The following is a 57,671-nucleotide window of genomic DNA, read 5'->3' as shown; positions in this document are numbered from 1 at the left end:
CACGCGGGAGCATTAATGTTTATCAGCGTGTTGCGCCGTGAATTAAAAATAGCCTGCAGAAAGGGTGGCGAAATCGTTAACCCGCTCTGGTTTTTTCTGATTGTCATCACTTTGTTTCCATTGGGTATTGGCCCTGAACCGCAACTGTTGGCACGCATTGCACCGGGTATCGTCTGGGTTGCTGCACTGCTGGCGTCGCTGTTATCACTGGAGCGGTTATTCCGTGATGACTTTCTCGATGGCTCGCTTGAGCAGTTGCTGCTATTGCCCACACCGCTGGCGCTCACGGTGTTAGGCAAAGTGTGTGCTCACTGGGTAGTTACCGGGCTGCCGCTGCTTATTTTATCACCACTGGTGGCGTTGCTACTCTCCCTAGACACAAATACCGCTATTGCGATGGCCCTGACACTGCTATTGGGGACGCCGACCTTAAGTTTTATTGGCGCTATTGGTGTGGCGCTCACTGTCGGTTTGCGTAAGGGCGGTGTTTTGCTGAGCTTATTAGTGTTGCCGCTCTATATCCCGGTGCTGATATTTGCCACTGCGGCTATTGATGCGGCCTCGATGGCGCTGCCGATTGATGGTTATCTGGCCATTCTGGGGGCGATGCTGGCAGGGAGCGCGACACTCGCCCCTTTTGCTACCGCCGCTGCATTGCGAGTGAGTGTGCACTAGCGGTTTATCGCTAGTGGCAAACCGCAGTTAAACCAGTAGCGATTTTCATCAGTATTAGTTTTCATGAGAGTGAGTTTTCAGCAGCTTAAACGCGGTAGCCAACGACAGTCACAGCAGATTGTGCGCCGTATCCTGTACCGGTATTGCCCAGGCGGCAGTCCCCGTCCAATTTCAACGTGAGCAATGAAAAATGTGGAAATGGTTTCATCAATTGGCTAAACCCGAGCGGCTCTATCAGCTATGCGGCCGATTTATTCCGTGGCTGGGCATGGGGGCAGCCCTCTGTCTGCTGGTGGGCTGGGTGTGGGGCTTTGGTTTTGCCCCTGCGGATTATCAGCAAGGTAATAGTTTCCGTATCATCTATTTGCATGTTCCGGCAGCCATCTGGTCGATGGGTATCTATATGTCGATGGCGATAGCTGCATTTGTCGGATTGGTCTGGCAAATGAAAATGTCCGATAACGTGCTGGCCGCCATGGCCCCTGTGGGGGCGGTATTTACCTTTATTGCCCTGGTCACCGGTTCCGCCTGGGGCAAACCGATGTGGGGAACCTGGTGGATCTGGGATGCACGTCTGACCTCTGAGCTAGTGCTGCTATTTCTCTATCTGGGGGTGATAGCCCTGTATAACGCCTTCGAAGACCGCAAGCTGGCAGGGCGTGCGGCCGGTATTTTGGTACTGGTTGGCGTGGTGAATATCCCCATCATTCATTTCTCGGTTATATGGTGGAATACCCTGCACCAAGGCTCAACCAACATGCAGCAGAGCATCGATCCGAGTATGCGCTCGCCACTGCGCTGGGCGATTTTGGGTTATTTGCTCTGTTTTATCACCCTGACATTAATGCGCCTGCGCAATCTGATTTTGCAGCAAGAGCGCCATCGCCCTTGGGTTAGCGCCTTATTGCGTAAGGAGCCACGAGTATGAAACCAGCCTTTGACTCTTGGGCGGCATTTTTTGCCATGGGCGGCTACGCCTTTTATGTCTGGTTGGCGGTGGCGGCCACATTACTGTCACTGTTGGGTCTGTGGCTAGATACCCTGCGACAGCACAAACAACTATTAGCAGATATTCAGCGCCGTCAGGCCAGAGAACAGCGCATTCGTCAGCACGCAGCCCATTCACAGGAGAAATCACAGTGAATCCACGTAGAAAAAGTCGGCTCTATCTGGCGCTGGTGGTGCTTATCGGTATCGGTTTGACCACCACATTGGTGCTGTATGCCCTGCGCTCAAATATTGATTTGTTTTATACGCCGGGCGAAATTTTACAGGGCAAAGGTGAGCGCCATGAGAAGCCAGAAATCGGTCAGCGCTTGCGCATCGGCGGCATGGTGATGCCGGGGTCGGTCAAACGAGATAATAAGACGCTGGAGATGAGTTTTAAGGTTTATGATGCCCGTGGCGCTGTCACCGTGACCTATACCGGCATCCTGCCGGATCTGTTCCGCGAGGGGCAGGGCGTCGTGGCGCAAGGGGTATTTGCTGCCGGCAATACCATCAACGCCAAAGAAGTGCTGGCAAAACATGATGAAAAATACACCCCACCAGAAGTCAAAGAAGCGATGAAAGAGAACCATACACGTCCAGCCGAGGCTTATAGTAGCGCTAACAGTGGGGGCAATGCCTCATGATGCCTGAAATTGGCAGTTTCTTGTTATGTCTGGCACTGGCTATCTCACTGCTACTGAGCCTCTATCCGCAGTGGGGGGCGGCACGTCAGGATGCCCGCATGATGGACACCGGCCGGCCACTGACTTACGGTATGTTCGCCACCATTGCGCTTTCATTTATATGTCTTATCTACGCATTTGTGGTGAATGATTTCACCGTCTCCTATGTGGCGGCTAACTCGAATTCACATCTGCCGGTCTATTACCGGATCGCCGCCAGTTGGGGGGCGCACGAGGGATCACTGCTGCTGTGGGTGTTGCTGCTCAGTTGCTGGTCACTGGCGGTAGCGCTGTTTAGCCGTTCAATGCCGGATGATGCGGTAGCCAGGGTGCTATCGGTGCTGGGGATGATTACCGGCGGCTTCTTGCTGTTTATTATTCTGACCTCGAATCCATTTACCCGCACCTTGCCGGACTTCCCCATTGATGGCAACGATCTGAACCCACTGTTGCAGGATATCGGGCTGATATTCCACCCGCCGCTGCTCTATATGGGCTACGTCGGTTTCTCGGTGGCCTTTGCGTTCGCCATCGCCTCCTTAATGGCCGGGCGGCTCGACAGTGCCTGGGCGCGCTGGTCACGACCATGGACACAAGCTGCATGGGTGTTCCTGACCTTGGGGATCGTGCTCGGCTCGGCCTGGGCCTACTATGAGCTAGGCTGGGGCGGTTGGTGGTTCTGGGACCCGGTAGAAAATGCTTCATTTATGCCGTGGCTAGCCGGTACTGCGCTGATCCACTCGCTGGCAGTGACTGAAAAACGCGGCACATTCAAAGCCTGGACTGTGCTGCTGGCCATCACCGCATTCTCATTGTGCCTGATGGGAACATTCCTGGTGCGTTCTGGCGTGTTGGTCTCGGTACACTCGTTTGCCTCTGATCCGGCGCGCGGCATGTTTATTCTGGCCTATCTGGTGATTGTCATCGGCGGCTCCTTGCTGCTGTACGCGGTCAAAGGTGCGCAAGTGCGCAGCCGGACTCAACATGAGGTGTTCTCCCGCGAGACTTTCCTGCTGGGGAATAATGTGCTGCTGATTGCCGCCATGCTGGTGGTGCTGTTGGGCACCCTGCTGCCATTGGTCCACAAACAGCTGGGGCTGGGTAGCATCTCTATCGGCGAACCCTTCTTTAATACTATGTTTACCTGGCTGATGGCGCCGATGGCGCTACTGATGGGGATTGGGCCGCTGGTGCGCTGGCGTCGTGATGAACCGAGCAAGCTGTGGCGGCGCTTGTCGGTGGCGCTGGTGGTCACCTTGCTGCTGTCGATTCTGCTACCGTGGCTGCTGCAAGACACCATTGCCGGTATGACGGTGGTCGGTTTGATGATGGCTATCTGGGTGATTATCCTGACATTGATGGAGCTGCATGAGCGCGCCACCCATCGCCATAGCTTCTGGCGCGGCCTGAGCCACCTCTCCCGCAGCCATTGGGGCATGGTGCTGGGCCATCTGGGGGTGGCGGTGACCGTGATCGGCATTGCGTTTAGCCAGAATTACAGTGTCGAGCGCGATGTGCGCATGAAGGCTGGCGATAGTATCGATATCCACGATTATCACTTTGTTTTCCGCGATGTTCACGATATTAAGGGGCCTAACTATACAGGCGGCGTGGGGATCATTGATGTCACCCGCAATGGCAAGCCGGAAGCGACCCTACATGCGGAAAAACGCTACTACAGTGTGGCCCGTTCAATGATGACTGAAGCGGCTATTGATGGCGGCCTGACCCGTGATCTCTACGCGGCATTGGGCGAAGAGCTGGATGATGGCTCATGGGCGGTGCGCCTGTATTACAAACCCTTTGTGCGCTGGATCTGGTATGGCGGGCTGTTTATGGCCATCGGCGGCATCTGCTGTATGCTCGATCCGCGCTACCGGATGAGTAAAAAGTTAAAACGCGGCGCTGCGTCGGAGGCTGAATAATGAAAACTCCCACTTCATTCAATAAGCTGATGTTTATTCCGCTGGTGCTGTTTTTGTTGCTGGTGGTGGCCTTTTTAGTGCAACTGACCGCCAATGCTAATGGCGATGATCCCACCATGTTAGAGTCGGCTCTGATTGGTAAGCCGGTGCCGACCTTCAAGCTGGAGTCCCTTGAACAACCGGGCAAAATATTTGATCAAGCGGTGCTGCATGATGGTAAACCCATGCTGCTCAATGTCTGGGCGACCTGGTGCCCCACCTGTCGGGCCGAGCATCAATACCTGAATAAACTGGCCGCGCAGGGCATTCGTGTGGTGGGCCTGAACTATAAAGATGATCGCGTCAAAGCTGTGCAGTGGCTCAATGCGCTGGGCAACCCCTATGCGCTGAGTCTATATGATGGCGATGGTATGTTAGGGCTGGATCTTGGGGTGTACGGCGCGCCGGAAACTTTCCTGATCGATGGTCAGGGTATTATCCGTTATCGCCATGCCGGTGATCTGAATGATCGGATCTGGTTGCAGGAAATTTTGCCGCTATATAAGCAGTATCAGGGGGGCGCATGAGATTATTGAGCCTGATGCTCGGCCTGTTGTTGAGCTGGAGTGTGTTTGCGGCCATCGATACCTACACCTTCAAATCGGAGGCGCAGGAGCAGCAGTATCGCGAGCTGACCGAGCAGCTGCGCTGCCCGAAATGCCAGAACAACAGCATTGCTGACTCCAATGCCATCATCGCCGCTGATATGCGCGGTAAAGTGTACGAACTGCAGCAGCAGGGGAGTACCAAACAGCAGATCATTGACTATATGGTGGCCCGCTACGGCAATTTTGTCACCTACGAGCCACCGGTTACCGCCGCGACAATGATTCTGTGGGCCGGGCCAGCACTGTTTGTTCTGATAGGTGCAGCCGTGGTGATATTACGCGCCCGCCGACGGGTGGAGAAGCAGACCTCGCTTTCCGTGCAGGAGCAGCGGCGGTTACAACATCTGTTGGCTGAACAACCGACCCCATCAAAACCGACTGACAGGAAACAACCATAATGGCTTTTTGGCTAATAGTGATTATTTTACTGGCGGTCGCGGCGGCCTTGTTGGTCATTCCGGCCATGGGACAAGGGGCGAATTCACCGGCGACCACCCGGGATGAGCTGAATAAGGCCATTTATCAGGACAGGTTAGCTGAATTGGCGGAGGATGAAGCGCAGGGCGTGGTGGAACAGCGGCCTGAACTGATTCAAGAATTGCAACAAAACCTGTTGACTGATATCCCACAGCAATCGGATGAAACGACAACGCCAATCAACCGCTGGGCGCTATTACCGGGCGTGGTGATTTTGGTGGTGATCGCGCTAGGGCTATACCTGAAAACGGGCGGTTTGACCCAGGTGCAGGCATGGCAGCAGGTAGAGGGGCAAATGCCTGAATTACGTGCCAGAGTTGCTAATGAGCGCGCGGAGCCGCTGACCATGGAGGAGGTCGCCCGTTTAGGGCTGGGGTTGCGCACCTCCTTGCAGCACGATGCCGCTAACGTCAACGACTGGATGATGCTCGGCAGAGTGGGGATGGCGCTGAATAACGCCACCACGGCGACGCAAGCTTTTGCTAAAGCTTATCAACTCGCGCCCGATAATGAGGATGTCAGACTCGGCTATGCCGAAGTGCTGACACGTTCCAGTGATCCGCAGGATAATCAGCTGGCAACCCAGATGCTGCGCAGCATGGTGGGGCAAGATCACACCAATCTGCGCGCCATGAGTTTATTAGCTTTTAATGCTTTTGAGCAGGGCGATTTCAAACAAGCCATTGGTGCGTGGGAAGTTATGCTAAAATTGCTGCCTGCTGGTGATTCTCGCGTAGAAGTGATAAAACGCAGTATCGCGCAAGCTAAATCACAGGCAGGGCAGGAAACAGCTACACTGGGAATAGAGGTTTCACTATCATCTGATGCCGCCCGAAAATTGCCCCAGCAGGGAACAGTGATTATATCGGTCACCGATGGAGCCAATCCGGTGCCGGTTGCCGTCAAGCAACTGCCTTTGAGCCGATTCCCGCTAGCAATAGCGCTAGATGACAGTAATGCAATGATGCCGGAGCGCTTGCTTTCGTCACTGCAGCAGGTGAAAGTGCGTGCGCGTATCTCATTGGATGGCACCGCTAATCCACAACCGGGTGACTGGTTTGGTGAGAGTGACGTGCAGAATTTTGATGGGAAAGGGCAGCCTCAGACGATTCATGTCGAGATAAATAAGCAGACTCCTTAAGTGTGAGGGGTTGAAAAGAATTTCATGGAGAAAAATATGAACTACCGCCTGATTGGGCTGGCTTTTGCAACTGTGCTGTTAGTCGGCTGCGCCAGTAGCTCGCCGGATCACATGGAGCAGGGCCGCTCTGATCCGCTAGAAGGTTTTAACCGGGCAATGTTCAATTTCAACTACGAGGTTCTTGACCCTTATGTGGTGCGCCCGGTCGCCGTGGTCTGGCGCGATTACGTACCACAGCCAGCACGTAATGGGATGAGCAACTTCCTCGGTAACCTTGAAGAGCCAGCCAGCATGGTGAATAGCTTCCTGGTGGGGGACCCCTACAACGCCATGAAACACTTTAACCGCTTCTTCCTGAACACAATTTTGGGGATGGGTGGCTTGATTGATGTCGCCGGTATGGCGAACCCGAAACTGGCGAAAGCGGTGCCGCACCGCTTTGGTAGTACACTGGGCCACTATAATGTCGGTTACGGCCCCTATGTGGTATTACCGGGCTATGGCAGCTTCACTATCCGTGAGGATGGTGGTAATGCGGCTGATTACGTCTATCCGGTGCTGAGCTATTTGACCTTCTGGATGTCGGCAGGTAAATGGATGGTTGAAGGGATTGAAACGCGTGCGCAACTGCTGGATTCCGATGGTTTGCTGCGCAACTCCTCTGATCCTTACCTGATGATGCGCGAAGCTTACTTCCAGCGTTATGATTTCCTGGCCAATGGCGGGCAGTTGAAACCGGAAGTTAACTCGAATGCACAGGCCATTCAGGGTGACCTGGAGAGTATTGACTCCGCGAATTGATCGATTCAGCCAATGAGTAGTGGTTAATACTGAACAGAAAAAAAGCGCCGGAAGGCGCTTTTTTGTGGGCATCAAACCGCCAATAACGGCTATCAGAATGCGTAGTTAAAGTTCACGCCATACAGCAGCGCGGTTCCTTTAGAGTCGAACTGGTATGGCACACTACCCAGAGCAGTCGGTGTCTTTTCAGTGATATGCACGTTCTGTCCATGCATATAGGAGATACCAACATCAATTGAAGCATCTTTGTTGAAGGCGTAGGTGGTACCGGCACTGATCCAGAAGCGGTCCTGATCAGGGATTGAGATAGTACGGTTATCTGCCGGAACCGGGCTATCATCGAAGGCGATACCGGTACGGAAGGTCCAGTTATCATCATAATAATAGGTGGTACCCAACGCGATACGGTAAGCGTCTTTGAAGCCTTCTTGCTTATCAAACAGTGTCTGGCCGTTGGTTCCGGTGGCTTTCAACTCTTTAAATTGGCTCCAACTGGTATAGGCCAGGCTATAGTGGACAGCCCATTGTGGTGCGACGCGGTTGTAACCGGACACTTCCCACACTTCAGGTAGATTCAGGGTTAATGCCCCAGGGATCACAGCACCACCGGTGCCCCTCGGTGGCGGTAACTGGCTGCTGAAATCGCCATCAAAGTCAATTTTCACTTTTGAACGATAGGTGAAGCTGTAACGGTTCTCTTTATCGACTTCATACAGAATACCGGCATTCCAGCCATAGCCCCACTCTTTACCCTCCATACGGGTAACTTCAGTTTTGGCCGGGAAGGTTGAACCACCAAGCTCACCGATATGACGCACAATCTTGGCATCAGCATAAACAGCATTGAAGCCCAAACCGAAACTGAAGTTTTCATTGAGGCGATAAGCTGCGGCCAAGTTTAAGTTAGCGGTTTTCAGATCAGTCTGGCCACCCAGAGAGCCGGCAGCATAGTCATCATTGAATTCAGTTGCCAAACCGTAGTTTGAGGTGCCGGAAGCACCAATAGCCCATTGTTCATTCAGCGGCATAATAAAGTGGATATTTGGTATCCACTCTGATGGGGCGATATTATTGGCATCAGTGCTTCTGCCTGTTACTGGTGATGTCCCACTGATGTTCACATCTGGATCAACATAAACGAAGCCACCAGAGAATGAAGGGCGGTCGAATAGAGTCATTGCAGCGGGGTTACGGCTACCAACAGATGCGTTGTCGGCAACAGCGCCTTCACCAGAGAAAGAGCGGCCCAATGCAGCGGCTGAATATTCATTCAGTTGGAAGCCCGCCGCAGAAACGTTCGAAGAGATGATTGCTACTGCAGCTGCCAGAGCTGATCGGGTAAACAGGTTTTTCTGGTTCATGACCAAAACCTCATTGTTTTAATTAATGTTACATACCGTAACAAGAGAATGCGGGATTGTAGGGTCCGTTTTCGGTCAGACAAAGCAGACCAGTGGCTGAAGTATAGGTCTGACCTGTGTGCATGTTGCAAGGATGTTTTAATATTTGTTCGGATTTGATCGCAAAAAATAGACGCAGTTAACAAAAAACTTACAAATTGGTATCAATAAACACGCTATTGATGAGCAAATAAACAAAACGACTGTGATATCCATCACTTAATAGGCCTATAAACAGTAAGTCCTAGTGCCTTCGGGATTGGGGTAGTAAAATAGCGCCAGAGAAATTTTTTTTTGCGCCAGGTTCTATTTGCTTTGTACTTACTGCTATTTGCGCTAACCGGTAGGCAATTTGCACCTATTTTGAAATGTCCGTTGAGGAGAATTGAAGATGTCAGATACCAACGATCGTCCAATAAAAAATCTGTGTAGTGCTGAAGAGACTGCGGCCTGTTGCTGTGTCGATGTTGGCACTGTCATGGACAATACTGACTGTACTGCATCCTACAGCTGTGTATTTGATAACCGCGCCGAAGCAGAAGCCATGCTGAAAACGCTGACTGAAAAAGCGCGTGCTGTTGAGTCTGACCCATGCCTGATTGAGCATAAGCTGGAAGAGAGTGAAGGCGGCGTGCGTTTAACCGTCGATTTCACTTTTGCCTGCCAGGCTGAAACCATGATTTTCCAGTTGGGTTTGCGTTAATCAATACCTCGCTGTGAGGGAGTTCAGATAAGCTGAATACTCATCTAACGCGGAGCTTTTTGCTGCGCGTTTTGTTTTTGTGCACCTTGCTGCGTGAATTTGTTGCGCTAGACCATCACTTCGATTGATGTGACTCCACCCTCGACTCTTCCCCACGAGGTTTTTTACCTCAAAAAGTTGCTCCTGCTCTCACTTTCCTGCTCTATAGGTTTACCAAATGTAAATGTTTGGTTAACAATCATTAGATCAGGTCAGACCTGTTATTTGTTATGCTTTAATAACAGCCACTTTTATTTATCAGGAGCCTTTATGAGTAAGCCATTACCGCTAGTGACGCGTCAGGGCGATCGTATTGCCATTGTAAGCGGCCTACGAACCCCTTTTGCTAAGCAGGCAACTGCTTACCATGGCGTGCCTGCTGTCGACTTAGGCAAAATTGTGGTCAGTGAGTTGCTGGCACGAAGTGGCGTGGCTCCTGAGTTAATCGACCAACTGGTGTTTGGCCAAGTGGTCCAAATGCCAGAAGCACCAAATATCGCCCGCGAAATTGTATTGGGGACGGGCATGAGTGTGCACACCGATGCCTACAGCGTCTCACGCGCTTGCGCGACCAGCTTTCAGGCGGTGGCGAATGTAGCGGAAAGTATCATTGCCGGTTCAGTGACGGTGGCGATAGCTGGTGGTGCCGACTCCTCTTCCGTCCTGCCCATTGGGGTCAGTAAAGCACTGGCGCGCACCCTGGTTGATGTCAACAAAGCGAGAACGCTAACCCAGCGGCTAAAGTTGTTCAGCCGGTTAAAATTACGTGATCTCCTGCCAGTGGCCCCGGCAGTCGCTGAATACTCAACGGGCTTACGCATGGGGGATACTGCCGAGCAGATGGCGAAAACCTATGGTATCAGCCGCCAAGATCAGGATGCGTTAGCGCTGCGATCTCACCAAATGGCAGCTCAAGCCTGGCAGCAAGGGCTGTTGCGCGATGAGGTGATGACGGCCTATATTCCGCCTTACCGTGATGCAATTGCCGAAGATAACAATATCCGCAAAGATTCCACGTTGGCGCAATATGCCAAATTACGCCCGGCGTTTGACCGCCAGCACGGCAGTGTCACGGCGGCGAATAGCACACCACTGACTGATGGTGCGGCGGCGGTGATGATGATGAGTGAATCAAAAGCTAAAGAGCTGGGGTTGCTGCCACTGGGTTATCTGCGCAGTTTTGCTTTTTCCGCGATTGATGTTTGGCAAGATATGCTGCTAGGCCCCTCCTATGCCACGCCGTTGGCGCTAGAGCGCGCTGGGATCACACTGGCGGATTTGACCCTGATTGATATGCACGAAGCTTTTGCCGCACAAACCCTGGCTAACCTTAAAATGTTCGCCAGTGATACCTTCGCCCGTGAAAAACTGGGTCGCAGTCAGGCGATTGGCGAAGTAGACATGAGCAAATTCAACGTATTGGGTGGTTCGATTGCTTACGGCCACCCCTTTGCAGCAACCGGTGCACGCATGATAACCCAGACATTAAATGAGCTGCGCCGCCGCGGTGGCGGGCTAGGGCTAACCACCGCCTGTGCTGCGGGCGGATTGGGTGCCGCGATGATTTTGGAGGTGGAGTAATGAGTCAGGACAATGCACTTAATCCTATTGATGAGTCAGTTGTTATCGATACTGCGGCGGTGACTCCCTCTGCATTTCACCTTGATATTCGACCGGACAATATCGGTATTATCACCATTGATGTTGTTGGCGATAAAGTGAATACCTTAAAGGCTGAATTTGCAGAACAAATTACCGACATTCTGCAACAAGCACAGGCTTTACCACAATTGCAGGGGCTGGTGATTATATCTGGCAAACCAGACTCTTTTATCGCGGGCGCTGATATCACTATGATTGCAGCTTGCCGTACTGCGCAGGATGCCCGGAAGTTGGCCCAAAAAGGGCAATCAATTTTGGCGCAAATCGCGGCATTCCCCGTGCCAGTGGTAGCGGCTATTCACGGTGCTTGTCTGGGTGGTGGTTTGGAACTGGCGCTGGCGTGCCATAGTCGCATCTGTTCGCTGGACGATAAAACGGTGCTGGGCCTGCCGGAGGTGCAACTGGGGCTGTTGCCCGGCTCCGGTGGAACACAACGGCTGCCGCGTCTGGTGGGGGTCAGTAAGGCGCTGGATATGATACTGACCGGCAGGCAGGTTCGCGCCCGTCAGGCACTTAAAATGGGGCTGGTGGATGATGCTGTGCCGCAAGATATCTTGCTGGATGTGGCTATCGACAGGGCCAAAGCGGGCTGGCGTGACAAGCCGGTAGTGCCTTGGCAAGAGCGCCTGCTCAGTGGCCCGTTAGGCAAGGCGCTGCTGTTTAGCATTGTGCGCAAGAAAACGTTGGCGAAGACCAAAGGCCACTATCCGGCGGCTGAACGCATTATTGATGTGGTGCGTAAGGGGCTGGATCACGGCAGTGCCAGCGGCTATGAGGCTGAAGCCACCGCGTTTGGCGAACTGGCGATGTCGCCTCAATCGGCGGCATTGCGCAGCCTGTTTTTTGCCACCACCGCACTGAAAAAAGAGACCGGTGGTGACGCGCAACCCCGCGCTATTCATCGTGTCGGCGTGCTGGGGGGCGGCCTGATGGGCGGTGGCATTGCCAGTGTCACCGCGACCCGCGCGGGTTTACCTGTGCGTATCAAAGATATCAATCCGCAGGGGATTAATCAGGCGCTGAAATATACGTGGGACGCTTTAGGTAAACGGGTGCGTAGTAAGCGGATGCGCCCGGCGGAGCGGCAACGGCAGATGATGCTGATTTCCGGCAGCACGGATTACCGCGGTTTTGAGACTGTTGATATCGTAATTGAAGCGGTATTTGAAGATTTATCATTGAAGCAACAAATGGTTGCGGATATCGAGAGCTTCGCTGCGACACATACCATTTTCGCGTCCAATACCTCGTCACTACCGATCAGCCAAATTGCCGCTCAGGCACAGCGGCCGGAGCAGGTTATCGGCCTGCACTACTTTAGCCCCGTCGATAAAATGCCGCTGGTGGAAGTGATCCCTCATGCAAAAACCAGCGAAGAAACAATAGCAACCACCGTGGCTTTAGCCCGTAAACAGGGTAAAACCGCCATTGTGGTGGCTGATCGCGCCGGATTCTATGTAAATCGCATTCTGGCCCCCTATATTAATGAGGCGGCTCGCTGCCTGCTAGAGGGGGAACCTATCGACTCCATCGACAGCGCACTGGTCGATTTCGGCTTCCCGGTTGGCCCGATTACGCTGCTGGATGAAGTCGGCATTGATGTCGGAACCAAAATCATGCCGATTCTGGTTGAGCAATTAGGGCCACGCTTTGCCGCGCCGCCATCATTTGACGTTATTTTGCAGGATGGACGTAAAGGGCGCAAAAATAGCCGTGGATTTTACTTATATCCAACCCAAAGTCGCGGCGTTAAGTGGAAGCGAAACCCCGGTAAGCAAGTTGATACCAGTGTTTATGTTTTATTGGGTGTCACAGCCAAAGCTCATCTAGGATCTGCGACAATCGCGCAGCGCTGCACGATGATGCTGCTGAATGAGGCCGCCCGTTGTCTGGATGAGTCCATTATTCGTAACCCACGAGACGGTGATATTGGTGCGGTGTTCGGTATTGGCTTCCCACCATTCCTCGGCGGGCCTTTCCGCTATCTGGATAGTCTGGGTGCTGATAAGGTGGTGAAAACGCTTAGATTGTTGGCGCAGCAGTTTGGTGAGCGCTTTGAGCCTTGTCAGTTGCTGGTGACGATGGCGGAGCAACAGCAGCGGTTTTACCCACAGGAAAACAGCGAAAATGAGGTGTCGGGCAACGCCTCTGTTTAGAGTGTGAGCAGGATCACTACCTGCAATTGTTGCGGATAAGGTGGCTGTACACAGGGAGCAACCCGCGCTACCTTAAGCCAGAATCACCTGAAGTGACTATTCGTAGCAAAATGAATTAATCGCTACTTATTGGCAGGTAGTGGAGTTTGGATTAAGCTATTGATATGGTTATTATGTAACCAGTCAGGGTTGGCTGCCGGGATGACCGGTGTGAAAACAGCCATTTTCTTTACTTTAAGTTTCAGGCAAAATGCCCGGCCGCCATAGAGAGACGGCGCGTTATCGTTATGAAGTTTCTTTACTCACGGGTAAAGGTTTCGGCGGTACAGCACGCAAAGCGTTTCTGTATAGCGTTATTTTGTTAACAAAAACGGTGCAATATGCAAGTTTTCATTATGCGTCACGGTGACGCGGCCCTTGACGCAGCAAGTGATGCGCTAAGGCCCCTAACTCTGTGTGGTCAGGATGAATCACGTCAGATAGCAAGCTGGTTAAACGAGCAATCGGTCGATATCGACCAGATTCTGGTGAGCCCTTATTTGCGCGCTGAGCAGACATTGGATGTGGTGCGAGGGGTCATGCCTCTACCGGCAGAGCAGGAAGTGATGCCAGAATTAACGCCAGGCGGGGATGCGGCTTTCATCTGTTGCTATTTGCAAGCGCTGGCGAAAGAGGACCATGCAGCGGTGCTGGTTATCTCGCATTTACCGCTGGTGGGCTATCTGGTGGCGGAACTTTGTCCGGGGCAGTGCCCGCCAATGTTTGCGACCTCGGCAATTGCTTGTATCTCGCTGAATGGCGAGACAGGTAAGGGGACTTTTGACTGGCAAGTCAGCCCGACACAGCTTCTGGCAAAGGCTTGCCACGGTTGATTCATAGCAGCATATAAATATGAACCGATAAGGGCGCAATTCATATTGCGCCCTTTTTGTGCACAGAAAACCCCCAGCTAGGCTGGGGGTTCCGTAAAGCTTTCAGCTTTGAGTCAGTTATAAAAACCCCTTTTGATTTGTTAAAACAGTTTGCGGTCTGGCAACTGCAAACGTTCAACAAGAAATCAAAAGGGGGTCCCTATGAGGGACGAAAAGAGCTTAGCGCACACGCGATGGAACTGTAAATATCACATAGTATTTGCGCCGAAGTACCGAAGACAGGTGTTCTACGGGGAAAAGCGCAAAGCGATTGGCAGTATTTTAAGAAAGCTGTGCGAATGGAAGAACGTGAATATTCTGGAAGCGGAATGTTGTGTGGATCACATCCATATGCTTCTGGAAATCCCACCCAAGATGAGTGTGTCGGGCTTTATGGGATACCTAAAGGGAAAGAGTAGCCTGATGCTTTATGAGCAGTTTGGCGATTTGAAGTTCAAATATCGTAACCGGGAGTTTTGGTGTCGAGGGTATTACGTTGATACGGTGGGTAAAAATACAGCCAGGATACAAGAATACATAAAACACCAACTGGAAGAGGATAAAATGGGTGAGCAGTTGTCGATCCCCTATCCGGGTAGCCCGTTTACGGGCCGTAAGTAACGAATTGTGATGCAAATGTCAGATCGCGATGCGCCTGTTAGGGCGCGGCAGGTAAGAGAGCCTTATAGGCGCATATGAAAAACCTCCGGCTATGCCGGAGGATATTTATTGATGATACTGGAGAGCCTTACGAAGACTGATTAAGTCTAAACTCCAGCGGTAATCAAAGGTACCACCGACCTGACGGTTACTGCTGGATTGCCATAGCAGGAAGTTGATTGCAGTTCATTTTCAGCACCGAATGATGCTATTGCATCTGAGGTGGTGGGAGTAAGCTCAGGGGATATATGAGCATTTTGTTTTGTAGTGCTTTCTTCTTTCAACGTATTTTTTACCCCTTCCACTCTGCTAAACTCATTGAAATTTAGTAGCTTATCACCGTTACCTTTGTTGTCTCTGAAGATATTGCCGTCATCGGCATCCATCCCTGTCGTTATATTGGTTGCCTCTTTGGCGGTGGCGTTTTTATCAGGGAATGTGGGTTGTAGCCCTTGTCCCAGATCCTTGCGGATATCCGCCATTACCAAAATTTGGCCATTCACTTCAATATTTTTCAGTGAGTTACAACCTGAGGATGTTGATTTAAGGTTTTCATTAATAACCAGGTAGTCGCCGGAAGGGCTATTTTTAACGGTGATTTTCGTTTTAGGACGTACAACGCTGCCAATGCTTTCGAAGTGCAGCTTATCAAGCGTGATGCCAGCACCCAATGTTAGGGTATTATGGTGAGATCCGGAGGGGAGCTTTATCAGTCTGCCACCATCGCCCAAATTAAAAGTATAACTATTCTCTCCCTTGGTGTTTTTTGTCAAACCTCGGGGGGGCGAATCTGGGAATAGGGGCTGTAGATTTTGGCGCAATGCTGCATAGATACTCCGCATTGGCAGTTTCACACCACCCACCTTTATATTTCTCAGCAAGTTACGCGTTGTGGATTCCGAGCCAAGGCTTTCATTAATAATCAAGCAGTCACCGGAACGGTTACCGTTAAAGGTGATTTTCGTTTTAAGGAGTGAATCGGTGACAACTCTTTCGAAGTGCAGCTTATCAGGCGTGATGCGAGCATCCAATATTAGGGTATTATGGCGAGATTGGGGAGTGAGGTTTAACTCTCTGGCACCATCGCCCAAATTAAAAGTATAACTATATTCATCTTTGCCGATTTTTGTAACATCCAGGGGGATCAAATTTGGAAATTTGGGCTGTAAATTTTGGCGTAATGCTGTATGGATATCCTGCATTGGCAGATTTACACCCCCTACCTCTATATTTTTCAGTGAGTTATAAAAATAGGCTTTCGAGTTATGGCTTTCATTAATAATCAGATGGTCGCCGGAAGGGCTATTTTTAAGGGTGATTTTCGTTTTGGGATATACAACGCTGCCAATGCTTTCAAAGTGCAGCATATCAGGCGTGATGCCAGCACCAAATATTAGGGTATTATTACGAGTTCCGGGGATGAGCGTGATCATTCTGCCGCCATCGCCCAAATTAAAAGTATAACTATTCTCTCCCTTGGTGTTTTTTGTCAAACCTCGGGGGGGCGAATCTGGGAATAGGGGCTGCAGATTTTGGCGCAATGCTGTATGGATACTCCGCATTGGCAGACTTACACCATCCACCTTTATATTTCTCAGCAAGTTACGCGTTGTGGATTCCGAGCCAAGGCTTTCATTAATAACCAGGTAGTCACCGGAACGGTTACCGTTAAAGGTGATTTTTATTTTAGGGTAATGTTTCGTGCCAATGTATTCGAAGTGCAGCTTATCAGTCGTGATGCCAGCACCCAATATTAGGGTATTATGGCGAGATTGGGGAGTGAGGTTTAACTCTCTGGCACCATCACCCAAATTAAAAGTATAACTATATTCATCTTTGCCGATTTTTGTAAAATCCAGGGGGATCAAATTGGGAAATTCGGGCTGTAAATTTTGGCGTAATGCTGTATGGATATCCTGCATTTGCAGACTTACACCTCCTATCTCTATATTTTTCAGTGGGTTATGAAAATAGGCTTTCGAGCTATAGCTTTCATTAATAATCAGGTGGTCGCCGGAAGGGCTATTTTTAACGGTGATTTTCGTTTTGGGGTAGAAAGTGGAGGTGCTAATGTTTTCAAAGTGCAGCATATCAGGCGTGATGCCAGCACCAAATATTAGGGTATTATTGTCAGATCCTAAGGGGAGCGTCATCATTCTGCCACCATCGCCCAAATTAAAAGTATAACTATTTTTGCCTTCAGTATTGTTTGTAGAACCTCGGGGGAGCGAATCTGGGAATAGGGGCTGCAGATTTTGGCGCAATGCTGTATGGATATTCGGTATTGGCAGACTTACACCACCCACCTCTATATTTGTCTGCGAGCCAAATCTTGGATTCATCGGCAAGCCAAATCTTGGTAACCTCAAGTCATGGCTCTGATTAATAATCAGGTAGTCACCGGAACGGTTACCGTTAAAGGTGATTTTTATTGTAGGGGAGCGTTCCGTACCAATGTTTTCGAAGTGCAGCTTATCAGGCGTGATGCCAGCACCCAATATTAGGGTATTATTGTGAGATCCGGAGGGGAGTTTGATCTCTTTGTTACCATCAGTTGGATGATAATTGTAATTCATACCGCCGTTGGCGTTTGGTACCCCGTCTAGATTAATCTTTTGGGTTGATATAGGGCTATTTTCCATCATGTTGATAACTCCTTAGTAAGGTTAGAAATACGAGTAACTTCGCATTCAAATTAGATCATTGAACAGAGATAATCTCGTAACACTAAGCAGAACTAAGTGGCTGTAATAAAAATAGTTATAGCCTAAAATGCAAAAATAAATCTCAATTATTCAGCTAACTCAATTAACACCAACAGTGCAGCGGTTCCCCCCCACTCTTTAGGGGCTTGATGGAATGCCAACACATCGGGATGCTGCGCCAGCCATAACGGGGTTTGCTGTTTCAGGACATGCTTACCATGACCATGCATAATGCAGGCGCAATGCACATGCTCGCGTTTGCAGGCGGCAATCAAGGCACCTAGCTCTTGTTTGGCCTGTTTCTGAGTTAATCCGTGTAAATCCAAAAACATATCGGGTGAGTAATCGCCACGCCGCAATTTTTTAACTTCAAAATGGTCGACACCTGGCCGCACATAACGTGTCGGGCCTTCCATATCCAGCTGCGGCTGGAATTCATCAGAGAAATAATAGCTAGCATCAACCTGCTCCTGGAGTAATCGCTCAGGGGCGATTTTCTTACCCAATTTAGGCGGCTCACGGTGGAGGATGGTATCTTGCTTCAGCTTCTTTGCCCCGGCTATCGACTCTTTAAAAAGCTGTAGTTCATCGGTTGTCAGGTGATATTTGTTTTTCATTATTAGTTCATTGGCATGTTGCAATTGTTCCCAGTTTACCTGTTGATGGCCATCTGCCTAAATAAAAATCTGGCCTGAGTGGCGACTTTAATGCGTTCTTCATTATTCGGTTATCATTCTACTGATGTATTGCTGCTGATTTGTCGCGGGCTTCATGGCAAACTAGGGGCATAGATCATGATTTTACGCACCAGTTGGAGATAACCTTGGACAAGATTTTCGTCGATGAAGCAGTAAATGAGCTGCACACCATTCAAGATATGCTGCGCTGGGCAGTCAGCCGGTTTAATGCCGCCAATATTTTTTATGGTCACGGTACTGATAATCCGTGGGACGAAGCGGTGCAACTGGTTTTCCCAAGCCTGTTTTTACCGATTGATATTCCAGAAGATATGCGCAGTGCGCGTCTGACCTCCAGCGAGCGTCACCGCATTGTTGAGCGGGTTATCCGCCGGGTCAACGAGCGTATCCCGGTGGCTTACCTGACCAATAAAGCCTGGTTCTGTGACATGGAATATTATGTTGATGAGCGCGTGTTGGTGCCTCGCTCACCGATTGGTGAGTTAATCAATAACCGCTTTGATGGGCTGATTCGCCATCAACCTAAACATATTCTCGATATGTGTACCGGTAGCGGCTGTATTGCTATTGCCTGTGCTTATGCTTTCCCTGAAGCTGAAGTGGATGCGGTTGATATCTCCAACGACGTATTGGCGGTGACTGAGCACAATATTGAGCAGCATTCGATGGAGCACCAGGTCACGCCAATTCGCTCGGATCTGTTCCGCGACTTGCCGCCGATCAAATATGACTTGATTGTAACGAACCCGCCATATGTTGATGCTGAAGATATGGCCGATTTGCCACAGGAGTTCCGCTTCGAGCCTGAGTTAGGGCTGGCTGCGGGCAGTGATGGCCTGAAACTGGCCCGCCGAATTCTGGCCTGTGCGCCAGACTTCTTGCAAGATGATGGCGTGCTGATTTGTGAAGTGGGCAACAGCATGGTGCATTTGATGGATCAATATCCAGATGTGCCGTTCACCTGGCTGGAATTTGACAACGGTGGTGATGGCGTCTTTATGCTGACCAAACAGCAACTGATTGACTGCGCACCACATTTCAGCATGTATCGCGATTAATTAAGCGCCACTTATAACCTCTGCCAGCACGATGATATTGTGCTGGCAGATTAATTATGAGTAATTTATTTATCACTAAAGGGTAAGGAGCCGTGATGGCTGGGAACAGTATTGGGCAATTTTTCCGCGTCACCACTTTTGGTGAGTCTCACGGCATCGCCTTGGGATGTATTATCGATGGTGTTCCGCCGGGTATTCCCATCACCGAGGCCGATATTCAGTTGGATCTCGACCGACGTCGTCCGGGCACTTCACGCTATACCACCCAACGCCGCGAGCCGGATGCGGTGCGTATTTTATCTGGTGTGTTCGAGGGGCTAACCACCGGGACCAGTATCGGGTTGATGATTGAGAATACCGATCAGCGTTCGCAAGATTACAGCGCGATTAAAGACGTGTTTCGCCCAGGCCACGCTGACTACACCTATGAACAGAAATACGGGGTGCGCGACTACCGTGGTGGTGGCCGCTCTTCCGCCCGTGAAACGGCGATGCGCGTTGCTGCCGGTGCCATTGCTAAAAAGTATCTGGCGCAGAAATTTGGTGTGCAGGTGCGGGGTTATTTGGCACAAATTGGCGATATCAGCTGTGATTTGATTGATTGGGATTTGGTCGAGCAGAATCCGTTCTTCTGCCCGGATGCCAGTAAATTGGAGCCGCTGGATGCGCTGATGCGCGAGCTGAAAAAAGCGGGCGACTCGATCGGTGCCAAAATCACTGTGGTGGCTGAACAGGTGCCAGTCGGTTTGGGCGAGCCGGTTTTTGATCGTTTGGATGCGGATCTGGCCCATGCGCTGATGAGTATCAATGCGGTGAAAGGGGTGGAAATTGGCGATGGTTTTGCGGTGGTGACCAAGCGTGGTAGCGAAAATCGTGATGAAATTACGCCGCAAGGTTTCCAGAGCAACCATGCTGGCGGCATTCTGGGCGGTATCAGCAGCGGCCAGCCAGTCGTGGCGCATATCGCTTTGAAACCTACGTCCAGTATTATGGTTCCGGGGCAAACCATTAACCGGCAGGGGGAAGCGGTGGAGATGGTCACTCGTGGTCGCCATGACCCTTGCGTCGGCATCCGTGCGGTCCCGATTGCTGAAGCGATGATGGCAATTGTGCTAATGGATCACCTGCTGCGCCAGCGTGCCCAGTGTGGTGATGTGGTTTCAGACGTTCCGCGCTGGTAGGCACAATGAACAGATGGATTGCGAGTGCGGTGGCACTTGCCGGCATAGTGTTGCTGGGCGCAACAGCCCCAGTCATGGCTGCGACGCCGTGGCAACAGATAGTGAATCCGGTGCTGGGATCGCCACAGTCGATTGGGGGTTTTGCCAATGGCTGCGTGATTGGTGCCATGCCTTTGCCGCTTCAATCGGCAGATTATCAGGTGATGCGCCCGGATCAGCGCCGCTATTTTGGCCATCCTGATCTATTGAACTTTATTCACCGTCTAAGTGATAAAGCTCAGAAAAATCAGCTTGGTACGGTGTTGATTGGTGATATGGCGATGCCCGCAGGTGGGCGTTTTAGCAGCGGTCATGCCAGTCATCAGTCAGGTCTGGATGTCGACATCTGGTTACAGTTGCCACCACAGCGCTGGAACCAACAGCAGTTGCTAAAACCGCAACCTATTGATTTGGTTGCCGCGGACGGTAAAGGGGTGGTGCCAGCACTTTGGCAGCCACAAGTTGAAAATTTGATTAAACTAGCGGCTAACGATAGTGAAGTGACCCGCATTTTCGTCAATCCAGCGATTAAAAAACAGCTCTGTCTGGATGCGGGCACGGATCGCCATTGGCTGCATAAAGTGCGCCCGTGGTTTGGTCACCGTGCTCATATGCACGTGCGTTTGCGCTGTCCAGCCGATAGCCTGGAGTGCCTGGATCAAGAGACACCGCCAGCGGGTGATGGCTGCGGTGCCGAGCTGGAGAGCTGGTTCCAGCCTCATCAGCCAAGTGCTAAACCGGGTAAAACCCTACCACCACCACTGCCGCCTTCATGTCAGGCGTTGCTGGACAACCATTTTGCTACGGAATAAATCATGGATTGGTTTACCCTTGGTCCTGCGGTTCTGGGGATATTGTTTGTAGTTGCGTTATTGGCCGGATTTATTGATTCCATCGCGGGTGGCGGCGGTTTACTCACTGTCCCGGCGCTGTTAGCGGTGGGCTTACCCCCGGCGCAGGCCTTGGCGACCAACAAATTGCAATCTGTTGGCGGGTCGTTCTCCGCCAGCCTCTATTTTATCCGCCGTGGCGCGGTTAATCTAAAGGATCAAAAGCTGACCATTGTACTGACTCTGGTCGGTTCGATGCTGGGCGCGATTTTGGTTCAGCATATGCGGGCGGATATTCTGCGGCAAATTTTGCCGTTGCTGGTGATAGGTATCGGCGTCTATTTTCTGGTGACCCCTAAGCTCGGCGAATTTGACCAAAAGCGCCGTTTGTCTGCACTGCCCTTTGCCCTGATAGCCGGTGGTGGGGTCGGTTTTTACGACGGTTTCTTTGGCCCCGGCGCGGGTTCTTTCTATGCACTGGCCTTTGTCACCTTGTGCGGTTTCAATCTGGCGAAATCCACCGCCCATGCCAAAATCCTGAATTTCACCTCTAATTTGGGCGGCCTGACTTTCTTTATTGTCGGCGGCAAAGTGGTGTGGAGTATTGGGCTGGTGATGTTGGTCGGGCAGGTGCTGGGGGCGCGTCTGGGGGCGCATATGGTGCTGACGAAAGGGCAGAAATTAATTCGCCCAATGATTGTCGTGGTGTCATTCGTCATGAGCTGCAAGCTGCTGTACGACAGCCACGGTGCCGAGATCTCCTCCTGGCTGGGATTACACGTTTTCGCTTAACTTAAGGTATCAACTATCAGGGATAACCTGATGTCGTTCGCGATACCGCTCTTACGGACTCAAGCATGACCCATCATTATCAGCAGTTGATCGACGTTTTTAATGCCAGCTTTAGTGACTCATTTAATACGCGATTGGTCAAAGGGGAGGATGAACCTATCTACCTGCCCGCCGACGACCAACTCCCTTACCATCGGGTGGTTTTCGCCCACGGCTATTACTCCAGCGCGATGCATGAAATCTCCCATTGGTGTATTGCCGGCGAAGAGCGGCGCAAGCTTGTGGATTTTGGCTATTGGTACTGCCCGGATGGGCGCGATGCGTTAACCCAGAGCCAATTTGAAGTGGTAGAGATAAAGCCGCAGGCACTGGAGTGGATGTTTTGTGTAGCGGCTGGTTTCCCTTTCAATGTCAGTTGCGACAATCTGAACGGGGATTGTGAGCCGGATCGAATCACATTCCAGCGTAAAGTGCGCGAACAGGTGCTATGGCATCTGGAAAACGGAGTATCCCCACGACCTGCAGGCTTTATTCAGGCGTTACAATCGTTTTACAATACACCGCCGTTGACCCCAGAACTATTTCCCTACCCGGAAGATTTAGTTTAATAACAGATTGATATAATTAGGATAAGAGTGATGATCGCAGAGTTTGAAACACACATCTTGGCGCAGATAGATGACATGGTAGAGCACGCCAGTGATGATGATTTATTTGCCGGTGGTTACCTGCGCGGTCATCTGACGTTAGCGGTGGCGGAGTCGGAAGAGTTCGGTGAACACACCGCCGAGCAGTTACATGCCCGCGTGCAAGCCAGTTTGGAAAAAGCCATCAAAGCCGGTGAGTTATCGCCACCGGATCAGGTTTTGGTGCTGGGATTGTGGGATCGTTTGCTGGAACAGGCTATTAAATAACCTTTGGCCCTGAAATAGCAGGGTTTAGCTCTGTTGCACCGGTCTGCCTTTCAGTAATTTTCGAATCCAGAAGCGGTTAGGATTCAGTGCCGCCAGGGTAGAGGCATCCAGTGGTAGCGGCTCGCCAAATATCTGTGCTGCCAGAATTTCAGCCACCAGTGGCGCACTGCATAAACCACGTGACCCCAATGCACCCACCATAAATAACTCCGGCCACACTGGGGCTGGGGCTATTTCATCACCGTGCTGAATTTTGCGTGGCAGATCCTGATACTGCGCCAGAGTTGCGGCGTACTCCGGCACCGCACCGACCATCGGTAAATGGTCACGGATAGCACAGCGCACCCCACAACGGGCCTGATTATCACTGATATCAACCTGTTGCGGCCAACTCACCTGTGGTAAGCAGCGTAAGAGTCGATCGCGGTTCTCTTGCTGCTCGTCAGCCCGAAAATCAGTGGCGACATCGCCGCGCTGATAACTGGCCCCAATACAGTGATGCTGATTGGCGGGGTTCACAGGTGTTAGGTAGCCGTCATAGCACAGAACCTGCCGTAACTGACTGAGTACGGGCGTGGTGGGGATATGCGATACCTGGCCGCGCACGGCAGAGAGCGGCAGATGGCGAGTTTGTTCCCACTCGGGTAAGCGGTGACCGGTTGCCAGAATCACGGTGGCATGCTGTTTGGCGGCTTGTGCAAAGGTTAGCTGCCACTGCCCATCAATCTGCGCTAACTGCTGCAATTCATGCTGATAATGGCAAACCATGCCGTTTTGTTGTCCCAGCGCTATGAGCGCGATGGTGAGATCTGATGGGCAGAGCCAGCCACCGGCAGGGTAGTGTATGCCATCGTGGGCGCAATCTAATCCGGCCAGCGCACTGAGTTGTTCGCGGTTCATCCCTTGGGCGAGAGCTTCCGGCCACTGGCTTTGCAGCATCTTATCAATCTTGCCGCGGCTTTTTTCATCAAATGCTAATTGGCTAACACCGCACCACTGGTGATCAAAACGAATACCTTGCTCAATCAATTGGTCATATTGGCGGCGGGCAAAGGTAAAGGCGCTGGTGAAAAAAGCCTCCAGTGCATCATTTTTGCCATTCAGCAGCGGGTAGAGCGCACCTTGCCGGTTACCGGATGCCCCCTGTGCCGGTTGTGTATCGGCGCAATAGAGTGTGACCTTCGCCCCACGGCGCTGCAAAGCCAATGCGGTTAATGCAGTGACAATCCCGCCGCCGACAATTGCGATATCATCACCATGGGCAGCAGAGGGGCGGTGATACCAAGGGGCGCATTGCGTATCGAGGCTTTGTGGTAAGGTGCCAGTCAGCATTTCACGTTTTTGCCCGAAGCCTTTCACTTTAGCGACCTCAAATCCTGCCTGCTGTAACCCTCGGCGCACAAATCCGGCGGCGGTGAAAGTGGCAAAAGTGCCTCCCGATCTGGCCATACGCGCCATCGAACTGAACAGGGTATCATTCCACATATCAGGATTTTTGGCGGGTGCGAAGCCGTCGAGGAACCAGACATCCACTTGATTATTCAAGCTGGCATCCCGCTGTGGCAGCAAGGTATTGACATCACCAAACCACAAATCCAGCGTGATAGCCCCTTCAGCCAGCAAAATACGGTGGCAGCCAGCAAGGGGCAGGGGCCATTGCGCTCGCAACTGTTCGGCAAAGGTCGCCAGTTCCGGCCAGCGTGCATGGGCAGCCGCCAAATCGGCGATCTGTAGGGGGTATTTCTCGAAGCTGATATAGTGCAAACGCTGAAGTTTGGCGGTGGGATTTTGCTGCTTAAATTGGGCAAAATCGCGCCATAATGTCAGAAAATTCAACCCAGTACCAAAGCCGGTTTCAGCAAAAATGCAGTTATCCCGTGGGTGTTGGGCAAAACGTGCCGGAAAGCCGTTGCCCTTGAGAAAAACATAGTGCGTCTCTTCCAGCCCATCGTCATTAGAAAAATAGATGTCATCAAACTGTTCCGATACAGGTGTACCCTGTTCATTCCAGCTTAATGTTGCAGTTTGGATTGGCGCTTGGCTCACGTTAAAAGACTCGTATCTCAAGGGGTGGGGCGATTCTAACTATGTGACCCGCCGCGTGCAAATTGTAAAATTATCTGGCTATATTACGCTGATCGGACTTGTTCGGCGTACAACTGTACGCTAAAGTGCGTTGCAAAATCCCGAATGTAAAATTAGTGGAAGAGGTATTGAATGAAGCGTGCAGTCATTACTGGCTTGGGTATTGTCTCCAGCATTGGTAATAACCAGCAGGAAGTTCTGGCATCTTTGCAGGAAGGCCGTTCTGGCATTACTTTCGCTCAGGAATTTAAAGACGCAGGTATGCGCAGCCATGTCTGGGGCGATGTAAAACTCGCCGCTGAGCCAAAAGATCTCATTGATCGCAAAGTGCTGCGTTTTATGAGCGACGCCTCAATTTATGCTTACCTTGCGATGCAAGAAGCGATTGCAGACTCTGGTTTGTCGGATGAGCAGGTCTCTAATTTCCGTAGTGGGCTGGTTGTTGGTTCTGGTGGTGGTTCTCCCCGCAACCAGGTGGCCGGCTCTGATGCCATGCGTACCCCCCGCGGCCTGAAAGGCGTAGGCCCTTACATGGTGACAAAAGCCATGGCGTCTGGTGTCTCCGCTTGTCTGGCAACACCCTTTAAAATCAAAGGGGTGAACTACTCCATCAGCTCCGCTTGCGCAACTTCTGCCCACTGTATTGGCCACGCTTTGGAGCTGATCCAACTGGGCAAACAGGATGTGGTCTTTGCCGGTGGTGGGGAAGAACTGTGCTGGGAGATGGCCTGTGAGTTCGACGCGATGGGCGCATTGTCGACCAAATACAATGAAACGCCAACCAAAGCTTCCCGTACTTATGATCAAGACCGCGATGGTTTTGTGATTGCAGGCGGTGGTGGCATGGTGGTGGTTGAAGAGCTGGAACATGCTCTGGCCCGTGGTGCACACATTTATGCTGAAATTGTTGGCTACGGTGCCACCTCTGACGGTGCCGACATGGTGGCACCATCAGGTGAAGGTGCAGTTCGCTGCATGCAGATGGCAATGGAAGGTGTGGATACTCCAATCGACTACATGAATGTACACGGCACTTCTACACCGGTTGGTGATGTGAAAGAGCTGGGCGCGATTCGTGAAGTATTCGGTGATAACACGCCAGCTATCTCCTCAACCAAAGCGATGACCGGTCACTCTCTGGGGGCCGCAGGTGTCCATGAAGCTATTTTCAGCCTGTTGATGGTTGAGCACGGTTTTATCGCACCAAGCATCAATATTGAAAATCTGGATGAGCAAGCGGCGGGGATGAATATCGTCACCAAGCCAACTCAACGTGAACTGACCACGGTGATGTCTAACAGCTTTGGTTTTGGTGGGACTAACGCCACCCTGGTTATGCGTAAATACCAGCAATAAGGTCAGTGGCAGATATTTCTGCTAGTTGATACTGAATAACTAGGCCCGCGAGAGATCGTGGGCTTTTTTATTCGCTATAAAATATAATTTATGCAAAAAATGGCGTGTCATCATCAGAGAGACGTATCTTTCTTGTTAATTTTATCTTTTTGTATAAAAGAATGAGAGGGGATCACTTGTTATTCATAAAAACATCTTATACTAAATAACTAAAGTGGATAACAATATAAAAAGTAGGTGGTTGAATGCTAACGTATTAGCTTAAATCTCACTTTTTTTTAATGTGCTCTTAGTTGCTTAAAGTCAAATTTAGCGTTAAAAACCCCTTGCCTGCCTAAAAGCGTTAATTCACAATATTAGAACAATAATTAAACAAACCTATTTTTGCTTTTTAATTTACCAACACAGCAGGGTAGTTCAATGAGCCATAATCAAAGTGATCAGAAGCTGAAGATTGCCGATTTAAACGAGCGCGTTGTTCATGAAATACTGGAAGTAATAAGTGATGGTATCTGGGATTGGAATGCAAACAATGGATTTGTTTACCGTAATTCCGGTTGGTATGAAATGCTGGGATACCCTGTTCATGCATTTGAAAATACAGTACATACGTGGGAAAAAATTATCCATCCCGATGATTTTGAGCGGGTCATGTTTCAGTTTGATGCCTATATTAATAATCAGTCCGAAAGATACCAGATAGAGTATCGCTGCCGGACTCATGAGGGCGACTATATCTGGATTGAAGATCGCGGCAAAGTGATTGAACGTAATCGCGATGGTTCGGTATCAAGGATGATCGGGGCTCACCGGAATATTCATGATAAAAAACATCGCCTTGAAAAGTTAGAGCTAAAAAACAAAACGCTGGAAGCATTAGTTGAAGAGCGAACGTCAGAGTTACGTAAAATCAATTACCAGCTACAGCAGCAATTAGATATCAAAAAAAGCCTTTCCGAAACCGATGTATTAACCTCAGCCGCCAACCGCTATTTACTGGAGAAAGTTCTGAAGCATGAATATAACCGTGCTAAGCGATTTTGCCAGCCGCTATCATTGCTTTCGCTGGATTTAGATAATTTTAAATTTATTAATGACCAATATGGCCACTCTGTCGGGGATTTAACGCTGACACATATTGTTGATGTGATTAGGAATAATATTAGGGAAATCGACGTTTTGGGCCGTTGGGGGGGCGATGAATTTATGATCGTGTTACCGAACACGCAATTAAACGAGGCTAAAACCATTGCTGAGGAGATCAGACAGCTCATTGAGGTAATGCCGGTGGATGGCAATATTCACGTGACAATGAGCTTGGGCGTGGTCGAGTTGGCGCAAAATGAAGCGCAGGAGCAATTATTAATCCGCGCGGATAAAATGCTTTATAACGCCAAGGCTGCGGGTAAAAATGTTATTAGAGGCTGATATTTTCATGCTTGCCGTTGCTGACTTGCTATAACCGCAACGGCAATAACATTGGCGTTAATAACTAGCCGCTAATAACTAGCCGCTAATAACAATTAGGGTTTCAGTGCATACTCTGCGGCGGCTTTGGCATGGATAGCTGTGGTATCGAAGACCGGCACACTGGCATCTTGTGCATTCACCAGCAGGGTAATCTCAGTGCAGCCAAAGATAATGCCTTGCACACCTTGTTGCTCTAATTTTCCTATAATTCGGCGATACTCTTGGCGGGAGATATCATTGATAACCCCTAGACACAGCTCTTCATAAATAATGCGGTTAATGACTTCACGGTCAGCACTGTCTGGCGTAATAACCTCGATATCATGTTTTTCAGTTAAGCGGCCACGATAGAAATCTTGCTCCATGGTATAGCGGGTACCAATAAGCCTATTTTATTGATCCCTTGCTGCTTAATTTGTGCGGCTGTGGCATCAGCAATATGTAATAACGGCAACCCACTGGCGGCTTCAATATCATCGGCCACTTTGTGCATGGTATTTGTGCATACCACTACCACCTCAGCTCCCGCGAGTTTTAATGATACGGCAGCATCAGACAGCACTTTTGCCGCGCTCTGCCAGTCACCTTTAACTTGCAGCTGTTCAATTTCATGAAAATCAACACTGTAGAGAATAATTTTGGCGCTGTGCAACCCGCCTAATTGCTCTTTAACCTGCTGATTAATCATCCGGTAATAAGGAATGGTCGATTCCCAACTCATCCCACCAATAAGGCCCAAAATCTTCATCGTTATATTCCTGTCAGCATCGGTTGTGAGCGATCGGAAAATCTATTCACTCTTATACCATTAACGGGTTTGATTGGCGCTTATAGGAATATTACTAGTAAACAGGCGATCACTATGGCTACCGCGACAATCACCAGTGACGGTTTTTGCAGTAAGTTTTGTACTGATTGCGGTAATGCGACAATCATTGGGTTAATCAGTGGCTGTAGGATTTTTTGGTCTTCGGCTAAATTTTGTGCCGCATTGGCCCGGTCTAATCGGGCGGAAAATAGCACATTGATAATATCGTTCAGCTGCGCTTGTGTCAGTGGCGTCGAGGGGCTGGCCTGAAAGCGGTTCTGGCTATAATCGAGCAATAACTGCTGCTCTTGCGCAGTGGCGGGCTGTTTTAGCGCGGTTTGCAGATTAACCAGTGTCGGCGCAGTTTGCTGGCTAAGAGCCACTTTAGTCTGCAAAAACTGACTGAGGATCTGGAAATGGCGCGCTGGTAGCGGGTCACTACTTTTCACCCCCACCATATCAAATAGCGCTTGCCATATTTTTGCCGGCTGTTCGCCGGTGACGGCACTGAGTTTTGCCACCAGCGATTGAATATTTTGCTGTTCTGCCGGTAATAGTGGCCGGTCAGTTATGGTGGTCAGCTGTGGCTGCGGAATATTTAGCGTGCCGGATTGCAGCAGCACTAATACTTGCTGTAATTCGAAATGGCTTAACTGGCTTAATACTGTGTGACCAAAATTCTGGCGAATAAAGTCGCTCACCGCCTGTCGATTATTACCCTGCGGCAGCAGTTCAGTCAGTTGTTGGCGTAACTGGTGATTGGCGTGATTTTCCTGTGTCTGCAATAGGCGAGTTTGCAGTAGTTGTTCCGCTGGCTGGAAGTGGCGAGCGAGCAAATCACTGGTGCTGCTAAGGGATAAATCGTGACGCAGGGCGGCCCAGATCTCGGCTGACTTAATCGGGCTGAGAGCCATAATCCGCACAATCAGTTTTTCCAGTGTGGTGCGTTGAGCAGGAGTCAGTGCCTGATCGTCCACTTGGCCCTGATGGGTCATCTTGGTCGGTGCGACATTGCGATCACTGGCAAGGGGGGCACCTGGGCCGTTCAAAGGTTGCATATAACCGGTCCTTCGCTGTGGAGACGATACGATGGAAAATAGTGGGATTAGCCAGCGATAGGGCGGGCCGCCGACATGATACCTGTAAATGTGTCGCCTACATTACATTTTTTAAGTAAATGCCTTGGTCATTAATTGTAATGTTGAGTGATAGTTTAGGTTCAGACATTGATAATCTTGATTATGCCGCTAAGATGAGCGCTCATCCTGTATGGGACTGACTCAATAATTTTTGAGATGAATCGCCCGGATAATGGTTAAACAAGGATAATGGTTAAAAGACAACGCGCTGCTAAGTGGTTCCTCTGTCTGGCTTGCCTGGTCATACTGGTCTGTATGACGCAACGCATTGCCAGCCTGCACGCGTTGGAAAAAACTCTCCTCCCTAGCTCGTCATCACAGACCCTTGCCGACACCAATGAAGCCCCCACACCTTGCGAGCTAAGTGCCAAATCTCTCTTGGCCTCACCGCCGGTACTGTTCGAGTTAGCCATTTTCTCTTTGGGTCTGTTACTGCTGCTGTTGATGCCGACCGCACCGACCCGCATGAGATTCCCGCCGCCCAGAGTTATCTCACCCAGTGATTTGAGGGTGCATCTGCGATTATGCATTTTCCGAGAATAGAGACGTTTTTGGCGTCATGACGGCAACCCAGTTGTTGCTGTGATTAATCTATTTTTGGAGAAAAACAGTGCTCAATTTAAGCAAGACAGCCCTGTTCTGTCTGTTGCTGCTATGGATGCCCACCCTTTGGGCGGCAGACAGCGGCTGGCTGGTCAGTCCACAAAATGACCACGCAAAAGTTCGGCTACGTGCCGAACCATCAACGGGCGGTGAAACCCGCATGTTACTTGCCGTTCAACTGCAAGATGGCTGGAAAACCTACTGGCGCTCGCCAGGAGAGGGGGGGATTGCGCCCACCATTGCATGGGATCTGCCGCTTGATGCAGTAAAATGGCACTGGCCAGTACCACAACGTTTTGATGTTTCTGGGATTTCAACTCAGGGATATCATCAGCAGGTGATGCTGCCGATCGTCATTTCCGGGCCGCTGCCCAAGAGAGTGAGCGGAACATTAACCCTATCGACCTGTAGCAATGTCTGCATTTTGACCGACTATCCATTTAGCCTCGATCTCTCCTCACCGATAAGCGCTGAAAACCAGCAGCAATTTATGCACGATTTTGCCCAGGCGATGGGGCAAGTGCCGATTGCTAATGCCTTGACCAAACAGATTCAGGTGGGCTATGGCAACGGCGAAGTGCAGATTCTGGCGCTGCGTGAGGAGGGGTGGCAGCAGCCCGCGTTGTTCTTCGATTCGCTGGATGATGTGGATCTCGGCAAACCCATCGTTAGCGTGCAAGGTAACCAACTGTCGGTGCGGGTTGCAGCCACGGATGGTTGGGGGGAAGGGACGGCGGATCTGCGCGGCAAGCCGCTGACCATGGTGATTAGCGATGCTGGCTTGGCGCAAGAAACCACGCTGAACATTGGGTCGGCACTCAGATTACCTGCGTCATCCACCACCTTTTGGTCGTGGATATTCATGGCGCTGGCGGGCGGATTGATTCTGAATCTGATGCCCTGCGTGCTGCCGGTATTGGCGATGAAACTGGGTTCGATCCTGCAAACAGAGCAGCAAACTCGCCGTCAGGTGCGTTGGCAGTTTTTGGCCTCTGCGGCGGGGATCATCAGCTCATTTTGGTTGCTGGCACTGCTAATGACCGCCTTACGTTTAGGCAATCACGCCCTGGGTTGGGGGATTCAGTTCCAGAGTCCGTGGTTTATCGGTTTTATGGTGCTGGTCACCGCGCTTTTTACCGCCAATCTGCTCGGCCTGTTCGACATCCAGCTCTCCTCGTCACTGAACAGCCGTATTGCTGCTCCGTGCATTGAGAAATCAGGCGTCCGTGGCATGGCGGGGCACTTTGGGCAGGGCGCACTGGCGACCCTGCTGGCAACCCCTTGTTCCGCGCCATTTCTCGGCACGGCAGTGGCGTTTGCCCTGGCGGCCCCGCTACCTGCGCTGTGGGGAATATTTACCGCGCTCGGGGTCGGTATGAGCTTGCCGTGGCTGGCGGTGGCCGCGTGGCCAACATTAGCTCTTTGCCTACCGCGCCCCGGCCGCTGGATGATCCATCTGCGCATTGCCATGGGGGTGCTGATGCTAGCCTCCAGTCTGTGGTTACTCACTCTGATGATCAGCCATATTGGCCTGCTAGCGGTGATTATCACGGCTGGCGTGCTGCTACTGGCGCTGTTACTCGCCATTGGCTGGCGCTATGGCGCCCGTGTTGCCATCATCGTCAGCTTAATCAGTGTGCTGATCATAGGTGCCCTACTGCTGGCCGGTTCACTGACGGCTAACCTGTGGCGTCAGCCGCTCCATGACAACATCCCATGGCAGCCGTTAACAGAATCCGCCATTAAACAGGCACTGCGCGAGCATAAACGGGTGTTTGTCGACGTCACTGCTGATTGGTGTGTGACCTGCAAGGTCAACAAGATACATGTGCTGATGCGCGATGATGTGCAGCAGGCGCTGCAAGCGCCGGACGTGGTGGCGCTACGGGGTGACTGGACACGGCCCTCGGCTGCTATCACCCAATTTTTGCGCGAGCGCGGCACTGTGGCTATCCCATTCAATCAGATTTATGGGCCGCAGCAACCGCAAGGGGTAGTGCTCTCCCCGCTGCTGGATCGTGATGTTTTGTTGAAAGTTTTGGCCGATGCCAAAGGAGATAAAGAGTGAAAATTTTGATGATTTTGTTACTAGCGCTGATCGCCACGCCACTCTGGGCGGCAGAACCCTTCACACCCGCACAAGAGCTGCGGATCAAAGCGTTAATCCGCGAAACCCTGGTAGCGAACCCGGATATTCTGGAACAATCAGTCAATGCCTGGCAGCAGCAGGCCAATCAGGCGCAGGGGCAGCAGTTGAGTCAGTTTATCGCCGCCAATCAGCAAGCCCTATACCTAGACCCCGCTAGCCCACGGTTCGGTGCGGCAAAACCCGCACTGACCTTGGTGTCATTTACCGATTACAACTGCCCATTCTGCAAAACCTTTGATCCACTGCTGGAAAAAATAGTGCAGGAGTATCCGCAACTGGCGGTGGTGATAAAGCCTCTACCATTTAAAGGGGAAAGCTCAGTGACCAGCGCCCGACTGGCGTTGACTCTCTGGCAGCAGCACCCGGATCAATTTATGGCATTTCATCAACGCCTGATGACGAAAAAAGGGCTCCATGATGCCAATAGCATTGCCGCGGCGCAGAAAAAAACCGGTGTCACGCCAGTGGAACCGAGTGAGCAAAGTCTGAATGTGCTGCGCAGTAATCTAAAATTGGCCGATCAACTGGGCATTCAGGGCACCCCCGCCACTCTAATTGGCGACCAACTGGTGCCGGGCGCTATCTCCTATCAACAGCTGGAGGAGATAGTGAAACAGCAACTGGCATCGGTGGATAAATGAGCCGCTTAAAGCGCTGGAGCAAAGAACTGGCGGTTTTAGTGCTGCTGGTGGCGGTGGTTTCGCTGGGAATGGATTGGCTGCGCAGCCCGCAGGCACCGTCTGATTGGTCAGATACGCCTTTGCAAACGCTCACCGGGGAAACGGTCTCTTTACAGGCGATGAGCCAAAACAAACCGCTGCTGATCTATTTCTGGGCGACATGGTGCGGGGTGTGCAAATTCACCAGCCCCAGTGTCAATCAGTTGGCGCAGGAGGGCGAGAATGTGTTGACCGTAGCATTGCGCTCCGGAGATGCCCCGCAGCTTGAGCGCTGGCTGAGCAAAAAAGGCTATCAATTACCAGTGGTTAACGACTCATCCGGCCAGCTATCAGCCCAATGGCAAGTCAGTGTGACGCCGACGCTGGTGATCCTCTATCAGGGCAAGATGGTGCAGCACACCAGCGGCTGGAGCAGTTATTGGGGGATGAAGCTGCGCCTGTGGCTGGCGGCATTCTGATATAACATTTTTCTATGCTATCGCCCGGTGCATTCATGCCGGGCTTTTTTTGGGCTTTATTGTGCGCTTTTTCTGCGCAGCGGCTTGCGCAGGCGCTGAGCCAGTATGACACCCGCGAGGGTAATGCCGCCGCCAATCAGGTGGTAGCTGTGCAATTGCTCATGAAGGAGAGTTACGGCAATAATGGCGGTAAATACGGGCGTCAGATTCATAAATATTGACGCGGTGTTTGCACCAAGGCGCATAACACCCTGAATCCATAAATAGGGCGCAATAATGGAGGCGGGAATGCCGGCAAATAGCACCAGCGGGATATTTTGCGCGGTTAATTGGACATCCGCTGCCAGCAGGAAATTAGGGATTAATAGCAGGACACCAAAGGCTATCTGCATATAAAGGGATTGCCAATTTGGTAACTGAATGGCCCAGCGCTTGGTTAACACCCCATAGAGGGCATAGGATGCCGATGCGCCTAACATCATCAATTCACCTTTGCCGATGCCATGTTGCAGCAATTGTGCGGGGTTGCCCGCACTGACTAGCCACACCAATCCCCCCAATGACAACAGGCTACCCAGCGCGATGCCCACTGTCGGGGCCACACGTAGCAACACAATACTAATCAGCACCGTCAGCAGCGGAATCAATGAACTGAGTATTCCCATAAACAGGGCGCTAACGCTGTGGGCCGCGTAATAGGCCAGACTTTGGTACAGCACCATGCCCAGTAACCCCAAAATCATCAGCTTCCACCAATAGACGCGTATCGCTGACCAGTTACGGATCACACCCAACAGCAAAAATGGGGTTAATGTCAGTAGCGCTAACACCCAGCGGTAGAGAGAGATTGCGGCGGGATCAATGGCGGTTGCCGATACTTTGCTGACCACGGCATTGATTGACCAAATAATCACCGCGAACAGGGGGAATAACACATTCATGCTAATAATTCTCATCCATACACTTATGCGGTGCAGTTTACCGCTGTCTGGTTTATTCTATATAACGATAATCAGACAATAATTGGGGTAATCAGGACAATTTAAGCCGCAGGAATGGGGCTTGCCGGAGCCAATGCATCATGACAGAACCCTCTTTTCCCGTGGTGGCCGCCATCGAGCCGCAGAGTTTGTCCTTCCGCTGTGAGAGATATCATGCCAATACTGAATTCCTGCCGCATACCCACACCTACGGGCAATTAATCTGTGTAAAATCAGGGGTGTTGGCGATGAGTATTGGCGGTCAACGCTTTTTAGCACCGCCTGAATTCAGTGTCTGGGTTCCCGCCGGGGTCGAGCACTCCAGCTTTAACCGCAAATCACTACATTTTCGTGCCATTGATATTGCCCTCGATCTCTGTGATGGCTTACCCGATTCCGCCTGTTTGATGAATATCAGCCCAATTGTTAGCGCCATTATGGAGGATTGCTTCTCTCGCGGCTTATTGATGCCGGAAAGTGAGCAAGATAGGCGATTAGCCCACGTATTTATTGATCAGCTCAGGGTGTCACCGGTGCAGCGCACCTATCTGCCCACTTCGCAAGATAAACTATTGTCGCCAATCCTGGCCGCACTGGAGCGCTGCCCTGCGGATAACACCTCGCTGGCACTCTGGGCCAGGCGGGTCTATACCACTGAGCGGACATTATCGCGCCGTTGTCAGCAAGAGCTGGGAATGGCATTTAGCGAATGGCGGCAGCGACTGCGGTTTCTCCATGCTATCTCATTGTTAGAACAGGGAAAAACCGTACAAAATGTGGCGCTGGATGTAGGCTACAGCTCGGCATCTGCGTTTATTGCGATGTTTCAGCAAGTGGCAGGGACGACACCAGAGCGTTTTCGCCGCGCAAATCCCCGTCGTCCTTGAAACCACAGGGGTGTTAGCTGCGCGCACTTACCCGAATCACTTACTGATGTAAGCTCATCGGGATGCGTTTGCTGGCTGCCTACCTGTGGCTCCAATGACTTTGGGGATTCCTGTGCTCTTGAAACCACAGGGGTGTTAGCTGCGTTCACTTACCCGAATCACTTACTGATGTAAGCTCATCGGGATGCGCTTGCTGGCTGCCTACCTGTGGCTCCAATGACTTTGGGGATTCCTGTGCTCTTGAAACCACAGGGGTGTTAGCTGCGCGCACTTACCCGAATCACTTACTGATGTAAGCTCATCGGGATGCGTTTGCTGGCTGCCTACCTGTGGCTCCAATGACTTTGGGGATTCCTGTGCTCTTGAAACCACAGGGGTGTTAGCTGCGCGCACTTACCCGAATCACTTACTGATGTAAGCTCATCTGGACGCGTTTACTGGCTGCCTACCTGTGGCTCTGCGTTTTTTGGGTATATACTAAGCCCCTGTTTTTCATCTGTAGGGCAGTGAGCTGCCGGAGAATAACGTGAAGATTCTGGTTGATGAGAATATGCCATACGCGGAGGATCTATTTCGGCGTTTAGGCGATGTGCAGTCGGTGCCGGGGCGGCCAATCCCCCGTGAAGCGCTGGCTGACGCCGATGCGCTGATGGTGCGCTCGGTCACCAAAGTTAATGAGGCACTGCTGCAAGGCACCTCAATTGGTTTTGTGGGCACGGCGACTGCCGGTACTGACCATGTCGATGACAACTGGCTGCGGCAGCAGGGGATTGGCTTCTCCGCCGCTCCGGGTTGTAACGCGATAGCGGTAGTTGAATATGTTTTCTCCGCACTGATGATGATGGCCGAACGTGATGGCTTCCAGTTGCGCGATAAAACGGTCGGTATCGTTGGGGTAGGGAATGTGGGATCACGACTGAATGCTCGCCTGCAAGCCCTTGGTGTGCGCACACTGCTCTGTGATCCACCCCGCGCAGATCGTGGCGATAACGACACTTTTTGGCCGCTGGAAAAACTGGTGCGCGAAGCGGATGTCCTCACCTTTCATACGCCACTGAATAAAACCGGTGCTTATCAAAGCCTGCATATGGCGAATGATGAGCTACTGGCGGCCCTGCCGGATGGTCGTATCCTGATCAATGCTTGCCGTGGTGCGGTGGTGGATAACGCGGCACTGCTCCGCGCGCTGGAAAAAGGCAAAAAACTCAGTGTGGTATTGGATGTGTGGGAGCCGGAACCGGAGCTGTCGTTACCGCTGCTGGCCCTTGTCGATATTGGCACACCACACATCGCCGGATACACCTTGGAGGGTAAAGCGCGCGGCACTACGCAAGTGTTCGAAGCTTTCAGTCAGCATCTGGGGCAGCCACAATCGGTAGCGCTAGCCACCTTATTGCCAGCGCCAGAGTTCAGCCACTTACAGCTCAATGGTGAGCTGGATGAAGGCAAATTAAAACGATTGATGCACTTAGTGTATGATGTGCGCCGCGACGATGCGCCGCTACGCCGTGTTGCTGGCCTGCCGGGGGAGTTTGATCGCCTGCGTAAGCACTATCAGGAGCGACGCGAATGGTCATCACTTTGTGTGCAGTGTGATGATGCGGCCAGTGCCGAGCTGTTGCAGAAATTAGGTTTTATGACTCAGCTATTGTAACCCGATAACGCGATTTGAAAGGTGAGGATGGGGAAAAGAGTAAAGCGTCCGCGCCAGGGATGGCTTTTTTTTCAAAGGACAGACGGCGTCTTTACGATCTGCCTATTCTCACCGCTGTAAGAGCTGGGTCATCAACCTCAAGAGGGTATTTTACCGTCTCTTTGTATTTGTATAAATCCTTGTATTTTAATGAACGTTAGTGGAGAAAACCAACATGTCTGACGGCTGGAATATTGCTCTGTTAGGAGCGACGGGCGCAGTAGGTGAAGCTTTGCTGGAGCTGCTCCATGAGCGCCAGTTCCCGGTTGGTGAGTTGTATCCGCTGGCCAGCGAGCGCAGTGCTGGGGCTACCGTGCGCTTTAACGGCAAAAGTATACTGGTTGAAAATGTTGCTGAATTTGACTGGTCACAGGCGCAGTTGGCTTTCTTTGTCGCCGGCCCTGAAGCCTCGCAGCAATATGCGGAAGAGGCGGGTAACGCCGGTTGTCTGGTTATCGACAGCAGTGGTCTGTTCTCAATGGAGCATGATGTGCCGCTGGTGGTGCCGAGTGTCAATCCTCAAGTGCTGGCGGATTACCGCAATCGCAATATTGTTGCGGTGGCCGATAGCATGACCAGCCAGTTGTTGACGGCTATCAAGCCGCTGACAGAACAAGCGGGTTTGTCCCGCCTGCATGTCACGGCGCTCATTTCTGCCTCAGCCCACGGTAAAGTCGCGGTGGACGATCTCGCCGGACAAAGTGCTAAGCTGCTCAACGGCATCCCTGCTGAACCGGGCTTCTTTGCCAAACAGCTAGCATTTAATGTCTTGCCGCTGATGGCGGATGAAGAGGGCAGTGTACGCGAAGAGCGCCGCTTGGTAGATCAGGTGCGCAAAGTGCTACAAGACGACGGTTTGCCTATCTCGGTGACTTGCATTCAGTCGCCAGTATTCTATGGCCAGGCGCAGGTGGTGCATCTGGAAGCGCTGCGCCCGATCTCCTCGGATGAAGCCCGTAGCGAGCTGGAGAGCTGCGAAGATATCCAATTATCTGAAGAAGATGATTACCCCACACAGGTCAGTGATGCATCGGGCAGTGATATCCTGAGCATAGGTTGTGTGCGCAATGACTATGGTATTCCCGAGGTATTACAGTTCTGGTCGGTGGCCGACAACATTCGTTTTGGTGGCGCATTAATGGCGATTGAAACGGCGGAGCGCCTGTTGCAGGAGCAACTTTACTGATGTCCGAACTTGAGTTGGCTCAGCAAAAAACAGTTGCACAGCAAGAGGGCGCAGTGGCAGAAACGGCCAGTTTGAAGATTGCGCTGGGTATCGAATATAACGGCAGCCGCTATTTCGGCTGGCAACGTCAGCAAGAGGTCACCAGCGTGCAAGCTTGCCTGGAGGCGGCACTCTCGAAAGTTGCTAATGCGCCTATTGGCGTATTTTGTGCAGGGCGGACGGATGCGGGGGTGCACGCGACCGGGCAGGTGGTGCATTTTGTCACCACGGCAGTGCGCAAAGATGCCGCCTGGACGATGGGGGTCAATAGCCATCTGCCGGGCGATATTGCAGTGCGCTGGGTAAAAACGGTTGATGAAGATTTCCATGCCCGTTTCAGTGCCACGGCCCGCCGCTACCGCTATATTATTTTTAACCATCGCTATCGCCCGGCGGTATTGGCGCAAGGGGTGACCCATTGCCATCAGCCACTGGATGCCGAAAGAATGGAGCAGGCTGCGCAGTGTCTACTTGGCGAGAATGATTTTACCTCGTTCCGCGCCGTGCAGTGCCAGTCGCGCACACCATGGCGAAATGTAAAACATATCAAAGTTACCCGACACGGCGCGTATATCGTGGTAGATATCAAGGCCAATGCCTTTGTGCATCATATGGTGCGCAATATTGTCGGCAGCCTGATCGAAATTGGTTGCGGTAATCAGGATGTGACCTGGATGGCCGAGTTGCTGGCGCTAAAAGACCGAACTCGCGCGGCGGCAACCGCGAAAGCGGAAGGGCTATATTTGGTCTCTGTTGACTATCCTGAGCGCTTTGGTTTACCCGCAGCGCCGATGGGGCCGCTTTTTTTGGCAGATGATTGATTAGGATAAAATGATGGGTGTTTGGCTGAACACTGACCTTAAGCTAAGGAATACTTAAGGAAGTTCAGCTAGTCTCAATCAAAGTTTAAGCTTGCTCACCACTCGAGAGTATTTATGGAATTTATACGTTTCGTTATTGATTTTATTTTGCATATTGATGTTCATCTGGCTGAGTTGGTGGCGCAGTATGGGGTCTGGGTTTATGGCATTTTATTCCTGATTTTATTCTGTGAAACCGGTCTGGTGGTGACGCCATTCCTGCCTGGCGACTCTTTGCTCTTTGTCGCCGGCGCGCTGGCATCATTGCCATCCAATGATATCAATGTGCATATCATGGTGGCCCTGATGGTGACGGCGGCTATTTTGGGGGATGCTATCAACTACACCATCGGCCGAGTGTTCGGTGAAAAGCTCTTTAGCAACCCGGATTCCAAAATTTTTCGCCGCAGTTATCTGGATAAAACCCATCAGTTTTACGAGAAACATGGTGGAAAAGCGATCATTCTGGCGCGATTTGTGCCCATTATTCGCACTTTTGCACCGTTCGTTGCCGGAATGGGGAAAATGTCCTATCGTCACTTTGCGGCCTATAACGTGATTGGGGCGTTGGTATGGGTGCTGTTATTCACCTATGCTGGTTACCTGTTTGGTAATGTGCCTATCGTACAGAACAATCTGAAATTGCTGATTGTCGCCATTATTGTGGTGTCAATTTTGCCCGGTGTATTTGAGATTTGGCGGCATCGGCGCGCGGCGGCACGTCAAAAAAATCAGTAAAAACGTTACCTAAGCCAAGGGTTCGACCAGTTTTTTATCTACACTGTCGAGCCAATATGGTTTAATGAGTGACATTTATGGTCTGTTCCTGCGGACAACCCGAATTTCTGTGCCTTAGCCACGCTGTGCTGGCGTGTATCTCAGGCATTTTTTATTGGGGCGTTTTCAGGGAGATGGTTAAAGCATGAACAGCGGACTGGCAACGGCCAGGTTCAAACAGAAAGGTCATCGATGAGCTGGATTGAACGAATTCTTAACAAAAGTAATATCACACAAACCCGTAAAGCGAGTATTCCTGAAGGGGTGTGGACGAAATGTGACAGTTGCGGTCAGGTACTTTACCGTGCCGAGCTAGAGCGCAATCTGGAAGTTTGTCCTAAGTGTGATCACCATATGCGTATGTCAGCCCGTGCACGGTTACATATGCTGCTGGATGCAGGTAGTGAAGTTGAATTGGGTAGCGAGCTGGAGCCGAAGGACATCCTGAAATTCAAGGATTCCAAAAAGTATAAAGATCGTATTTCGGCCGCTCAAAAAGAGACTGGCGAGAAAGATGCTTTGGTTGCCATGAAAGGAACCTTGCAGGGCATGCCTGTTGTTGCCGCCGCATTTGAGTTTGCCTTTATGGGCGGTTCAATGGCGTCAGTAGTGGGGGCGCGTTTCGTCCGCGCCGTAGAGCAGGCACTGGAAGATAATTGCCCGCTGGTGTGCTTCTCCTCCAGTGGCGGTGCCCGTATGCAGGAAGCATTGATGTCACTGATGCAGATGGCAAAAACCAGTGCGGCGCTGGCTAAAATGCAAGAGCGCGGTTTGCCCTACATTTCAGTGCTGACAGACCCTACCATGGGGGGCGTTTCCGCCAGTCTGGCGATGCTCGGTGATATCAATATCGGTGAGCCTAAAGCCCTGATCGGTTTTGCCGGCCCACGGGTTATCGAGCAAACCGTACGAGAGAAACTGCCGCCGGGCTTCCAGCGCAGTGAATTCTTGATTGAAAAAGGCGCTATTGACATGATCGTGCGCCGTCCGGTTATGCGTCAGACGATTGCCAGCATCTTGTCTAAATTGACTCATCAGCCACAGCCAAACGTGGTTGACGCCAAAGATAGTAGTGCTGCGACGGATACTCAGGCAGAAGCTTGATTCTCCCAACGGGCATCACCCTGATAAGGTGGTGCCCGGTTATTGTGAATAAAGGTCAGTGACGGGACTCATGAACAATCATCAAACTCCCCAAGCCACGTCGCCTTTGGCCGCGTGGCTTTACTATCTTGAGCGCTTGCATTCTCAGCCAATCGAGTTGGGTCTGGAGCGTGTTAAACAGGTTGCTGAGCGTCTTGATCTGCTTAAACCTGCCCCGAAAGTATTTACCATTGCCGGCACTAATGGCAAAGGCACCACCTGTTGTACTCTGGAATCAATTCTACTGGCAGCTGGCCTGCGGGTAGGGGTCTACAGCTCACCTCATCTTTTGCGTTACACCGAGCGAGTCCGTATTCAGGGGCAAGAGCTACCTGAGGCCGAACATAGCCACTCTTTTGCCCAAATTGAGGCCGGGCGCGAGGGTATCTCGCTGACTTACTTCGAATTTGGCACCTTATCGGCGCTGCAACTATTTAAGCAAGCTAAGCTTGATGTAGTGATTCTGGAAGTGGGGCTGGGTGGGCGTTTGGACGCGACCAATATTGTTGATTCTGATGTCGCGGCTATCACCAGTATCGCGATAGACCACACCGACTGGTTGGGCTTTGATCGCGAAAGCATTGGGCGCGAAAAAGCGGGTGTGTTCCGCGCCGGAAAACCCGCCGTGGTGGGTGAACCCGATATGCCGCAATCCATTGCCGATGTCGCCGCGCAACTTGGCGCACCACTCTATCAGCGTGATAAAGCATGGCAATTTAGTCAGCAAGCGAACCGTTGGAGCTGGCAGTGCGACGATCAGCAGTGGCGTGATTTACCGCTGCCCAATGTGCCGTTGGCGAATGCGGCCACCGCATTGGCGGTGCTGCACTATTGCGGATTACCATTGAGCGAATCAGTTATTCGCCAGGGCTTGCAGGCTGCCCGCCTGCCAGGGCGCTTCCAGATTGTCAGTGAGCAACCTTTGTTGATTTTGGATGTTGCCCATAACCCACATGCTGCACGTTATTTGACCGACAGACTCGCTCAATTGCCGAAACAGGGTAAAGTACGGGCAGTGGTTGGGATGTTATCAGATAAAGATATTGCTGGAACCTTAGCGTGCTTATCCGAACAGGTCGACGAGTGGTATTGCGCACTGCTAGAGGGGCCGCGTGGGGCTACTGCGGCGCAGTTGGCTGAGCATCTCACGCTATCTCGCCAATTTAGTGATGTTGAAACTGCCTGGCGTCAGGCCATGCAAGATGCACAACCACAGGATGTGGTCATTGTCTGTGGCTCTTTCCATACTGTCGCCCATGTGATGGCTGCATTGAATCTATGACCGTATCCTTTTGATAAAAATCGAATTTATAAACGAATGAACGTGGGGAATGCGAGTGGCAAGTAAGTTCCAGAACCGTTTAGTCGGGACCATCATTCTGGTGGCGTTGGGCGTGATTTTGCTGCCGGGGCTGCTGGATGGTAAAAAGAAGCATTATGAGGATGAGTTTGCTGCTATCCCATTAGTGCCAAAACCCGGTGATAGCCAGGAGATTGACGCGGTTCCACCGGTCAGTCAGCCTTTGCCTATCGCGCCACCAGAAGGTGCAGCGCAAGCGGTGGAAGTCCCTAAAGATGACTCCGCCTCTCAAGCCGCTAATGATGCCGGTAACCTGCCATCTGAACCGACAATCGTTGCACCGCCAGCGATGCAAAATAAGCCGATTGAGGTGAAACCTGTCGAGAAGCGACCGGTCGAAATCAAACCGACTCCGGCAGAGAAAAAACCGCAGGAAGTTAAGCCTAAAGCGGAGGTTAAGCCAGAAGTTAAACCAGAAGTTAAGCCGGAGAGCAAACCGGCCGCAGAAGAGAAGGCACCGGTAGGGCAGGCTTATGTCGTCCAACTGGGGGCGCTCAAAAATGCCGCTAAAGTGAATGAGGTGGTCGCTACATTGCGCCTGTCAGGCCATCGGGCATTTACGGTGCCTGCGACCCCGGTTCAGGGCCAGATAACACGAGTATTTGTCGGGCCGGATGCATCAAAACAAAAACTGCAATCCGCACTGCCGGAGCTTAATTCATTAAGCGGGCTGAATGGGCAGGTCAGGCCCTATAGCACGGGGCGTTAAGATTTAGCTAAGCAGTAGGATGTCAGTGCGCACGGGGTTTGGGCGCTAAGTTTGTGCGGCGATTGTTGTTTTTAAAATCGCCGCACTTTAATTTGTCGCGGGGTCAGAAACCCCTACGCAAACGTTTTCTTTTTCTGTTAGAATTCGCCGCGAACAGGATGCAGCGGCGATTTCGTCATTGGAATAGTCATGGTCTGGATTGATTACGTCATTATAGGGATTATCGGATTTTCTGCGTTAGTCAGCTTAATCCGGGGATTTGTCCGTGAAGCATTGTCACTTGTAACATGGGGATGTGCGTTTTTTGTCGCCAGCCATTTTTACACTTACCTTGCTATCTACTTCACCCGTTTTGAGGATGAAGTGGTACGTAACGGCATTGCCATCGGCATTTTGTTCATCGCGACATTGATCGTCGGGGCTATTGTTAACTATGTGATTGGTTCACTGGTTGAACGTACCGGGTTATCAGGAACAGACAGGGTATTGGGGATCTGTTTTGGGGCGCTGCGAGGTGTTCTGATTGTCTCAGCCATGTTGTTCTTTCTCGACACGTTTACCGGCTTCTCACAAAGTGAAGACTGGAAACAGTCACAATTAATCCCGCAGTTCAGTTATATCATCAGGTGGTTCTTTGACTACCTGCAGAGCACGTCGAGTTTCTTACCGAATCAATTACCGATTCGAAGCGGCTTATGAGGAAAAGACAACATGTGCGGTATTGTCGGTATCGCCGGTTTTGCACCGGTAAACCAGTCGATTTATGATGCGCTGACGGTGCTCCAGCACCGAGGCCAGGATGCTGCGGGCATCGTTACCATTGATGCCCATAATGGGTTCCGGCTGCGTAAAGCAAATGGCTTGGTGAAGGATGTATTTGAAACCCGGCATATGCTGCGCTTACAGGGGAATATGGGGATTGGCCATGTTCGCTACCCGACCGCTGGCAGCTCCAGTGCTTCCGAGGCTCAGCCCTTCTACGTTAACTCACCGTTTGGCATCACCCTGGCTCATAACGGAAATTTGACTAACGCTCACCAACTGAGAAAGAAATTATTCGAAGTTTCTCGCCGTCATGTGAACACCACCTCTGACTCAGAAATTCTGCTGAATATTTTTGCCAGTGAATTAGATCGTTTCCAACACTACCCGCTGGAATCTGACAACATTTTTGCCGCTGTTGCCGCCACGCATCAGTTGATCCGTGGTGCCTATGCTTGCGTCGCGATGATTATCGGCCACGGCATGGTCGCCTTCCGTGACCCTAACGGCATCCGTCCGCTGGTGATTGGTAAACGCACCCTGGTTGATGGCCGTAATGAGTACATGGTTGCTTCTGAAAGTGTGGCACTTGATACCCTTGGCTTCGAATTCCTGCGTGATGTAGCGCCGGGCGAAGCGGTGTATATCACCGAAAAGGGCCAGTTGTTCACCCGTCAGTGTGCTGAAAATCCAAAATTCAATCCGTGCTTGTTTGAGTATGTCTATTTTGCCCGTCCTGACTCCTTTATGGATAAAATTTCTGTTTACAGTGCGCGGGTGCGCATGGGGCAGAAATTGGGCGCAAAAATTGCTAAACAGTGGGAAGATCTGGATATTGATGTGGTTATCCCTATCCCGGAAACCTCCTGCGATATCGCGCTGGAAATTGCCCGTATTCTGGATAAACCGTATCGTCAGGGGTTTGTGAAAAACCGCTATGTAGGCCGCACTTTCATCATGCCGGGCCAGCAAGAGCGCCGTAAATCAGTGCGCCGCAAACTGAACGCCAACCGTGCCGAGTTCCGCGATAAGAATGTGCTATTAGTGGATGACTCAATCGTACGTGGTACGACCTCAGAACAGATAGTCGAGATGGCACGTGAAGCTGGGGCGAAGAAAGTCTATTTTGCTTCTGCCGCTCCTGAGATTCGCTTCCCGAATGTGTACGGTATCGATATGCCTAGCGCCAATGAGTTGATTGCCCATGGCCGCGAAGTGGACGAGATTCGCCAGTTGATTGGTGCCGATGCACTGATTTTCCAGGATCTTCCTGACCTTATCGAAGCAGTACGCGAAGATAACCCAGATATCACTCAGTTTGAGTGCTCAGTCTTTAATGGTGTTTACGTCACCAAAGATGTGGATCAGAGCTATCTGGAGTATCTGGAGTCGTTACGTAACGATGATGCACAGGCATTACGTAATCATAACGAAGCAGAAAATCTTGAAATGCATAATGAAGGGTAATTACTCCCTCGTGTTTTGAGTTGCCGCACTATAGGCCGCATATCAAAATCTACCGGTACATCCAGTGCCGTTTGAGCGGTAAAGGCAAATGAATTAAAAAGGTGCAACCTGCGCTCAGGCGCGGTGCACCTTTTTTGTTATCGATTCATCGGCAAAACAGTCGAGAGTGAGTGGCTATAACTTGCTAATCCCTGCCTGATACGGCAAAGTTTGCCCCTATTTCTTTATGTTATGCTTAGTTTGAAAAGCATAATGTCAGTGTGAGGCAGTGTTCCATGAAACGACTTATTATCGGTATCAGTGGTGCCAGCGGGGCCATCTATGGCGTGCGGCTGTTACAGGTGCTGCAACATGTCGAGGGCGTGGAAACGCATTTGATTCTCAGTCATGCGGCGCGTCAGACTCTGGCGCTTGAAACCGAATTCAGTGTTAAGGATGTGCAGGCGCTGGCGGATGTGGTGCATGACTCACGAGACATTGCGGCTTGTATCTCCTCGGGGTCATTCAAGACCCATGGCATGGTTATTTTACCCTGCTCAATCAAAACCTTATCTGGCATTGTCCATAGCTACACCGATGGATTATTGACTCGTGCTGCTGATGTGATATTGAAAGAGCGCCGGCCATTGCTGCTGTGTGTTCGCGAAACCCCGCTACATTTAGGCCATTTACGGCTGATGGTGCAGGCCGCTGAGTTGGGTGCGGTGATTATGCCCCCGATGCCTGCGTTCTATCACCACCCTCAAACCATTCAGGACATTGTTGATCAGACCGTTAATCGGGTTATCGATCAATTTGATATTGAGCTACCTGAAGATCTTTTTGTTCGTTGGCAAGGCCATAATTAACATTTCCCACTTAATTGATACATTTGTGCAACATCGCACTGAAATGGGGCGAGTAATGCACCATAATGATCCCGTTGCACGATCTGTGCTGTGATATAAATTGCCAATTTGATTTCTGTTCATAGCCTGATGCCCTGATTTAGTGATGATCGTGCTAAGAAAGCAGTGATGGAATCTGCTTTCCCTCCAGATAATTACTGGCACGATTACTGCAAATTGATCTATGAAAAGCTATTAATTTAAGAAAACTCTGGGCTGTGCAGAAATCTAACGTGCTTTATGGCATCGAAAATCAATTTGAGGATTATGTATGAATAAGAAGATTCTGGTTCTTCCTTTAGTTTTAGCATTGGCTGCCGCGAGCAGTGCTTTTGCTGCCATTCCTAAAGATGTCAAGATTGGTACTGATCCCACTTATGAACCATTTGAATCTAAAAATGCCAGTGGTGAACTGGTCGGTTTTGATATCGATATAGCAAAAGAGTTATGCAAACGCATTGATACTAAATGTACTTTTGTTGAGAGTGACTTCGATGCATTAATTCCATCACTCAAAGCTAAAAAAATTGATGCCATTATCTCCTCGCTCTCCATCACTGAAAAACGGCAAAAAGAGATTGCCTTCACCGACAAACTTTACGCCGCCAATGCCCGCTTAATTGCGCCAAAAGATAGCAAGATCGAACCGACTTTGGTGGCCTTGAAGGGCAAACGTGTTGGCGTGTTACAAGGGTCGACTCAGGAAGCATTCGCCAATGCTGAATGGCAGCCCAAAGGCATCGATGTTGTTGCCTATCAAAACCAGGACTTGATCTACGCTGACCTGGCTTCAGGTCGCATTGACACCGCTTTCCAGGATGAAGTGGCGGGCAGTGAGGGTTTCCTGAAACAAGAGGTCGGTAAAGGCTACGCCTTTGCTGGGCCGTCAGTTAAAAATGATCAATTCTTTGGCGTAGGCACCGGAATGGGCTTGCGTAAAGATGATGCAGAACTGAAAGCCGCGTTGGATAAAGCCTTTGCCGAAATGCGTAAAGATGGCACTTACGACAAACTGGCGAAAAAATATTTCGATTTTGATGTTTACGGCGGTTAATTCTATTGCCGTCATGGCCCCTGTCTATTCCGGCAGGGGTCACTAAGGGTACTTAATAATAGTCATTTACCAGACTCCTTACTCAGTAAAACAGGATAACCCAGATGCTGGATGGATATTCGAAACTGATATTTGAGGGTGCGCTGGTGACGCTGGAGTTAGCATTGTGCTCAGTGCTGCTGTCAGTGATTATCGGCCTGATGGGTGCCGGTGGAAAGTTATCATCAAATCGGCTGTTATCTGGCTTATTTGAGTGCTACACCACGCTTATTCGCGGTGTACCGGATTTAGTTTTAATGCTGCTTATCTTCTATGGTTTGCAAATAACCCTAAATAGCGTGACTGAATCGCTCGGTTTTGAACAAATCAATATAGACCCTCTCTCCGCCGGGATTATTACCCTCGGCTTTATCTATGGTGCTTATTTCACGGAAACCTTCCGTGGTGCTTATATGGCGGTTCCTGCCGGCCAAATTGAAGCGGCCACCGCATTTGGTTTCACCCCAAGCCAGATTTTCCGCCGAATTATGTTTCCGGCGATGATGCGCTATGCACTACCAGGTATTGGTAATAACTGGCAAGTCATTTTAAAAGCAACAGCATTGGTCTCTATTTTGGGATTAAATGATGTGGTTAAAGCAACCCAGTTGGCGGGAAAGGGGACCTATCAACCCTTCTTCTTTGCTCTAGTGGCGGGTGCGGTTTATCTGATCTTCACCACGCTATCAAATGGTGTATTGCTATGGTTGGAACGGCGCTATTCCCAAGGGGTGAAGAGGGCTGAACTATGATTGAAATCCTGCACCAGTATTGGCAAGCACTACTTTGGAGTGATGGCTATCGCTTTACCGGAATGGCCGTCACTTTGTGGTTATTAATATCCTCGGTAGTTATGGGGGGGCTGCTAGCTATTCCTTTAGCGGTAGCTCGGGTGGCCGAACGGCGCTGGATTCGCTTACCGGTCTGGATTTTCACCTATATCTTCCGTGGCACACCACTATATGTGCAATTATTGGTATTCTATTCCGGTATGTACAGTCTGGAGATAATCCGAGGCAATGATCTACTTAATGCATTCTTCCGCAGTGGATTAAATTGTACTATTTTAGCGCTGACGCTAAATACCTGTGCCTATACTACTGAGATTTTCGCCGGTGCCATTCGTTCGGTGCCACATGGTGAAATTGAAGCAGCCAGAGCTTATGGTTTCTCGCGCTTTAAAATGTATCGTTGCATTATTTTACCTTCGGCCCTGCGTATTGCCTTACCGGCCTACAGTAATGAAGTGATTTTAATGCTGCACTCTACGGCGCTGGCTTTTACAGCCACAGTGCCGGATATACTGAAAATAGCGCGTGATATTAACGCCGCGACTTATCAGCCGTTTTATGCTTTTGGTATTGCTGCCGTACTTTATCTGATTATCTCCTTTACGCTAATTAGCCTGTTCCGCCAGGCAGAGAAACGTTGGCTGGCTCATATAAAACCGCAGGCATCGCATTAAGTACGGAGAAACCATGATGGACACATTAGAAACTATGACTGACGCATCAGAAACTAAAATAGCTGAAACCAAACTGTCTGTGACCGAATTGCATAAGCACTATGGTGAACACGAGGTTTTAAAAGGTGTTTCCCTCTCAGCCAAAGCGGGGGATGTGATCTCCATTATTGGCTCCTCCGGCTCGGGGAAAAGTACTTTTTTACGCTGTATCAATTTTCTGGAAAAACCCAGCGAAGGCACGATCAGTGTAAATAATCAAAATATCCGCTTAGTTCGAGATAAAGATGGGCAATTAAAAGTCTTCGATAAAAAAGAGCTGCAATTACTGCGTACCCGGTTAACGATGGTATTCCAGCATTTTAATTTATGGAGCCATATGACAGTGCTGGAAAATGTCATGGAAGCACCGGTTCAAGTATTAGGGCTGAGCAAAGCGGTGGCGAAAGAGCGGGCTATTCGTTATTTGGATAAAGTTGGCATTGATGAGCGGGCGCGGGCGAAATATCCGGTACATCTTTCTGGCGGTCAGCAACAACGTGTTTCTATTGCCCGCGCATTAGCAATGGAGCCGGATGTATTACTGTTTGATGAACCCACCTCAGCGCTAGACCCTGAACTGGTCGGTGAAGTATTACGTATTATGCAAAAACTGGCAGAAGAGGGGAAAACCATGGTGGTAGTGACCCATGAAATGGAGTTCGCTCGCCATGTTTCGAACCATGTTATCTTCCTGCATAAAGGGGTCATTGAAGAGGAAGGCCCGCCGGCTGAACTTTTTGGGCACCCTAAAAGCCTCCGCTTACAGCAGTTCCTTTCTGGTGCACTGAAGTAATCTACTCCAATGAGATGGGTGTTCTACTCATCTCATCGCCCTACCAACCTCTCAGCTTTTCATCTCCATAATAATAAAAATTCAAATCATTATGATTTGAATATAATGATATCAATATAAGCAATATAACATCTCATGTAAAAATAAATTAAAGAGTTTATAAGTTAATTATATTAGATAAAAAATTCATGTGTGATATTACTGTTTTTTCCTGTAAAGAAAGTTATTTTTTTAGCAAGTCCTGTGCTTAAAGTTAATACATTATTAATGATAATTAAGCATTAATAATTAATACTGATAACATATCATAAATTAATATTGGAGACACCATGAATAAGCCTATAGCTGAGTGGGGTGAGGTTTCATCTGAATACATTCACTTACTAAGTGAAAAGAATCCCCTTAGTTCCAAGGGAATGAATTATGACTATCAAATTATTTTCCAACTGGAGGATGATGAAGGCATTCGTGATGCCGTGAAGTATTCAGCTGCAAAACATCCAGATAAAACAATCATTATCCAATATGATATTAAAAATAAGAGGCATCGAATTGTCTATGGTGATTTGGAGAAAATGCAAGGTGATAATGTTCGTTGGCAGTTGAGTGGACATGGAGGTGCTAGGATTGGCATCACAAATTCTCGCCTTGCTTCTAATACTTCAGATGAACTTATTATCGGCATGCTGGAAATAAAAGAGAGGCTAAAATCAATCAATCCTAAACACATTGTTCTTTATGGTTGTAATTTAGCTAATGAGAATTATGTTGGCTATTTTGCTTTAAATTTTTCCAGAGGAATATGGAAAAACGGCATTAATGCATCAGTTAAAGCTTTCAATCAAGGTATTGTTGCTAATGTATTGGGGGAGAAATTAGGTATAAATACAGGTGTTGATTTGTATTATGATTTTGGTGTTAAAGACAATAGTCATCGCGTTATTTATAGTAAAGATATAGAGGGTAATATTATTTTTAATGATAAGATGGTGTTGGGAGTCCTAATAAAAAACATAGCGCAGGAGTATATATCGATCCCTCGTGCAATTAGAGATTTCCCTGATCTATTAGAAAAAGAGTTCTCTCAACAGGGTAAGATATCTCCAGAATTAATAGAGAATGCGACCAAAGACTTGGATGCTAGTGAAAAATTTGGTTTTTTTTTGGATAAAAAATGTAAAGGAGAGATCCCCAAGGAAGAGTCCTTTTCTAATTGGGTAATGAGGGAAGCTAATAGTGGAAGTTTCGATGAGTTATTGGCTAAGGATTATTTACTAAATATAGAGAAAAATGAGAGTAGACAGATAGCTGATGTTATTGAAAATACAGATCTAACACAACCTAAACTCAGTGATCATCAAGACAGTGACTTGGAGCGATCGCTAGATAAGCCTACATCTAAAACTGTGGTTTTATTAGATGCTTTAGCTGACGGTAGTATCAGTGCTACCGACCTAAGTAAAAATACAAAAAACTGGCAGGGGATAGACATAACTCATCCTGACGAACTCTTGCTTAGCAGAGAAATACTAAAAGCAGTGAGTGAACCAGACTATTACCAAAATATACATTCGGATCTACTTGAACTACAAAAGATAAGTGCAAAAAATACTGATTTACTGGCAGTGCCAACAACTGACATATTAAGTCCCAGTCGAATCTTAGATAAAAATCAGGTTGGTAAAAATTTAAGCCTAATGAAAACTGCGGGTGATGATCAGGTCAAAGATATTAATCCTCACGGTTTGTCTGTAAATCGTTTTCAATCACTTGGGCAAAAAGTGGGTGCTGGTGCTCAAACAATAGGGATGTTGACCTTGTCTATTGCCACAGCAACAATGGCAAAAAGATTATTAGCGCTGGATATAACAGATGAGGAGCGAGCTGAAATAACCAAGCAATTAGCAATCAGTTGGAGTTCTACAGTCGTAGATTTAGGCACCGATCTTATGCAGCCCACGTTTGATAAATTACAGGGCTACTTTAATAAGAAACTCTTATCGGGAGTCCATTCGAGGGGAGGGCGTGCTGGCTATAAGATGGCGGCTAAATCGGCAAAGTTTGCCGGGGCGGGTTTAAATGTAGCTGCGGCTGGTTTTGAAATTTATGAGGCGATTGATAATTTTAGCAAAGCTGAACGAGAAACTGATCGAGATTTAAAAACAGACTATATTGTGAATGGCTCGCTCTCAACGATTGGTGCTGCGGTAAGTACAGCAACCGCGATAGCATTAGTCATGGGCGGGAGTATTGCTGGCCCTATTGGCATTGCTATTGGGGCGGCCATCATGTTAGCAGGTATGATATATAATGCGGTTCGCCAGGTGGAGTATATTAAGCGCGAAATTGAGCTTAATGGTTGGGAGGAGTTTAAAACCGGCATACGTCTGGCATTTGGTGCAGAGCCTGAAGAGTATATTAAGCAAAGGCTGGAAGAGAAGAGCAAGGCGGAATTAAGCACCTATATTACACAACAGGTTAATGATACCTTTGAGCAGCGCATAAAACCACTGGGATATAATCGCTACGCATATGTCAATGAACCTGTAGATTTAACCCCAGTTAAGAAATACGTTTATATTTATAAGGCAGATACCTATTTTATCGGGATGGAGGATAAGTACTTTAAGAGCGATTATAAAAATGGGTATATAACTGATAGCTTTCTGGATTTATTATATTCACATAATTATAGTGAAAAGAATCAAGATAGATATGGATTAATGCGCTATTCCAGAAGGCCCCTTTCAGAGAATGAGTTGAATCGCTGGAAAGAGAGTGTAAATGTTGATGACTATAAAATAATAGAGCTAGAGGTTACAGATTTAAATAATAAAGATGAACAAGATAATGCGATTATTTTCAACCGAGATCTTTTTAATTTCTATAATACAATTGGCTCAGCGCGAGATATTTGGCTCGACAGGGAGTCCAGCACAAGGGTTATTCTAGCCAGTGGTAAAGAGTATAATGACTTGAGTACACATTTTAATTCTGGTGGTGGAGATGACCTAATTTTCGCTCATGCAGATCATAGAAATAGCTTCGATGTTTCTCAAGGTCATAAAATATTCGTTGGTGGAGATAAAGAAGATACCTTTTATTTGATGGGTGATGTTGAAGCATCTGTTCATCGTCCTGCCAGTATTCTCGATGGTCAGGGGGGGAGTGACACCATTATAGCCATGGGTGTTCGTTTTAGTGCTGATGGTTATGAGATTAATTTAGCAAAAGGCTTTGTGAAATATATAAATGATAAATTGAGACTTGCTACTATTTATAATATTGAAAATGCTTATGGCCAGGCGGATACGAGTGACAAGTTGATTGGTGATGACAATATAAACTACTTAAATGGTGGTGGAGGCGATGGTTATGACCGACTAGAGGGGCTGGGAGGAAATGATATTCTTGTGTTACAACAAGGGGTGGCGATTGGTGGCAAAGGCTCAGATAATTATATTATATCTCCCCCCGTCACCAGCGTTATTGATGTGGTCATTATGGATGATGGACTAGATGAAGTCAGTACAGTTCAGTTGCCTTATAATGCCGAGAAAATACGTAATATTTTGCTAGATGGAAGTGATATAGTTATATCCCTTGGTGATGAGTATCATGAAAGTGGCGTAATTAGATTAAAGGGTGCTTATAAGACTAATGAGGCGGGTGATAAGAAGGTCCTGTCTCATCACTATATTATCCAAACTGCGGATAATCTGATATTGCTTCCAGAGTGGCCTCAGACATTGGATATAGCTGAAAATAAACTTCCGTTATCACTTAAAATGAATGCACACTATAATCCAATGGTTGAATACTTAACTCAAGCAGAGAACAAACAATCTGAACCGCCAATAGTGACTGTATATAAAAGAGGGAGTAGGGGTGACACTATTACCGTTAATGATAAAACCAGTACATTACCTACTTTCATTCGAGCTTCACTTAATAGTAGTCAATTAATAAAACATAAGTTTTTTGGTGATGGAGCGGGTTATCATTTTGAAAATTTAGGCCCCGGAGATTCCGTTGTTGCTAATGGCGGGGATAATACGTTCTATATTCCGAAATTATCTCTTCCAGAAGAGCGTGATAGTGACTCGCTAATTATTGATTGTCGTTTGCTGACTAATTATAGCCGAGAGGATAATCGAGTTAATTTGGTGCTAGGTGATATAACGGGTTATGAACTGCGGGTCACTGAAAATAGCCTGGGGGACTTAAGTCTCACTCACCGTGATAAACCTAATACATTCTTGAAGATAGCACTTAATTGCCCTGATGATCTTAAGTATAAAGATTCTAAGCGATTAATTTCATTCGTTGATAAGAATCACAATACTTTTTCTATTGAGAATAGAGGCGGTGGGTATGAAATTCATCCCGACTCCCCGGTAATAGTTAATCCGACAGCGCTCGGCGAGGATATTATCCTTCCTGAAGGCTATCGCCTGTTAAATAGTACACTAGATCTTATGGCGGGTGATGATTCCATTAGCGATCTGAGCTGTATTGGCCATAATATTGATGGTGGTTTAGGTGATGATATTATTTATGCCAAAGGTGGTGATAATAGACTTATTGGCGGAGAGGGGAGTGACCAGTTGTTCTCTGGTAGTGGTAATGACTATTTAGTCGGTGGTGATGGGCAGGATATACTATCCGCAGGCAGTGGAATAGATAAGATGGAAGGCGGTGAGGGAGATGATATTTATGTTATTGAGTTGGGGGTTGGGAAAACTACAATTCGAGATAACCACGGGAAAAATAGTGTAATACTTAAAGATATTGATCATAGAAAATTATGGTTTAAAAAACAGAATAACAACTTACTGGTTAGAATACTGGGGGTTGAAAAAGAGGTGGTGATAGAAGGTGACTCTCCAGGTCACAATATATTGGCGGGTTTTGTTCTGCAAACTAATGACCATAAAATAGAGGGGGAAGGGCTGGATTTATTGGTCGATAATATGATGCACATCCCAGATGTCATTCACGATGGTCGTAAGGAACCGGCCAGCCAAATATCTAATGATGTTCTCCAACAAGCCTGGAAAAATATCATTGCGGCATAATTTTGTGCCTTGTAGATCAGAGCATCGGGCCGTCGTCCGCCAATCTTCGAGCTATAAGATAGGTTTGTCAGCAAGATATTCCCCCTATAAGGAATATCTTGCTGGTCAATTTTACGTTATAGGTTTTTTCAGTACATCACGAAGTGCTTCTTCCAGTTCAAAATAGCGGAAAGCAAAACCAGCCTCTTCTAATCTTTTCGGTACTGCCCGTTGTCCACCCAATACTAAGGCTGCGGATTCGCCCAGTAATAAACGAATTGCCGCCGCAGGAGTACGAATGACCGCCGGGCGGCCTAATGCCTCGGCCAGGGTGGCAATAAATTGTTCGTTATGCACCGGATAAGGGGAGACCATATTAAAGGGGCCATTTAGGCCATTGGTCGTCAGTAAAAAATAGATGCCATGAACCATATCATCGATATGTATCCACGGCAGATATTGGCGACCATCACCAATAGGGCCGCCTAAACCGAGGCGCAACAGTGGCACCATCTTAGCTAATGCCCCACCGTGCGGGGCCAGTACGATACCGGTGCGCAGTAAACATACGCGGGTATGACTGCTTTCAGCGGCGCGAGCCAGACTCTCCCAGCGCTCACACAACTGATGAGTAAACTCTTCGTGTGGCGTCTCCTCTTCAGTGACCAATGCTTGCCCTTGGTCACCATAAAAGCCTACCGCCGATCCAGAAATAAGCACCGTCGGTGGCGCACTGCTGGCCTTGATTAAAGTGGTGAGTTTTTCGGTTATCTGCCAGCGACTTTGGCACAAAATCTCTTTTTGTTGTGAGGTCCAGCGTTTTTCTGCAATAGGTTCACCAGCAAGATTGATCACCGCATCAAAATTATTGAGGTCATGCTGATCATCTAGCGTCGACCAATAAGTGACTTGTGTGCCGAGCAGGTGATTTGCCCGCAGCGGATCTCGGGTTAGAGCGGTGACATGGTGGGCTTGTGACAAAAGAAAGGCCGTTAAATGGCGCCCAATGAGTCCTGTCGCTCCGGTTATTAAGATACGCATAGCCAATCTCCGTTTATGCCGTTTTTACTTCAGCATAGGTGATCCTGCACACTTCTCCCACGACCTTGAGCACATCCTGAGTGAATTTTTTGATAATATAAAAATAATAACTAAATAAATCTGTCGATCTGTCCGATTAATAGAGAGTTAACACACAGGTAATACCAGATCATGGCTAGCGCTGAACTGTCCTGCTTCTGCGCACGGGCAATAGTGATAAGCCACGGCATTGAATACTTTTAACACACTGAATTCACAGAAATCTGCTAGAGTAAACAGACAAATCTGAATAGAGGAGCGAACAGGCTCTCCCTGTGAAGTTGAAGGTTTTATAAATAACCGTTGTCTGTTTTATAAAAACCTGTGGTGGCTTATAAATCCTCTGGCTGAGATCAGTTGGTGATCTCATTGTTGTCCATACACTTTTCAGGTGCTCATGAAGCTAAATATCGAAGTTAATTGTTCTTATGTATGTGAACCCATATATAAGCAAGACGGTAGCTTATTAGCAGTCGAGTTATTGAGCCGATTTTCAGCTAAGTCGGTCGATTTACCCATTGATATAGAACAGTTTATTAGGGACATGAGTGTCGATGGAAAGCGTGAGTTATTCCAGGATCAATTGCGTGCGGTGAAAACCTATAGCGATTGGTTTATTGCTAACAATGTTCTGTTATCGATTAATATCGATTTTGATTTGGCCAGCGTGATTGTTAGCGATGACTCAACCGGCCAGATGTTAGATGACATGCCCTTCCTGCGGTTAGAGATCATGGAGACCTTCTCCAATTTATCTGATGGCATGAATAACCCATTGTTACGTGAGTTGGCCGAGCGCTATCCATTATGGTTGGATGATTTGGGCAGCGGGGGTTCTACGTTAAATGCGGTCACGGCCAATATCTTTGAATATGTGAAAATAGATAAGCATTTCTTCTGGCAGCACAACAAACATACCTTCCCGATATTGATCAATAACATTAAGAAATACTGTCTTGGGGTTATTGTTGTTGGCGTCGAAAATCAAGATGAGTCGGAACAGCTCAAGGGGACTAATATTGATGCAATGCAGGGATATTTATTTAACTCTATGACATTGGCTGAGTTAGTGTCCCAACAGGCGCAATAACTGCTACTCCCTCGTTTTACCTCATTTCACGCTGACATGATTTTATTCTGCCAGCGCGATTTTTTGCGATAAAATACGCTAATGACAGATAGCTGTTTTTATCAGATTAATCCGACAGATTGGATGATAGAATAGTGGCTCTTTTAGCTCTCATTAAGTGCTGCGGCAGTGCTTGTCGCCTGATTTGCTGAGATTAGACCTGAGAAGACGATGTTATGAAGCTAATGTTTGCTTCTGATCTACATGGTTCACTACCAGCGACTGAAAAGGTGCTGGAGATTTTTGCCCGCAGTGATGCCCAATGGCTGGTGTTATTGGGTGATCTACTCAATCATGGCCCGCGTAATGCGCTACCGGTGGGGTATCAACCAGCAGCAGTAGCTGAGTACCTTAATCCCCATAAAGAGCAGATTATTGCAGTGCGCGGCAACTGCGATAGTGAAGTCGATCAAATGCTGCTGCAGTTCCC

General features: G+C 49.4%; 52 protein-coding genes and 1 pseudogene (2 of these 53 only partly in view). 45 read left to right on the top strand and 8 right to left on the bottom strand.

Annotated elements, in window-relative coordinates:
* The 10 genes from ccmA to mlaA all read left to right on the top strand — a co-directional run.
* On the top strand, positions 1–16 hold the end of the coding sequence (gene ccmA, locus HRK25_RS19290) for a cytochrome c biogenesis heme-transporting ATPase CcmA (RefSeq protein WP_032898125.1). Its footprint begins 611 nt before the window's first position; 16 of the gene's 627 nt are visible here — the last part of the coding sequence; its start codon lies off the left edge, out of view; the stop codon is at positions 14–16.
* Positions 16–675, top strand: coding sequence for a heme exporter protein CcmB (ccmB, locus tag HRK25_RS19285; RefSeq protein WP_005275501.1), 660 nt, complete (start codon positions 16–18; stop codon positions 673–675). Before ccmA ends, ccmB begins: the two co-directional genes overlap by 1 nt.
* Positions 676–865: 190 nt before the next feature.
* On the top strand, positions 866–1,603 hold the full coding sequence (locus HRK25_RS19280) for a heme ABC transporter permease (protein WP_005275503.1): 738 nt from the start codon (positions 866–868) through the stop codon (positions 1,601–1,603).
* Positions 1,600–1,818 (top strand): heme exporter protein CcmD, encoded by a 219-nt coding sequence (ccmD, locus tag HRK25_RS19275; protein ID WP_032898126.1) that lies wholly within the window; start codon positions 1,600–1,602, stop codon positions 1,816–1,818. The genes HRK25_RS19280 and ccmD overlap by 4 nt, the downstream gene beginning before the upstream one ends.
* Positions 1,815–2,309: a cytochrome c maturation protein CcmE gene (gene ccmE / locus HRK25_RS19270; RefSeq protein WP_032898127.1), complete on the top strand. Its 495-nt coding sequence runs from the start codon at positions 1,815–1,817 to the stop codon at positions 2,307–2,309. The genes ccmD and ccmE overlap by 4 nt, the downstream gene beginning before the upstream one ends.
* Positions 2,306–4,273 (top strand): heme lyase CcmF/NrfE family subunit, encoded by a 1,968-nt coding sequence (locus HRK25_RS19265; protein ID WP_032898128.1) that lies wholly within the window; start codon positions 2,306–2,308, stop codon positions 4,271–4,273. Before ccmE ends, HRK25_RS19265 begins: the two co-directional genes overlap by 4 nt.
* Positions 4,273–4,839 carry a DsbE family thiol:disulfide interchange protein gene (locus HRK25_RS19260; protein ID WP_032898129.1) on the top strand — a complete coding sequence of 189 codons (567 nt, stop codon included), beginning with the start codon at positions 4,273–4,275 and terminating at the stop codon, positions 4,837–4,839. Before HRK25_RS19265 ends, HRK25_RS19260 begins: the two co-directional genes overlap by 1 nt.
* A complete protein-coding gene (locus tag HRK25_RS19255; RefSeq protein ID WP_032898130.1) occupies positions 4,836–5,318 on the top strand; it encodes a cytochrome c-type biogenesis protein in 483 nt (160 codons plus the stop codon). Before HRK25_RS19260 ends, HRK25_RS19255 begins: the two co-directional genes overlap by 4 nt.
* On the top strand, positions 5,318–6,538 hold the full coding sequence (gene ccmI, locus HRK25_RS19250) for a c-type cytochrome biogenesis protein CcmI (RefSeq protein ID WP_005275511.1): 1,221 nt from the start codon (positions 5,318–5,320) through the stop codon (positions 6,536–6,538). Before HRK25_RS19255 ends, ccmI begins: the two co-directional genes overlap by 1 nt.
* A gap of 36 nt (positions 6,539–6,574) precedes the next feature.
* A complete protein-coding gene (gene mlaA / locus HRK25_RS19245) occupies positions 6,575–7,339 on the top strand; it encodes a phospholipid-binding lipoprotein MlaA (protein WP_081444628.1) in 765 nt (254 codons plus the stop codon).
* A gap of 92 nt (positions 7,340–7,431) precedes the next feature.
* On the opposite strand, the gene fadL is transcribed toward mlaA, so the two are convergent.
* Positions 7,432–8,700, bottom strand: a complete 1,269-nt coding sequence (gene fadL / locus HRK25_RS19240) for a long-chain fatty acid transporter FadL (protein WP_005275515.1) — start codon at positions 8,698–8,700, stop codon at positions 7,432–7,434.
* A gap of 430 nt (positions 8,701–9,130) precedes the next feature.
* On the opposite strand from fadL, the gene HRK25_RS19235 reads away from it, so the two are divergent.
* From HRK25_RS19235 to tnpA, 5 genes are all read left to right on the top strand, one after another.
* A complete protein-coding gene (locus tag HRK25_RS19235) occupies positions 9,131–9,442 on the top strand; it encodes a YfcZ/YiiS family protein (protein WP_005275516.1) in 312 nt (103 codons plus the stop codon).
* Between the two features lie 309 nt (positions 9,443–9,751).
* Positions 9,752–11,062, top strand: coding sequence for an acetyl-CoA C-acyltransferase FadI (fadI, locus tag HRK25_RS19230; protein ID WP_032898131.1), 1,311 nt, complete (start codon positions 9,752–9,754; stop codon positions 11,060–11,062).
* Positions 11,062–13,299 (top strand): fatty acid oxidation complex subunit alpha FadJ, encoded by a 2,238-nt coding sequence (fadJ, locus tag HRK25_RS19225; protein WP_005275518.1) that lies wholly within the window; start codon positions 11,062–11,064, stop codon positions 13,297–13,299. Before fadI ends, fadJ begins: the two co-directional genes overlap by 1 nt.
* Before the next feature lie 380 nt (positions 13,300–13,679).
* The gene (gene sixA, locus HRK25_RS19220; protein WP_032898132.1) at positions 13,680–14,171 is read left to right on the top strand and encodes a phosphohistidine phosphatase SixA; all 492 of its coding nucleotides are present in this window, start codon (positions 13,680–13,682) and stop codon (positions 14,169–14,171) included.
* Between the two features lie 201 nt (positions 14,172–14,372).
* On the top strand, positions 14,373–14,831 hold the full coding sequence (gene tnpA / locus HRK25_RS19215) for an IS200/IS605-like element IS1541B family transposase (protein WP_032899290.1): 459 nt from the start codon (positions 14,373–14,375) through the stop codon (positions 14,829–14,831).
* Positions 14,832–14,977: 146 nt separating this feature from the next.
* On the opposite strand, the gene HRK25_RS19210 is transcribed toward tnpA, so the two are convergent.
* Both HRK25_RS19210 and smrB read right to left on the bottom strand, forming a co-directional pair.
* Positions 14,978–17,515, bottom strand: coding sequence for a hypothetical protein (locus HRK25_RS19210; RefSeq protein ID WP_032898870.1), 2,538 nt, complete (start codon positions 17,513–17,515; stop codon positions 14,978–14,980).
* A gap of 146 nt (positions 17,516–17,661) precedes the next feature.
* A complete protein-coding gene (gene smrB / locus HRK25_RS19205; RefSeq protein ID WP_032898871.1) occupies positions 17,662–18,192 on the bottom strand; it encodes an endonuclease SmrB in 531 nt (176 codons plus the stop codon).
* A gap of 206 nt (positions 18,193–18,398) precedes the next feature.
* Here smrB and prmB point away from each other — a divergent pair, with 206 nt between their 5' ends.
* The 6 genes from prmB to HRK25_RS19175 all read left to right on the top strand — a co-directional run bounded on the left by prmB (position 18,399) and on the right by HRK25_RS19175 (position 23,087).
* Positions 18,399–19,331 (top strand): 50S ribosomal protein L3 N(5)-glutamine methyltransferase, encoded by a 933-nt coding sequence (gene prmB / locus HRK25_RS19200; RefSeq protein ID WP_032898873.1) that lies wholly within the window; start codon positions 18,399–18,401, stop codon positions 19,329–19,331.
* A 95-nt stretch (positions 19,332–19,426) separates the two neighbouring features.
* Positions 19,427–20,512: a chorismate synthase gene (aroC, locus tag HRK25_RS19195; RefSeq protein ID WP_005278907.1), complete on the top strand. Its 1,086-nt coding sequence runs from the start codon at positions 19,427–19,429 to the stop codon at positions 20,510–20,512.
* A 5-nt stretch (positions 20,513–20,517) separates the two neighbouring features.
* Positions 20,518–21,363 (top strand): penicillin-insensitive murein endopeptidase, encoded by an 846-nt coding sequence (gene mepA, locus HRK25_RS19190; protein ID WP_032898874.1) that lies wholly within the window; start codon positions 20,518–20,520, stop codon positions 21,361–21,363.
* A gap of 3 nt (positions 21,364–21,366) precedes the next feature.
* Positions 21,367–22,173, top strand: coding sequence for a sulfite exporter TauE/SafE family protein (locus HRK25_RS19185; protein WP_005278911.1), 807 nt, complete (start codon positions 21,367–21,369; stop codon positions 22,171–22,173).
* A gap of 65 nt (positions 22,174–22,238) precedes the next feature.
* Complete coding sequence (locus tag HRK25_RS19180) at positions 22,239–22,781, top strand: elongation factor P hydroxylase (protein WP_005278913.1); 543 nt, start codon at positions 22,239–22,241, stop codon at positions 22,779–22,781.
* Positions 22,782–22,811: 30 nt separating this feature from the next.
* Positions 22,812–23,087 carry a YfcL family protein gene (locus HRK25_RS19175; RefSeq protein WP_005278915.1) on the top strand — a complete coding sequence of 92 codons (276 nt, stop codon included), beginning with the start codon at positions 22,812–22,814 and terminating at the stop codon, positions 23,085–23,087.
* Positions 23,088–23,111: 24 nt separating this feature from the next.
* Here HRK25_RS19175 and mnmC read toward each other — a convergent pair whose 3' ends face one another.
* A complete protein-coding gene (gene mnmC, locus HRK25_RS19170) occupies positions 23,112–25,133 on the bottom strand; it encodes a bifunctional tRNA (5-methylaminomethyl-2-thiouridine)(34)-methyltransferase MnmC2/FAD-dependent 5-carboxymethylaminomethyl-2-thiouridine(34) oxidoreductase MnmC1 (RefSeq protein WP_005278917.1) in 2,022 nt (673 codons plus the stop codon).
* A 171-nt stretch (positions 25,134–25,304) separates the two neighbouring features.
* Between mnmC and fabB the strand changes: the two genes are divergently transcribed.
* Both fabB and HRK25_RS19160 read left to right on the top strand, forming a co-directional pair.
* Positions 25,305–26,528 carry a beta-ketoacyl-ACP synthase I gene (gene fabB / locus HRK25_RS19165; RefSeq protein ID WP_005278921.1) on the top strand — a complete coding sequence of 408 codons (1,224 nt, stop codon included), beginning with the start codon at positions 25,305–25,307 and terminating at the stop codon, positions 26,526–26,528.
* Between the two features lie 420 nt (positions 26,529–26,948).
* Entirely contained in the window at positions 26,949–27,956 is a 1,008-nt protein-coding gene (locus HRK25_RS19160) for a sensor domain-containing diguanylate cyclase (protein WP_005278923.1), read from the top strand.
* 95 nt (positions 27,957–28,051) lie between these two features.
* Here HRK25_RS19160 and HRK25_RS19155 read toward each other — a convergent pair.
* A pseudogene (locus HRK25_RS19155) lies at positions 28,052–28,746 on the bottom strand (aspartate/glutamate racemase family protein).
* An 80-nt stretch (positions 28,747–28,826) separates the two neighbouring features.
* Entirely contained in the window at positions 28,827–29,864 is a 1,038-nt protein-coding gene (gene flk, locus HRK25_RS19150; protein WP_005278929.1) for a flagella biosynthesis regulator Flk, read from the bottom strand.
* A 270-nt stretch (positions 29,865–30,134) separates the two neighbouring features.
* Between flk and HRK25_RS19145 the strand changes: the two genes are divergently transcribed.
* From HRK25_RS19145 to HRK25_RS19130, 4 genes are all read left to right on the top strand, one after another.
* Positions 30,135–30,488 carry a hypothetical protein gene (locus HRK25_RS19145; protein WP_032898875.1) on the top strand — a complete coding sequence of 118 codons (354 nt, stop codon included), beginning with the start codon at positions 30,135–30,137 and terminating at the stop codon, positions 30,486–30,488.
* Between the two features lie 67 nt (positions 30,489–30,555).
* Positions 30,556–32,616, top strand: a complete 2,061-nt coding sequence (locus tag HRK25_RS19140) for a protein-disulfide reductase DsbD family protein (RefSeq protein ID WP_005278932.1) — start codon at positions 30,556–30,558, stop codon at positions 32,614–32,616.
* An 8-nt stretch (positions 32,617–32,624) separates the two neighbouring features.
* Entirely contained in the window at positions 32,625–33,338 is a 714-nt protein-coding gene (locus HRK25_RS19135; protein WP_005278934.1) for a DsbA family protein, read from the top strand.
* The gene (locus HRK25_RS19130) at positions 33,335–33,835 is read left to right on the top strand and encodes a protein disulfide oxidoreductase (protein ID WP_032898879.1); all 501 of its coding nucleotides are present in this window, start codon (positions 33,335–33,337) and stop codon (positions 33,833–33,835) included. The genes HRK25_RS19135 and HRK25_RS19130 overlap by 4 nt, the downstream gene beginning before the upstream one ends.
* A 56-nt stretch (positions 33,836–33,891) precedes the next feature.
* Here the strand turns inward: HRK25_RS19130 and HRK25_RS19125 are convergent, their stop codons facing one another.
* Positions 33,892–34,776 carry a DMT family transporter gene (locus tag HRK25_RS19125; RefSeq protein WP_005278937.1) on the bottom strand — a complete coding sequence of 295 codons (885 nt, stop codon included), beginning with the start codon at positions 34,774–34,776 and terminating at the stop codon, positions 33,892–33,894.
* 140 nt (positions 34,777–34,916) lie between these two features.
* On the opposite strand from HRK25_RS19125, the gene HRK25_RS19120 reads away from it, so the two are divergent.
* The 16 genes from HRK25_RS19120 to HRK25_RS19045 all read left to right on the top strand — a co-directional run bounded on the left by HRK25_RS19120 (position 34,917) and on the right by HRK25_RS19045 (position 55,053).
* Complete coding sequence (locus HRK25_RS19120) at positions 34,917–35,702, top strand: AraC family transcriptional regulator (protein ID WP_049600981.1); 786 nt, start codon at positions 34,917–34,919, stop codon at positions 35,700–35,702.
* Between the two features lie 526 nt (positions 35,703–36,228).
* Positions 36,229–37,356 carry a 4-phosphoerythronate dehydrogenase PdxB gene (pdxB, locus tag HRK25_RS19115; RefSeq protein ID WP_005276711.1) on the top strand — a complete coding sequence of 376 codons (1,128 nt, stop codon included), beginning with the start codon at positions 36,229–36,231 and terminating at the stop codon, positions 37,354–37,356.
* A gap of 214 nt (positions 37,357–37,570) precedes the next feature.
* Complete coding sequence (locus tag HRK25_RS19110) at positions 37,571–38,581, top strand: aspartate-semialdehyde dehydrogenase (protein WP_032898390.1); 1,011 nt, start codon at positions 37,571–37,573, stop codon at positions 38,579–38,581.
* On the top strand, positions 38,581–39,441 hold the full coding sequence (gene truA / locus HRK25_RS19105; RefSeq protein WP_074007331.1) for a tRNA pseudouridine(38-40) synthase TruA: 861 nt from the start codon (positions 38,581–38,583) through the stop codon (positions 39,439–39,441). The genes HRK25_RS19110 and truA overlap by 1 nt, the downstream gene beginning before the upstream one ends.
* A 114-nt stretch (positions 39,442–39,555) precedes the next feature.
* Positions 39,556–40,218, top strand: coding sequence for a DedA family protein (locus tag HRK25_RS19100; protein WP_005276713.1), 663 nt, complete (start codon positions 39,556–39,558; stop codon positions 40,216–40,218).
* Between the two features lie 231 nt (positions 40,219–40,449).
* Positions 40,450–41,361 (top strand): acetyl-CoA carboxylase, carboxyltransferase subunit beta, encoded by a 912-nt coding sequence (accD, locus tag HRK25_RS19095; protein ID WP_005276714.1) that lies wholly within the window; start codon positions 40,450–40,452, stop codon positions 41,359–41,361.
* A 70-nt stretch (positions 41,362–41,431) separates the two neighbouring features.
* Positions 41,432–42,682, top strand: coding sequence for a bifunctional tetrahydrofolate synthase/dihydrofolate synthase (gene folC / locus HRK25_RS19090; protein ID WP_032898391.1), 1,251 nt, complete (start codon positions 41,432–41,434; stop codon positions 42,680–42,682).
* A 55-nt stretch (positions 42,683–42,737) separates the two neighbouring features.
* Positions 42,738–43,469: a cell division protein DedD gene (gene dedD, locus HRK25_RS19085; protein WP_032898403.1), complete on the top strand. Its 732-nt coding sequence runs from the start codon at positions 42,738–42,740 to the stop codon at positions 43,467–43,469.
* Between the two features lie 189 nt (positions 43,470–43,658).
* Positions 43,659–44,168, top strand: coding sequence for a colicin V production protein (gene cvpA / locus HRK25_RS19080; RefSeq protein WP_004875284.1), 510 nt, complete (start codon positions 43,659–43,661; stop codon positions 44,166–44,168).
* Between the two features lie 12 nt (positions 44,169–44,180).
* Positions 44,181–45,698: an amidophosphoribosyltransferase gene (gene purF / locus HRK25_RS19075; protein ID WP_005276717.1), complete on the top strand. Its 1,518-nt coding sequence runs from the start codon at positions 44,181–44,183 to the stop codon at positions 45,696–45,698.
* Positions 45,699–45,973: 275 nt separating this feature from the next.
* Entirely contained in the window at positions 45,974–46,546 is a 573-nt protein-coding gene (locus tag HRK25_RS19070) for a UbiX family flavin prenyltransferase (protein WP_005276719.1), read from the top strand.
* 310 nt (positions 46,547–46,856) lie between these two features.
* Positions 46,857–47,639 carry a histidine ABC transporter substrate-binding protein HisJ gene (gene hisJ, locus HRK25_RS19065; RefSeq protein ID WP_005276721.1) on the top strand — a complete coding sequence of 261 codons (783 nt, stop codon included), beginning with the start codon at positions 46,857–46,859 and terminating at the stop codon, positions 47,637–47,639.
* Positions 47,640–47,743: 104 nt separating this feature from the next.
* The gene (locus HRK25_RS19060) at positions 47,744–48,430 is read left to right on the top strand and encodes a histidine ABC transporter permease HisQ (protein WP_005276723.1); all 687 of its coding nucleotides are present in this window, start codon (positions 47,744–47,746) and stop codon (positions 48,428–48,430) included.
* On the top strand, positions 48,427–49,143 hold the full coding sequence (locus tag HRK25_RS19055) for an ABC transporter permease (protein WP_032898392.1): 717 nt from the start codon (positions 48,427–48,429) through the stop codon (positions 49,141–49,143). The genes HRK25_RS19060 and HRK25_RS19055 overlap by 4 nt, the downstream gene beginning before the upstream one ends.
* A 34-nt stretch (positions 49,144–49,177) precedes the next feature.
* Positions 49,178–49,975 carry a histidine ABC transporter ATP-binding protein HisP gene (gene hisP, locus HRK25_RS19050; RefSeq protein WP_005276727.1) on the top strand — a complete coding sequence of 266 codons (798 nt, stop codon included), beginning with the start codon at positions 49,178–49,180 and terminating at the stop codon, positions 49,973–49,975.
* 329 nt (positions 49,976–50,304) lie between these two features.
* A complete protein-coding gene (locus tag HRK25_RS19045; RefSeq protein ID WP_099460438.1) occupies positions 50,305–55,053 on the top strand; it encodes a C80 family cysteine peptidase in 4,749 nt (1,582 codons plus the stop codon).
* Between the two features lie 111 nt (positions 55,054–55,164).
* Here the strand turns inward: HRK25_RS19045 and HRK25_RS19040 are convergent, their stop codons facing one another.
* Positions 55,165–56,073: a TIGR01777 family oxidoreductase gene (locus HRK25_RS19040; RefSeq protein ID WP_032898394.1), complete on the bottom strand. Its 909-nt coding sequence runs from the start codon at positions 56,071–56,073 to the stop codon at positions 55,165–55,167.
* 436 nt (positions 56,074–56,509) lie between these two features.
* Here HRK25_RS19040 and HRK25_RS19035 point away from each other — a divergent pair, with 436 nt between their 5' ends.
* Both HRK25_RS19035 and yfcE read left to right on the top strand, forming a co-directional pair.
* Positions 56,510–57,202 carry an EAL domain-containing protein gene (locus HRK25_RS19035; RefSeq protein WP_005276736.1) on the top strand — a complete coding sequence of 231 codons (693 nt, stop codon included), beginning with the start codon at positions 56,510–56,512 and terminating at the stop codon, positions 57,200–57,202.
* Positions 57,203–57,417: 215 nt separating this feature from the next.
* On the top strand, positions 57,418–57,671 hold the 5' portion of the coding sequence (gene yfcE / locus HRK25_RS19030; RefSeq protein WP_032898395.1) for a phosphodiesterase. 307 nt of this gene lie beyond the right edge of the window; only the first 254 of its 561 coding nucleotides appear in the window; the start codon lies at positions 57,418–57,420; its stop codon lies beyond the right edge, outside the window.

This window comes from Yersinia bercovieri ATCC 43970, assembly GCF_013282745.1.
In the GTDB taxonomy this organism is placed as follows: domain Bacteria; phylum Pseudomonadota; class Gammaproteobacteria; order Enterobacterales; family Enterobacteriaceae; genus Yersinia; species Yersinia bercovieri.
The sequence above is the reverse complement of the archived record's forward strand: the minus strand, read 5'-3'. Positions and strand labels throughout refer to the sequence as shown.

Excerpts from the sequence above, each read along its gene's own strand:
- HRK25_RS19100 (WP_005276713.1), top strand. The coding sequence starts at position 39,556 with ATGGAATTTATACGTTTCGTTATTGATTTTATTTTGCATATTGATGTT.
- ccmB (WP_005275501.1), top strand. The coding sequence starts at position 16 with ATGTTTATCAGCGTGTTGCGCCGTGAATTAAAAATAGCCTGCAGAAAG.
- HRK25_RS19185 (WP_005278911.1), top strand. The coding sequence starts at position 21,367 with ATGGATTGGTTTACCCTTGGTCCTGCGGTTCTGGGGATATTGTTTGTA.
- HRK25_RS19045 (WP_099460438.1), top strand. The coding sequence starts at position 50,305 with ATGAATAAGCCTATAGCTGAGTGGGGTGAGGTTTCATCTGAATACATT.
- mepA (WP_032898874.1), top strand. The coding sequence starts at position 20,518 with ATGAACAGATGGATTGCGAGTGCGGTGGCACTTGCCGGCATAGTGTTG.
- HRK25_RS19130 (WP_032898879.1), top strand. The coding sequence starts at position 33,335 with ATGAGCCGCTTAAAGCGCTGGAGCAAAGAACTGGCGGTTTTAGTGCTG.
- HRK25_RS19235 (WP_005275516.1), top strand. The coding sequence starts at position 9,131 with ATGTCAGATACCAACGATCGTCCAATAAAAAATCTGTGTAGTGCTGAA.
- HRK25_RS19055 (WP_032898392.1), top strand. The coding sequence starts at position 48,427 with ATGATTGAAATCCTGCACCAGTATTGGCAAGCACTACTTTGGAGTGAT.
- HRK25_RS19120 (WP_049600981.1), top strand. The coding sequence starts at position 34,917 with ATGACAGAACCCTCTTTTCCCGTGGTGGCCGCCATCGAGCCGCAGAGT.
- HRK25_RS19180 (WP_005278913.1), top strand. The coding sequence starts at position 22,239 with ATGACCCATCATTATCAGCAGTTGATCGACGTTTTTAATGCCAGCTTT.
- mlaA (WP_081444628.1), top strand. The coding sequence starts at position 6,575 with ATGAACTACCGCCTGATTGGGCTGGCTTTTGCAACTGTGCTGTTAGTC.
- HRK25_RS19135 (WP_005278934.1), top strand. The coding sequence starts at position 32,625 with ATGATTTTGTTACTAGCGCTGATCGCCACGCCACTCTGGGCGGCAGAA.
- truA (WP_074007331.1), top strand. The coding sequence starts at position 38,581 with ATGTCCGAACTTGAGTTGGCTCAGCAAAAAACAGTTGCACAGCAAGAG.
- HRK25_RS19040 (WP_032898394.1), bottom strand. The coding sequence starts at position 56,073 with ATGCGTATCTTAATAACCGGAGCGACAGGACTCATTGGGCGCCATTTA.
- ccmI (WP_005275511.1), top strand. The coding sequence starts at position 5,318 with ATGGCTTTTTGGCTAATAGTGATTATTTTACTGGCGGTCGCGGCGGCC.
- hisJ (WP_005276721.1), top strand. The coding sequence starts at position 46,857 with ATGAATAAGAAGATTCTGGTTCTTCCTTTAGTTTTAGCATTGGCTGCC.
- aroC (WP_005278907.1), top strand. The coding sequence starts at position 19,427 with ATGGCTGGGAACAGTATTGGGCAATTTTTCCGCGTCACCACTTTTGGT.
- smrB (WP_032898871.1), bottom strand. The coding sequence starts at position 18,192 with ATGAAAAACAAATATCACCTGACAACCGATGAACTACAGCTTTTTAAA.
- fadL (WP_005275515.1), bottom strand. The coding sequence starts at position 8,700 with ATGAACCAGAAAAACCTGTTTACCCGATCAGCTCTGGCAGCTGCAGTA.
- fadJ (WP_005275518.1), top strand. The coding sequence starts at position 11,062 with ATGAGTCAGGACAATGCACTTAATCCTATTGATGAGTCAGTTGTTATC.
- HRK25_RS19210 (WP_032898870.1), bottom strand. The coding sequence starts at position 17,515 with ATGATGGAAAATAGCCCTATATCAACCCAAAAGATTAATCTAGACGGG.
- HRK25_RS19175 (WP_005278915.1), top strand. The coding sequence starts at position 22,812 with ATGATCGCAGAGTTTGAAACACACATCTTGGCGCAGATAGATGACATG.
- hisP (WP_005276727.1), top strand. The coding sequence starts at position 49,178 with ATGACTGACGCATCAGAAACTAAAATAGCTGAAACCAAACTGTCTGTG.
- fadI (WP_032898131.1), top strand. The coding sequence starts at position 9,752 with ATGAGTAAGCCATTACCGCTAGTGACGCGTCAGGGCGATCGTATTGCC.
- HRK25_RS19035 (WP_005276736.1), top strand. The coding sequence starts at position 56,510 with ATGAAGCTAAATATCGAAGTTAATTGTTCTTATGTATGTGAACCCATA.
- ccmD (WP_032898126.1), top strand. The coding sequence starts at position 1,600 with ATGAAACCAGCCTTTGACTCTTGGGCGGCATTTTTTGCCATGGGCGGC.
- HRK25_RS19125 (WP_005278937.1), bottom strand. The coding sequence starts at position 34,776 with ATGAATGTGTTATTCCCCCTGTTCGCGGTGATTATTTGGTCAATCAAT.
- purF (WP_005276717.1), top strand. The coding sequence starts at position 44,181 with ATGTGCGGTATTGTCGGTATCGCCGGTTTTGCACCGGTAAACCAGTCG.
- HRK25_RS19255 (WP_032898130.1), top strand. The coding sequence starts at position 4,836 with ATGAGATTATTGAGCCTGATGCTCGGCCTGTTGTTGAGCTGGAGTGTG.
- folC (WP_032898391.1), top strand. The coding sequence starts at position 41,432 with ATGAACAATCATCAAACTCCCCAAGCCACGTCGCCTTTGGCCGCGTGG.
- sixA (WP_032898132.1), top strand. The coding sequence starts at position 13,680 with ATGCAAGTTTTCATTATGCGTCACGGTGACGCGGCCCTTGACGCAGCA.
- flk (WP_005278929.1), bottom strand. The coding sequence starts at position 29,864 with ATGCAACCTTTGAACGGCCCAGGTGCCCCCCTTGCCAGTGATCGCAAT.
- HRK25_RS19160 (WP_005278923.1), top strand. The coding sequence starts at position 26,949 with ATGAGCCATAATCAAAGTGATCAGAAGCTGAAGATTGCCGATTTAAAC.
- HRK25_RS19145 (WP_032898875.1), top strand. The coding sequence starts at position 30,135 with ATGGTTAAAAGACAACGCGCTGCTAAGTGGTTCCTCTGTCTGGCTTGC.
- HRK25_RS19070 (WP_005276719.1), top strand. The coding sequence starts at position 45,974 with ATGAAACGACTTATTATCGGTATCAGTGGTGCCAGCGGGGCCATCTAT.
- HRK25_RS19260 (WP_032898129.1), top strand. The coding sequence starts at position 4,273 with ATGAAAACTCCCACTTCATTCAATAAGCTGATGTTTATTCCGCTGGTG.
- accD (WP_005276714.1), top strand. The coding sequence starts at position 40,450 with ATGAGCTGGATTGAACGAATTCTTAACAAAAGTAATATCACACAAACC.
- tnpA (WP_032899290.1), top strand. The coding sequence starts at position 14,373 with ATGAGGGACGAAAAGAGCTTAGCGCACACGCGATGGAACTGTAAATAT.
- HRK25_RS19110 (WP_032898390.1), top strand. The coding sequence starts at position 37,571 with ATGTCTGACGGCTGGAATATTGCTCTGTTAGGAGCGACGGGCGCAGTA.
- HRK25_RS19280 (WP_005275503.1), top strand. The coding sequence starts at position 866 with ATGTGGAAATGGTTTCATCAATTGGCTAAACCCGAGCGGCTCTATCAG.
- fabB (WP_005278921.1), top strand. The coding sequence starts at position 25,305 with ATGAAGCGTGCAGTCATTACTGGCTTGGGTATTGTCTCCAGCATTGGT.
- cvpA (WP_004875284.1), top strand. The coding sequence starts at position 43,659 with ATGGTCTGGATTGATTACGTCATTATAGGGATTATCGGATTTTCTGCG.
- HRK25_RS19060 (WP_005276723.1), top strand. The coding sequence starts at position 47,744 with ATGCTGGATGGATATTCGAAACTGATATTTGAGGGTGCGCTGGTGACG.
- HRK25_RS19265 (WP_032898128.1), top strand. The coding sequence starts at position 2,306 with ATGATGCCTGAAATTGGCAGTTTCTTGTTATGTCTGGCACTGGCTATC.